Raw genomic sequence first — 57,671 nt, 5'->3', positions numbered from 1 at the left:
GCCGCGCGCAGCTTGGCGACCTCCATGAAGAAGTTCATGCCGATGCACCAGAAGAACGACAGCCGGGGCGCGAACGCGTCGACGTCGAGCCCGGCCTTGGTGCCCGCCCGCAGGTATTCGACGCCGTCGGCCAGCGTGTACGCCAGCTCCAGGTCGAGCGTGGCCCCCGCCTCCTGGATGTGGTAGCCGGAGATGGAGATCGAGTTGAACTTCGGCATCTTCTGCGAGGTGAACTCGAAGATGTCGGAGATGATCCGCATCGACGGCTCGGGCGGGTAGATGTAGGTGTTGCGGACCATGAACTCCTTGAGGATGTCGTTCTGGATCGTCCCCTGGAGCTGTTCCGGGGCCACCCCCTGCTCCTCGGCCGCCACGATGTAGAGCGCGAGGACCGGCAGCACCGCGCCGTTCATGGTCATCGACACCGACATCCGGTCGAGCGGGATGCCGTCGAACAGCTGCCGCATGTCGTAGATCGAGTCGATCGCCACCCCGGCCATGCCGACGTCGCCCTGCACACGAGGGTGGTCGGAGTCGTAGCCCCGGTGGGTGGCCAGGTCGAAGGCGACCGACAGGCCCTTCTGCCCGGCCGCGAGGTTGCGGCGGTAGAACGCGTTGGACTCCTCGGCGGTGGAGAACCCGGCGTACTGGCGGATGGTCCACGGCTGGTTGACGTACATGGTCGGGTAGGGGCCGCGCAGGAACGGTGCCTTGCCCGGGTAGGTCGGCAGATAGCCGGGCAGGTCGGCGGCGTCGTAGACGGGCTTGACCGCGATGCCCTCGGGGGTCTCCCACGCCTCGCCGTCGACCTTGGCGGGCTCGGCGTGGCCGGTCCCGAGCGGGATCTCGCTGAAGTCGGGGATCATCGGTCCACTCCCAGGTCGTCGAACGTGGTCTCCAGGACCTTCAGGGCGTCACACCCCGCGAAGAGGGTGGCGTCGACACCCTCATACTCCCCCTTCCCGGCCAGCCACACCTTCGCGGCCCCGGCCTCTTTCAGCGCGGCGGCGACCCGGGCGGCCTGGTCGGCGTACAGGCGGTCGCTCGAACAGATGCACGCGACGGCGGTGCCGGCCTCGGCGAACTCCTCCGGGGTCCCCGACACGGTCGCGATGCCGCCGGCCGCGAAGAGGTTGGCGGCGAACGTGGCGCGGGCGGTGTGCACGGCGACCGGCCCGAGCGTGGCCAGGAAGACCGTCGGCCTGCGCTCCTGCCGGTCGGCCAGGTCGCGGAGCCGCTCGAACGGCTCGGCGTGACGCCGAGGGTCACCGGGCAGGCCGGGGCCGGAGTCTCTCGCGGGGACCTTCTCGGTCAGGTTCGGGAACTCGCTCACGCCGGTGATGGGCTGTCTGCGCCGGGCGACGGCTTCGGCCCGCTTGCTCGTGGCGGCCGAGACGGCGTCTTCGATGACCTTCTCGCCGGATCTCTCGGTCTGCCGGAACAGGTCCCAGGCTTCGGCGGCCAGATCGCCGGTGAGGTGCTCGACGTACCAGGACCCACCGGCGGGGTCGGCGACGCGGGCGATGCCCGCCTCCTCGACCAGCAGCGACTGGGTGTTGCGGGCGATCCGGCGGGCGAACGGGTCGGGCAGCCCGAGCGCCGCGTCGAACGGCTGCACCGTCACCGCGTCGGCGCCCCCGGCCCCCGCCGCGAAGCAGGCCAGCGTGGTGCGCAGCATGTTCACCCACGGGTCGCGCGCCGTCATCATCGCGCCCGAGGTCACCGCGTGCTGAAGCTGCGCGGGCGGGCCACCGGCCACCTCGGCGACCCGGGCCCACAGCCGGCGCGCGGCCCGGAGCTTGGCGATCGTGAGGAACTGGTCGGCGGTGGCGGCGTAGCGGAACTCGATCAGCTCGAACGCCCGCTCGACCGACAGCCCGGCCTCGGTGAGCCGCCGCAGCGCCCTGACCCCCTGCGCGATCGACGCGGCGAGCTCCTGCGCGTCGGCCGCGCCCCGGTCGTGATAGGCCAGCGCGTCGACCACGACCAGCCGGAGCCCTCCGCGGGCCCGCCCGGCGAAGTCGGCGAGGTCGGGGTCGCCGGGCGCGAAGCCCAGGTTCCCGCCCGGAAGATCAACGGACTCGGTCAGCTGGAGGAAGGCGTCGGCGGCCCGCGCGGCGCGGTTCCCCGCGTCGAGGGCGACCGGCGCCAGGTCGAACAGCACCCCGTCGAGCGCCACCGGCAGCGCGGCCGGATCGATCGAGGTCAGGTCGAGCCAGATCGAGGAGACGCCGTTCTCCAGGTCGGCCAGGATCGCCTCCCGGGTCACCCGGGGATCGGGGTGGGCGTGCCGCTGCCGCACGTCCCACGGCCCGGCGTTCCCGACCAGACGCGGCAGCTCAGGGGCCTCGTCGTAGAGCGGCGCGATCGTCACGCCGTCGTAGGTGCGCGTCGCGAGCCGCCCCTCGGGGTCGTCGCCCTCGTATCCCGACTTGCGCAGCACGGACAGCGCGAGCGCCCGCCATTCCTCCCGCGAACCGGGATCGAATCCGGCCGCCAGATCCACGTTCATGCTCCGGATGATAGGCCGAACCGCTAAAGCGGGCCTCGACGGTCGGCCCGCGGTTCACAACGTGTAGCGGAACGACTCCTCCCAGGTAAGCCGCCCCACGATCCCGTCGTCGGGCAGGTCGACCCGCCGCTGGAACGTCTTGCACACGTCACGCGAGCGCTGCCCGTAGGCGCCGTCGGCCTCGAGCTCGAAGCCGATCTTCTTCATCTGCTGCTGCCACCGCTTCACGTCGTCACCGACGGTCACCGGCGGGAAGGTGAACAGCCGCCCGGGCCACGCCGGGATCTGCCCGCCCGGCGGATTGCCGGGATCGCCGCCACCGGGCCGGGGCGCGCCCCGCTGCACCCACGCGTACAGCGCCGCGCCCGGGCAGTCGGTCGAGAAGCCGTCGCGGTGCCCCTTGATCTCCGTCCCGGCGCCGCCCTCCTGGCGAAGGTAGTCGATGGCGTCGAGGATGCCGTGCAGCAGGTCGTTGTTGGGCTTCACGAACCCGGCGTTGCCGACCAGGCCGAGCACGGCGTAGTGGTCGGAGTTCAGACCGGAGCCGTTGGCGGCCGGCAGCCGGTCGGGCCCGCGTCCGACGAAGACCCTCTTGTGCGGACACGCGATCATCGAGTATCCGATGTCCACCCAGCCGTTCCCGTCCATGTGGAAGTTCTGGATCGACCTCACCTGCGCGACGCACAGGTTGTGGTTGTCGACGATCTCCGGGGGCACGCGGCCGCCCGTGTAGTGGACCTTGACACCCTTCGTGGACGTCAGCGGAGAGTAGGACCCCTTGGGAGCCCGGGCCCCCCATTGCGAGCGGGTCACCAGCGAGATCGCCACGAGGAAACTCCCGAACAGGTTGGACAGGACGCCGAGCATATTGGCCGCCGGATGGCGCGAGTGGCGCTTTGCCCATATCGACGGCCGATATGCCCAACGCTCATGACCCTCTAGCCCCAGACCTCCTGTGCCGTCTCCACGATCAGGCGCAGCTTGGCCAACTGCTCCTCCTGGGTGAGGGAGTTGCCCTCAACGGTGGAAGAGAACCCGCACTGCGGGGACAGGCAGAGCTGGTCGACGTCGATGTACTTCGAGGCGGCCTCGATGCGCCGCTTGAGGTCGTCCTTGGACTCCAGGACGCCCGACTTGGTGGTGATGAGGCCGAGGACGACGTACTTGCCCTTGGGCACGTAGCGGAGCGGTTCGAAGCCGCCGGAGCGCTCGTCGTCGAACTCCAGGAAGAAGCCGTCGACGCCGAGTTCGCCGAACAGGGCCTCGGCGACGAAGTCGTAGCTGCCTTCGGCGGCCCAGGAGGAGCGGAAGTTGCCGCGGCACATGTGGGTGGTGATCCGCATGCCCTCGGGCTTGCCGGTGATGGCGGTGTTGATCTGCTGGATGTAGCGCAGGTGCAGGTGCTCGGCGTCGTCGCCGCGGGCGGCGATCTCGGCGCGCTGCGCGGGGTCGTTGAGGTAGGCGAGGGAGGTGTCGTCGAACTGCAGGTAGGTGCAGCCCTGCGCGCCGATCCGGGCGACTTCGTTCTGGTACGCCACCGCGAGGTCGGCCCAGAACTCCTCGATGTCGGGGTAGACGGTCTGGTCGATGGCGGCCTGGCCGCCCCGGTAGTGGACCATGTTCGGCGACGGGATGGTCAGCTTGGGCGTCTGGCCCTCGCCGGCCACGCTCTGCAGGTAGGCGAAGTCGTCGCCGAAGATCGTCTCGTTGAGGGTGATCTTGCCGTCGACCTTCATCCCCTTGGGGGTGAACTCGATCTTCTCGTTCTCGTTGCGGAACTTGACGACGATCTGCTCGTCGGCGGCCACGCTGATGCCGCCGAGGCGGTAGATGAAGTCCATGTGCCAGGAGGCGCGGCGGAACTCGCCGTCGGTCGCCGTCTGGAGGCCGGCTTCGGCCTGGAGGGCGACCACGTCGCGGATGGCGGCGTCTTCGATGACGCGGAGACCGGCGGCGTCGAGGGTGCCCTTGGCGTAGTCGTCACGAGCCTGGAGCAGGGTGGCCGGCCGCAGGAGGCTGCCGACGTGATCCGCACGGAAGGGGGGCTCTGTGCGCATTTGCGAATCATCTCCACTGATGTCTCAAACATGACGGAAGTCGTCAAGACGCTAGCGCCAGGACGGTCCGCGTGCGAGGGTTTTCTTGATCACGAAACGAGTGTTTCGCCCCGCGATGGGCGGACCACCCGCCGCTCCGTGACGATGGCCGTGATGAGTTCGGCAGGGGTGACGTCGAACGCCGGGTTATAGGTGGCCACCCCCGGCAGCGCGGTGACCTCGGCGCTCCCCCTGTCTTCGATCTCGATGTCGCCGCCGCCGGGCGTGCGCGGGTCGACGGTGGTCTCGGGCGCGACCACGACGAACGGCACCCCGGCCCGGTGGGCGCCGAGGGCGAGCATGTAGGAGCCGATCTTGTTGGCGGTGTCGCCGTTGGCGGCGATGCGGTCGGCCCCGACGACGACGGCGTCGGCCGCGCCGCGCGCCAGCAGGAACGGCCCGGCCGAGTCGACGACGAGCCGGAACGGCGCGCCCATCTTCTGCAGCTCCCACGTGGTGAGCCGGGCCCCCTGGAGCAGCGGCCGGGTCTCCAGCGCGATGGCCTCGGCGAGCGCGCCGCGTTCGTGCATGGTCTGGATCACCCCCAGCGCGGTGCCGCGCTCGACGGTGGCCAGCGCGCCGGTGTTGCAGATGGTCATGACGCGCGTCGCGCCGTAGGCGGCGAGCAGGTCGGCGCCGCGCTCCCCCATCTCACGGCAGGCCCGGATGTCCTCCTCGCGGATCTCCAGCGCCCGCTTCAGCGGATCGGCCGCCAGGGCGGCCTCCCGCACCCCCCACGCGAGGTTCACCGCGGTCGGCCGGGCCGCCGCCAGGGGTTCGATCGACTCTCCCGTACGTGCGGCGAGCGCGACCCCCAGTGCGCCGGCCACCCCGAGCGCGGGCGCGCCGCGCACGGCCAGCCGCTTGATCGCGTCGATGAGCCCGGCGACCGTGGTGATGCGGAGGTTGACGACCTCACCGGGCAGCCGGGTCTGGTCGATGAGGACGATCGCGTCGCCGTCCCAGCCAATCGTCGTCATGCCCCCGACGCTAGCGCGAACAGATTCTCGTCGCCCCCGGGGGCCGCCATCAGAGACAGCCCCAGCGGCAGCCCGTCGACCCGCGTCACCGGAAGCGCCAGGACGGGCGCTCCGGCGATCGGGGCCAGGCAGGTCAGCCGCAGGGTGGCCGCCCGCATCCGGGCCGGCCGCCCGAGGGCGGGGGCCGTGCCGGGGGCGCTCGGCAGCGCCATGACAGCCCCGTCGAGCAGGTCGAGCAGCCGCTCCCGGGCCTCGTCGACGGTCTTGCGGGCCAGGCTGACCTCCTCGGCGGTGAGCCTCTCGGCCCGCTCGAACCGCGCGGCGACGCCGGGCCCGAACGCGGGCCGCCCGGCCGTCACCCACGCGCCGTGGCAGGCCCACGCCTCGGCGGCCTGGGTGACCGCGAACGCGTCGGTGACGTCCAGCCCGAGCGGGGTGCGGTCGACGGGCAGCCCGAGGTCCCGGAGGGCCGGCGCCAGCGCCGCCCCAACCCGGGGAGACAGCTCACTCCAGAGATCGGCGGGGACCCACACGCGTTCCGGCCCGCCCGGCTGGGGCCCGGGGTCGAGGAGCGCGTCGGCCGCCCATTCGAGCAGCGGCAGCTCCCGGGTCAGCAGCCCGGGAACGTCGTAGGAGGGTGCCAGCGGCACGATGCCGGCGCGGGGAGCGCGGGAATGGGTGGGGCGGTAGCCGTACAGACCACAGAAAGAGGCGGGGACGCGGACCGAGCCGGCGGTGTCGGTGCCCAGCCCGAGATCGGCGCGGCCGCCGGCGACGGCCGCGGCGGACCCGCTCGACGACCCGCCGCAGACGTGACCCGGGGCGGCCGGGTTTTCGGGCACGCCGTAGTGCTGGTTGGTGCCCCCCAGGCTCCAGGCGAGCTCGTCGGTGTGCGTCTTCCCGACGAATACGCTCATGGAGCGGAGCCGCGCCACGGCCTCCGCGTCACGCTCGGCCGGTTGCTTCAGCAGATCGGGATGGCCCGCCCCGGTGGGCAGCCCCTCGACGTCGACGACATCCTTGACGGCCAGACGAGGCCCGGCGGCCTCAGGCGTCACGGAACCCCACGGTACGAACGGATCGATCGCCATGCCTCACCTTCCTACGCGAGGCCGATTTCGCCCCCGTGTCCCACGCGTAAACGGATAATGCGTCGACACCTCCCCCGACAGATCAGGATCATTACCCCCATGACTCCGCTCGAGATGAAAGTGTGGATCGACGACAGCGACAGTCCCGCCGACATCATCGACGCCCTTGCTCTGTCCCCCTTCGCGACCGGATCCCAGCCGTGGGCGCAGACCGCCAGCGTGGAAAGAGTACGGAAGGACGCGCCGCTGACCGCGTCCGGCGGCGTTCTGGTCCGCGCCGCGGCCTCCGACGACGGCCCCGACTCCCGCCTGTACGAGGGCGACGGCTGGACCATGCGCGTCATCCGCTACAAGAGCGGCAACGCGATGATCGCGGTGACGGCCGTGACCGAAGACCTGGCCGCGGCCGTGGTGTCCGAGACCGTCAAGGACGCCGCCGAACCCCGCCCGGTCGACGACGACAACGTGACGATGGGCTTCTTCTGGAAGTCCGAACACGGCCGCCGGCGCTCGACGAAGACGATCGGTGCGTCGGCGTGGGCGGACGTGCGGCGCAACTATCCTCGCCTGGCGCAGGGGAAGCTGGACTCGCTGATGGCCCTGCGGGCCGGGTCCGCTCCGGGGCGGCTCCTCCTTCTCCACGGGCCTCCCGGAACGGGGAAGACGACGCTGCTGCGGACGCTCGCCCGCGAGTGGCGTGCCTGGTGCCAGGTCGACTGCGTGCTCGACCCCGAGCGGCTGTTCAACGACCCGGGGTATCTGATGGAGGTCGCGGTCGGGTGCGACTGCCCGGACCATGACGAGAAGAAGTGGCGGCTCCTCGTTCTCGAGGACTGCGACGAGCTGATCCGGGCCGAGGCGAAACTGTCTTCGGGGCAGGGGCTTTCGCGGCTGCTGAACCTGACCGACGGGTTGCTGGGTCAGGGGCGGGACGTCCTGGTGGCGGTGACGACCAATGAGGATCTGCAGCGGCTGCATCCCGCGGTGGTGCGGCCGGGGCGATGTCTGGCGCAGATCGAGGTCGGGCGGATGCAGCCCGACGAGGCTTCGGCGTGGCTGGGGGGTTCGGCCGGGGTCGGGCCCGGGGGGTTGACGCTGGCGGAGATGTTCGCGCTGAAGGCGGGGGTGGCGCCGGAGGAGACGCCGGTGGAGACGGGGCTCTATCTGTAGGTGATGTGACCCGCCTGCTCCCGCTCGACGACCCGGTGCCAGGGGAAGTCGGGCGGGAGGGCCGGGCGGTCCAGCCGGACCGTGTCGAATCTGAGGGACGGTACCCGGCTCAGGGCTCTGGCCAGGGTTCTGGCGCCTCCTTCGACCGCTGTGACGGTGAGGCCGGCGTGGCGGTGGAGGGCGTAGGTCTGGGCGTACAGATCGAGGAAGGTGCCCAGTCTCGTGTACGGGGTCAGCAGGAACTCCGTCGGCTGAGGGGTCGGCCGCGACGGGGGTGTGGTCGGCTGGAAGCGGCCGAGGACGGCGTCGAGGATGGCGCGGTTGTCGAACACGTCGGGTGTGGTGACGTGGCGGGCGTTGGGAAACTGTTCGACGTCCACGCAGTCGTCGCGGCTCGCCGACGGGTCGTTGATCTGGACGACCTTGACCGGGTCGGTGGTGCGGTCGAAGTGGTCGACCCAGCGGATGCGCAGGTCGGTGACGTAGGGGCCGCCGCGCCGGAAGCGCCCGAGGCCCGCGCCCCTGCTGGGGGTGGCCAGGAGGACCATGCGGGAGACGTGCCCGGCCCACGGGCGGTGCTCGCGGGAGTCGTCGTCGCCGTTGGCGATCAGGTAGGCGTGCCGGAAGACGAGCCCGGCCATGCCGTGGCCGACCAGCGCGATGCGGCCGCCGTCCCAGTTCGCGTCGATCCAGCGGCAGAGACTTCTCGGGTCGTGGTGGGTGACCCTGGCGGCGTGCCAGCCCTCTGGGGTGGGGGGCGCGCCGGGGCCCTGATAGATCAGCAGATTCCTCCGCATATCCGGAGCTTGGCGCGCTTCTGGTGGGGTGGCGTGAGTAGGGGGATGCTCAATCAGGAAGGCTTGGATCATGAGTGAGGCCGCCAAGATCTGTTCCGAGCTGATCCGCATCGACACGACCAACCCCGGCCCCGGGGAACGAGAGGCCGCCGAGTACGTGGCTGGCCTGCTTTCCGAGGTCGGGCTCTCCCCCGTCATCGTGGAGAGCGCGCCACGACGGGCCAGCGTCATCTGCCGGGTGCCCGGGGACTCTCCGGACGCCCTCTTGATCCACGGGCACCTTGACGTGGTGCCGGCCGACCCGGCCGACTGGGCCCTGCACCCTTTCAGCGGGGAGATCGCCGACGGGTACGTGCACGGGCGCGGGGCCGTGGACATGAAGGGGTCCCTGGCGATGACGCTGGCGTGGGTCCGGCAGGGGGTGCGGCCTCGGCGCGACCTCGTGCTGGCGTTCCTGGCCGACGAGGAGGCCACCGGGGAGTTCGGGTCGCGCTATGTGGTCTCCGAGCACGCCGAACTGTTCGAGGGGTGTACCGAGGCCATCTCCGAGTCCGGGGGGTTCTCGGTGACGATGCCGTCGGGGGTGCGGGTCTATCCGATCGGGGTCGGCGAGCGGGGGACGGCGTGGATGAAGGTGACGGCGCGTGGGGTGGCGGGGCACGGGTCGAAGCCGCCGGCGGACAACGCGGTGGCGGAGATGGCCCGGGCGCTGACGCGGGTTGCCGACCATCGCTGGCCGCTACGGCTGACACCGTCGGTTTCCGCGCTCATCAGTGAACTGTCGGACGTCCTGGGCATGGAGATCGACCCTGAGGATCTTTCCGAGGTCCCCCTTCAGGCGGCGGCGCTGTTCAAGGGAGTGCTGCGAGCCTCGACGAATCCGACGATGATGAACGCCGGATACAAGGTGAACGTCATCCCGTCTCGGGCCGAGGCGCACATCGACGGGCGATTCCTTCCGGGGTTCCGCGACGAATTCCTGGAAACCATCGACGGGCTTCTCGGGCCGAAATTGACTCGGGAGTTCATCAACTTCGAGGACGCGCCCAGCGCACCGATCTCAGGACTGTTCTACGAACTCGGCGACGTGCTCAGGGCAGAGGACCCGCTTGCCCGGCCGGTGCCTTATGTGATGACGGGCGGGACGGACGCGAAGTCGTTCGCCCGGCTGGGGATCAAGGGTTATGGTTTCGCGCCGTTGCTGCTGCCGCCGGATCTCGATTATTTCGCACTCTTTCACGGAATTGACGAAAGGGTGCCGATTGATGCGCTGGACTTCGGGGTAAGAGCTCTTAGTCGCCTACTGGACGCCTGACAGCCTTTGGCAATCACAGCGATGCCTCACAGTAGCCACATGGGGCTTTTGTGATACTTTGTCACCAATTGACCGTGGCTTAATGTAGGACAAAGGCCCCCAAAGGAACTTTATTCTACTTGTGGCTTAAGGCGACATTTTTCTACATAAACCCAGCGCCGGTTGGCGAAATAGGCGACCATATCCCCGGTCAGATTGACCTGCAAAGAATTTGCCGGTAGTCTGCCACGCGCAAAGTCTGGCCGACCCAGATCCCGGGTAGTACTCGAATGCGGACTGTCGGATCGACAGTCTTTGACACCATTCCTTTCGAGTATTTTACCCTGCTGGGAGGTTTTCCGCTATGGCACCTTCTGCCGTTGCCGAGAAAGAGTTTTCAACAAATATTCCGAACCTGTCCAATGTCTCGTTCGCGGAAATGGACATCTTCGCCGGACGCGAAATGGCGTCGATCGAAACCCTGGTCAACCCTGAAGGGATCCCGGCGGCGAAGTTCCAGTCGGCGTTCTGACTTTCGGACAACGCGGAATGTCCCAGTCCGTTCTGCCCCTCAGCCAGTATGTGCTCAAGGTGCACAGCCGGTGTGATCTGGCGTGCGACCACTGCTATGTCTACGAGAACGCAGACACGAGCTGGCGCGGAAAACCTGCAGTTCTCGCGCTGGATACCAGCGCTCACATCGCTGACAGAATCGCCGAACACGCCGCCGAGCATGCGCTCAGCCGTGTGAACGTGGTTCTTCACGGGGGCGAGCCGTTGCTGGCTGGGCCGGCTCGCCTGAACGACATCGCCACCACCCTTCGCGACCGGTTGCCCGAGGGGTGCGTCCTGGATCTCCGCATCCATACCAATGGTGTGCTGCTGAACCGGCGGTTCCTGGACGTGTTCGAGAAGCACGAGATCATGGTCGGCGTCTCCCTCGACGGCGACAGGGAGGCCAACGACCGCCACCGCAGATACCGCGACGGGCGCAGCAGCTACGACCAGGTCGTGCGGGCCATCAACCTGCTCCACGAGCGACCCCATCTCTTCGCAGGACTGCTGTGCACGATCGACGTCGAGAACGACCCGATCGCCGTCTACGAGGCGCTGCGTGCGCTCGATCCCCCCCGCATCGACTTTCTCCTCCCTCACGCGACCTGGGACGAGCCTCCACACTGGCCTGCGCCGACGGCCTACGCCGACTGGCTCATCGCCATCTACGAGCGGTGGGAGAGTCAGGGCCGTCCGGTCGAAGTCCGGATCTTCGATTCCGTCATCCGGACTCTGCACGGCGAGCCGAGCCTCACCGAAGCGATCGGCCTCGAACCGAGCGCGCTGCTGGTGGTGGAGACCGACGGCTCCTACGAACAGGTCGACTCACTCAAGGTCACCTTCGACGGGGCGCCCGCGACGGGGCAGGACGTCTTCCGTAATTCGGTGAGCGAGGCCGCGACTCACCCGGGCATCGTCGCCCGGCGGGGCGGAGTCGCCGCTCTGTCGGCCGAGTGCCGGCGATGCCCGCTGGTCACCGCATGCGGTGGCGGGCTCTACCCCCACAGGTTCAGGGCCGGGTCGTTCGACAATCCCAGTGTCTACTGCCAGGACCTCTTCAAACTGATCTCTCACATCAGGGACGCGGGTTCAATGGAGAACCACAAGCTGGAGCTCAGCCAGTTCGCCACCGGCTTCGGTGGGTGGCGTGAGATGCGGGCGCTCACGGCGACCCAGAGCAGCATCCGCCGGGGAGCCATGCGCACGGTGGGTCCGCAGGAGGAAGCCGCGTGGGCCGCGCTGCGGGCGTACGACAAGACCCATCGGCATGCCGTCGATCGGGTGCTGGCGCATCCTTTCGTCCGTGAGTGGGCGGTTCAGGCAGCGCAGAAGAAGACGTCGACCGCCTACTTGGGCAACATCGTGGCGGCCGTCGCACTGGCCGCGGCCGCCGAGGGCACCTTCACCGTCGAAGTCGAACAAGGAGCGGCCCATTTCCCCTCCATCGGCACGCTGACCGGCCTGACCGGAAGCAGTGCGACGGTGTCGGTGGCCGAAGGCGAAATACGGCACCACGCTCCTGCCCGCTGGCTACCGGCCCGACGGCTGACCTGCGGCGATTTCAGTGTGTTGATCGAAGACTCCGATCCCTTCCGCGACTGTTACCAACTTCCGCTCACCGGCCGGTTGACCGCGGCTGAGCTGACCGCCTGGCAGACCGCCTTCGACGCCGCCTGGCACATCGTCGAGACCGAGTTCCCGGAATACGCGCCGGGCCTGCGCGCCGGCCTGACGACGATCGTGCCGCTGACCGCGTCCGCCGGCGACGACGACGTGAGCTCGACCGCCCGCACCGCCTTCGGCGCGGTCGCGGCGGCGCTCCCCCGCGATCCGGCCACCTTGGCACTGCTGATCATCCACGAGTTCCAGCACGTCAAACTGGGCGCTGTCTTCGAGGCCGTCCGTCTGTTCGATCCGAAGGACACCCGACTCCACTACGCCCCGTGGCGTCCGGACCCACGTCCTCTGGAGGGTCTCTTCCAGGGCACCTATGCGCACATCGCCGTCGCCGACTTCTGGCGTCGCCGCAGGATCACGACCGGTGCGTTCGGAGCGCACGTCCAGTTCGCCCGGTGGCGCGAACAGACGGCCGAGGCCGCGGAGACCCTGCTCGCATCGGGTGTCCTGACCGAAACCGGGGTGTGGTTCGTCGAGCGGATGCGCGAGACACTGACGCCGTGGCTCACGGAGGAGATCCCCGCAGAGGCCGTGTCGGCGGCGAAGGTGTCCGCCCGCGCCCATCACGAGGCGTTCGAGACACAGAACCAATGATCACCGGTGCCCGGCTGGCGGCGGACTTCCGCCGCCTGGGAGTCGAAGCGGGCCAGACACTGCTGGTGCACGCTTCCATGCGCAACGTCGGTCGGGTAGCCGGAGGGGCCTCCACCGTGGTGGCCGCCCTACGAGACGTCCTCGGTCCCATGGGCACGCTGGTCGTACCGGCTTTCACCACAGGGAACTCGGATACCTCGAAGGTGTTCAGGAACGCCACCAGAGGGATGTCTCCGACGGAGACGTCCGCGTTCCGGTCGCTCATGCCCGCATTCGACGCGCGAACGACCCCGTCTGAGGGCATGGGCATCATCGCGGAGACCGTCCGGTTGACTCCGGGATCGGTGCGCAGCGCGCATCCGCAAACGTCCTATGCGGCGATCGGGGCCCGGGCGGCGGACCTGATGAAGGGCCATGCGCCCGACTGTCATCACGGTGAGCGGTCACCCCTGGCCCGCCTCTATGAGGTCGGCGCCCATGTAATGCTCCTCGGTGTTGGGTTCGACCGTTGCACGGCTTTTCACCTGGCCGAATATAGATACCTTTTTCCGCATACGCCCACCCGGGTCTACCGTTGCGTCGTGAACGACGGATACGGAAGGAAATGGTGGGAATTCTCCGACGCGGTTCTGGATGACAGCGAGTTCGCGCAGGTCGGCGCCGACTTTCGGCAGACCGGCGCGACCCGCGAGGAGCGTACCGGACAAGCTCACACCGTCTTCTTCCCGCTTTCGACAGCAGTGGATCACGCGGTTCGGTGGCTGCGCGAACGCCGGGTACCGAAAAGTTCTGAATTGGTAAGGCAAGACTCAGTGGGGGTCCCGTTCCTATAGTGAGCACGAGGAAGGGAGACGGATGGTCCTGCAGTCAACTCCCCGGCCGCCCGGCCCCTACTTTTTTCTCAGCTATGCTCACACGCCGAATGAAGATCCGAAGGCGAACCGGTGGGTCGCGAAGCTCTTCAAAGACCTGTGCGACATCGTCCTCGAACTCACGAGACTTCCCGATCCGTCGATGGCGGGGTTCATGGACACCGGGCGGCTTCTCACCGGCCATCTGTGGAGCCGGCGATTGGCCGAGGCCCTCGCCACCTGCCAGGTTTTCGTGCCGCTCTACTCCCCGCGCTATTTCGTCAGCCAGAACTGCGGGCGTGAATGGACCGCTTTCGTCCACAGGCTCAACAGTCAGCCGGGATCGGACGACCACCGCCCCGAGGCGATCGTCCCCGCGTTGTGGACGCCGATGCAGCCCGAAGCGCTCCCCCTGGTCGCACGGTCGATCCAGTTCTCCCACGACAAGCTGGGGCCGTACTACCGTGACGAGGGCTTCTACGGTCTGACCAAGCTGGCCATCCGGCGCGCTCATTACCAGAGGGCCGCGCATGCGCTGGCGACACGCATCGTCCAGGTGGGTGAGAGCACGCCCTTGGACCCCATCGAACCGCTCGACTTCCCCTCGCTCGGCAGCGCGTTCGAGGACTTCGACGCGGCGCAGTCGGTGACACTCACCATCGTCGCGCCCGGCCGGGAGAGCTTACCCGCCGACCGCAATCCGTTCTTCTACGGACGCCTGCCAGAGGACTGGAACCCCTTCCGCAACGAAGATCAGCCGCGCTCGCTGATCTCGTACGCCGTGGAACTGGCCACGGCGCACGGGTTCCGCACCGAACTCGGAACGCTGTCGGACTTCAGCCCCGATCTGCTGGCCGGCAAACAACCGACCGGACCCGGCGTCATGATCGTCGACCCGTGGGCACTGACCGATCCGCTGTGCCTCGCCGCGCTGGCCGCGTTCGACCGAGCGGAGTTGCCCTGGGTCAGCGTGATCATTCCGTGGAACCTGAACGACGGAGAGACCGCGGCACGGCAGCCGTATCTCCAGTCGATGTTGCGGGCGACGCTCAGCAAACGATGGTCTGATCTGTCCACCGAGTCGATCGACCACTTCTCCAACTTCAGGCGGGCATTTCCGGACGCGCTGAACCGGGCGGGCAACCAGTTCCTCAGGAAGGCCACGCCGTATCCCCCGAAGGACAGCGGAGGCGGAGGATCCGATGACTGACGGCGAAGGCCAGATCATCACGTTCTACTCCTATAAGGGCGGAACGGGACGGACGATGGCGCTGGCCAACACGGCCTGGGTGCTGGCCGCGAACGGCAAGCGGGTCCTCGTCGTCGACTGGGACCTGGAGTCGCCCGGTCTGCACAGGTTCTACCATCCCTTCCTCGACGACGAGGTCATCGCCTCCACACCGGGCGTGATCGACATCATCAACGAGTACGTGTGGGCGGCCATCCGTCCGCAGCAGCGGGCCACCGACTGGCACCTCGACTACGCCAAGGTGATGCCCCACGCCGTGTCGCTGGAGTGGGAGTTCCCGGGTGAAGGGACCCTCGACTTCATCTCCGCCGGACAGCAGAACCGCGACTATTCGTCGCTCGTGTCCACCTTCGACTGGGACAACCTCTACGACCGCCTCGGCGGCGGGCTGTTCTTCGACGCGATGCGCGCCGACATGAAGGCCAACTACGACTACACCCTGATCGACAGCAGGACCGGCCGCAGCGACATCGCCGACATCTGCACCGCGCATCTGCCCGACATCCTCGTCGACTGCTTCACCATGGCGGACCAGAGTATCGACGGGGCCGCGAAGGTGGCCCGCTACATCGAGGATCGCGTCCGCACCCGGCCTATCCGGATCCTCCCTGTGCCGATGCGGATCGACGACGGCGAAAAGGAGAAACTCGACGCCGGACGCCAACTCGCACGGAGCCGGTTCGACAACCTGCCCGCGAAGATGACTTCAGAGGAGCGCAGCAGGTACTGGGGGGCGGTCGAGATCCCGTACAAGCGCTTCTACGCCTTCGAGGAGACGCTGGCGACGTTCGGCGACGGTGCCGGATCGCCGACGTCGCTGCTGGCGGCCTACGAACGGCTGGCCGGCGCGATCACGGATGGAGCCGTGACCTCGATCCCACCCATGGAGGAGGCGGTCCGCACTCGCTGGCTGGACGCCTTCACCCGGCGCCGGGCCGCAGACCAGGCCGACGTTCTGCTGAGTTACGTGCCCGAAGACCGGATGTGGGCCGACTGGATCGGGTCGATTCTGGAACGGGTGGGCTGCCGGGTCGTCCCCAAGGCCTTGCCGCCCAAGACCCCCGAGCCGCTCCCCGATCCCCACATGCAGTTCATGGCTCTGGTGTCCCCCGCTTACCTGCGTGTTCTCGCCGAGCAGGACGAGGAATCAGGCCCGGCCACCACCGACCTGTTGAAACCACGGTCGCAGATCGCGCTGCGGGTCGCCGAGGTGCGGATTACCGCGCCCTTCGGCGACCACCCCCCGGTCGATCTGTTCCGCCTGAACGTCGACCAGGCGACGGAGGCGCTGCTGCGCTCGGTGGGACGCGACCCGCGCGACTACGCCGTCGACCTGCAGCTGGGGTCTCGCTTCCCCGGCGCCGTGCCGCCGATCTGGAACGTCGGCCCGCGGAACAACACGTTCACCGGCCGCAGCACCGCGATGGAGACGCTCCGCGACCAGCTCGTCGGCCTCAACCGGACGATCCCCCAGCCTCAGCAGATCATCGCCCTGCACGGTCTCGGCGGCGTCGGGAAGACCCAGGTCGCGCTCGAGTACGCGCACCGTTTCCGCGCGGACTACGACCTGGTCTGGTGGATCTCCGCCGAACAGCCCGACTTCATCAACACCGCGCTCGCCGAACTGGCCACCAAACTCGGCCTCCGATACGGCGACAGCGTCGTGGCCGGCGCCGAGGCGGCCCGTGAGGCGTTACGTGTCGGGCAGATGCGCTGGCTGCTCATCTTCGACAACGCCGATCCCGAAGACGTGCAGAACCACCTGCCAGGCGGCGCCGGCCACGTGCTGGCGACCTCGCGAAACCGCGCCTGGGCCGATGTGGCGGCGCCGCTCGAGGTCGACGTGTTCAGCCAGGAGGAGAGCCTGGAGCACTTCAACCGCCGGGTGCCCTCACTCGACCGGGAGGGCGCGCTCGCCGTCGCCGTCGAACTGGGACATCTGCCGCTCGCGATCGAGCAGGCGGCGGCCTGGCTGGCGGAGACCGCCGTACCGGCCTCGGAGTATCTGGCCCAGCTGAGGCAGGGCGCCGAGCTGCTGCTCACCGAGCCGCCGCGTGGTTATCCGCTTCCCGTGGCGCTGACCTGGAACATCTCACTGGCCCGGCTGAAGGAGCGCTCACCGGCGGCGGTCCGGCTGTTGCAGCTGTGCGCGTTCTTCGCCGCGGAGCCGATCTCCCAAGAGCTGATCTACAGCAACGAGATGATGCGGGCTCTGCTCAAGTACGACCCCAGCCTCCTGGGCGAGAAGGTGATGATCGGCCGGCTGATCCGCGAGGTCACCCGGTTCGCCCTCGCCAAGGTCGACCCGGCCACCAACACGATCCAGCTGCACCGCCTGGTGCAGACCGTGATCCGCAACCAGATGACCAAAGAGGAGACCGAATCGACGTCGCACGAGGTGCACGACATCCTGGTCGGCGCACGCCCGACGAAGGGAGACGTCGACGACCCCGCGAACTGGCCGCGCTACGACATCATCTGGCCGCACCTGCTGCCGTCGGAGGCCGAGAACTGCGTGGAGGAGGAGACCCGCAAACTCCTCATCGAACGAGTTCGCTACTACATCCAGCGTGGTGAGTACACCAACGCGCTCGATCTGGGTCAGCGGCTGGCGGACTTCTGGGAGGCGAAGTTCGGCCAGATCGAGCGGCAACGGCTGCTGCTGCTCAACAACGTCAGCAACGCGCACCGCTGGCTCGGCAAGCCGCAGACCTCACTCCGGCTCAGCGAGTGGACCCTGGCCCAGCAGCACGCCCTGCTCGGCGACGACCACCCGCACACCCTGGCCACCCGCGGAACCCTGGGAGCCGACCTGCGGGCCAACGGCGAGTTCGACAAGGCACTCGAGTTCGACCGCAAGACGTATGAGCTGTGGCGGGAGCTCTACGGCGAAGACCACAACAAGACGCTCAACGCGGCGAACAACCTCGCGGTCTCCTACCGGCTGATCGGCGACTGCTTCAGCGCCCGCGATCTCGACGAGGACACCTATGAGCGGATGAAGCAGGTCCTCGGCCCCCTGCACCCGAACACGCTGAGCACCGCCCAGAACCTCGCCCGGGATCTCCGCGAAGTCGGCGACTATCACGAGTCGGCCGAATGGCTGGCCACCACGATCGGCGCCTACAAGGACGCACTCAGCGACGACGACATCGAGTTGCTCCGGGCCGAGAAGAGTCTGTCGGTGTCGCTTCGCAAGGCGGGCCGGCAGGAGGAGGCGTTCGTCATCGCCGAACGGGTGGCCGAGAGGTTCCAGCGGCGATACCCGTCCCACCCCGAGACTCCGGCCGCCCTCCTCGAACTCGCCTCCTGCCGCTCGGCGCTTGAGGACAAGGCCGGGGCGTATGAACTGGCGGAGGTGACCCGGCAGAGGTACGCCGAGTTGTTCTGGGCCGGCCACCCCTACGCTCGGGTCGCCGCCAACAACGTCGCCATCTATCTGCGCGCTCTCGGGCGCCCCGAAGACGCGTTACGGCTCGGCGAGGAGACGCTCGAAGCCTTCCGCCACCACCTCGGCCCGAATCACCCCTTCGCTCTGACCTGCATGATCAACGTCGCCAACTGCCGATCGGACCTCGGCGACCACCAGCGTGCCGAGGCGCACTTCCGTGAGTCCCGCGAGGGCCTCGTCAAGACGCTCGGCGAACGGCATCCCGACACGATCGTCTGTCAGGCCGACCTGGCCATCACCTTGCTCGAGTCGGGTCGCACCGCTCAGGCGGGCGAACTGCAGGCACGGACCCTGGACGCCATGGCGGCGAGACTGGGCGACGCACACCCATTGATCGCGTCCCTGAAGAGCTGGAAGCGCATCAACAGGGATCTGGAGCCACAGCCGATCTAGTCCTGGGTCAGCCAGACCAGGACGTCCGGAAGGATGTCGAGGGCGCCGAAGTGGGCCACCCCGCGCTCGATGCGCAGCATCGCGCCCGGGATGCGCCGCCGCAACCAGCGGGCGTGGCTGACCGGTGAGAACACGTCGTTCTCACCGTGCCACAGGAGCGTGGGCACCTTGATCGCCGCAGGGTCGAACGTCCAGTCGGTACAGAACGCGAGCACGTCGTCCACCCACCCGTCGCTGGAATGGCGCAGCCCCTCGGCGAAGTTGCGGAGCAACATGCGGCGGATGCCGATGTCGGAGACGGTGCGGCGGTCGGACTCCGGCGCCTCCTCGGTGAGCCCGACGATCTTGCCGGCCGGATCGGCCCGGATCTGTGCGGCGGCCGCCCCGAGGCTGGCCGCCACGGCCGACAACCCCACTCTGGCCACGGTGAACTCCCGCACGTTCGAGGCGGTCATACCTTCGAACCAGTCGAGACCCTCGGCTCCTCTGGGCGCCAGACCCACCAGCGCGGCCGCGCGGACGACCCGGTCCCGCAGCAGCGCGGCGCAGCCGAGGGCGTGCGGAGCTCCTCCCGACCGGCCGACGACGGCGAACCGCTCAATGCCCAGCCAGTCGGCCACCGCCGCCACATCGGCCGCTCCGCTGCCGATGGTCCGGCCGGGGTTGCGGTCGGAATCGCCGTATCCCGGCCGGTCGAAGGTGATCAGACGTACGCCGAGACGGTAGAGCACACCGGCCCGGGGGGCCGGTCCGGTTCGGCTGCCGGGTGTGCCGTGGAGCAGGAAGACCGGCCTGCCCGTGGGAGCGCCGCGATCCTCGACGGCCAGTCTTCTTCCGTCAGGCATGACGACGACCACGGTCAAGATTGCCTCCCCGTAACCACATAAATGTGGTTCACCCCGCTTTAGAGTACTTCGCCCCACGGATTTTGGGAGATCCTGGCCACGATCTCCTAATATGCGCTTTGAAATCTGGCGACCGGATCGTCGTCGTCCCGGACGTACTTCAACGCCGGACTGCGGAGCTCCATCTCCAGCAAGTCACGCAGCGGGACTTCCGCATAAGCGGCGATGTCTTCGGAAGACATGAAATACTCCTGTATCGGATTTCCGTAACCGTCGAAACGAGTGTGCACGTTTCATTCAACCCGCCGCTTGGGCGGAGCGATCATTACGCCGTTCCCAGGCCGCGCGGCGGGCCGCCTGCATCTCACGTGCCCGCGCGAGCGCCCAAGATTCCACCGGTTCGTCGATCCAGCGCCGAAGAGTGCCCGCCATCCCTTCGGCGAACTCGGCTCCGGCCGGGGTCAGCGCCGAACCTGACAGCAGTAGGCACGCCGCCTCGTACACCGCCTCCCGCCACTGGGCGAACTCGACCTCAGCACGGTGGGCACACCTCTCATCGGCGGCGTGACGCATCCGCCGCCAGAAACCAGTGACGCCGAGAAAGGCGTACGTGCCGTTGAGAAGGCCCAAGGCAGGACGGGGATCGGGCCGCCAGGGGGCGTAGTAGCGGCCCTGATGGCCCGGCTCGACCAACCGGACGAGGTCGTTGAGGGCGTGGAACTTCACGTGCTGGGTCTCATGGACCAACGTCTCGGCGAGTGACACGGCGTCGGCCGGACGCGACAGGGCGATCGCGCCGAAGGCGTACTTGGACGATTCACTGCGCGGCCGTCCTGCGGGGGCGGAGATCGGGGTGAGCATGCCGATCCCGGTCCTGATCTCCTCCCACGAGGTCTGGTGCCGCTCGATGAGCAGCCGCCACGCCTCCGACAACAGCCGGGACCAGGTATCTCCTCCGTCGAGACGAGTGAGGTCACCGACCCAGCGGTACGGGTCGAGATCGTCGATCACCATCGACTGATCGCCACTCTCGATCCTGGTGACAGCTTGCCAACCCGTGACCGGCCGGCCGTCGGCCAGCACGCCCTCGCCCCCAACCCCGACCAGGCGCGTACCCCGAGCCGGGAAACCCCCTAATGAGGGCAGCGTGACCCAGCCGTCATGAGCCGTCACGGGGAGACGGCACTCCTGGCCGGCCCGAAAAGCCGCGGCCAGTGCCACGGCGGACATCCGACCAGGATCAGCCTCCTGCCGCAACACCTGCGCCGCCCACATCCCCACGGCCGGATAACCGACGACATCGTGGACCGCACGTGGTGTGGCGTCTTCCAGGTCGGCCAGCAGCGCATAGGCGTCCGCGACGTCTCGCCGCCGCTGCGAGATCTGCACCACGGCCGCCAGTAACACGCGGTGTTTGTCGAACTGGGCTGCTTTCAGCTCGGCCATCACCCGGGTGCCGCCGCCTCCGGTCGCCAGTGCCAGAAAGCTCTCCGGCAAAACGCGCCGCATTCTCGGGCTCACGTCTTTCATCGCCGGCCGCGATTCTTCTGCATGGACCGGTGGGAGATGCAAGGCCGCCGTTCGGATGACAATCTCATGATGCCCTTCGCCGCAGGAGACGTTTAAGTCTCCACTTCCCCGGCCAGGACGCTTGATGAGGATATTTATCGGACAGGGCTCGCCCGATTATCGGTCTCCTGACGCGGCGAGCCGCCGCGCCTCGTCTCTCAGATGGCGGGGCAAGGCAGGCGATCGGGCCTTGAGAGCTCGCCGGGCGTGTTCCCTGATCGTCTCGTCGGCCGGATCGTGCTCAGCCTGCACCAGATTGATCCAGGCCGAGTAAAGCCAGACCGGGCCGCTGTCGGGAGCGTCCTCCAGCGCCTCGCGGATCTCCTCCCTGATGGCCGACGCGGGCTCAGGGGCCTCGGCCAGCCTGGCCGCCGCGAGCGCGTGGGCGGCTTTGGTGGACGGCCACTGCAGCGGGCCGGCCCTTTCGAGGTCGGCGAACGCTGCCTCGGACTCCCCCATACTCGCCAAGAACTCCCCGCGGGCCTGGAGCGCGTCGTGGGCGTCACCGTCCTGCTCCAGCACGTCGGTGACCGTGTCGCGGGCGAGCGCGGGGGCGCCGTCGTGCCACAGGGCCCAGGCGAAGGCGGTCTTGATGCTCAGGTCGTGGCTGTATCGGCCCTGCGCGATGTTGAGCTCCTCGACGGCGAGATCCGAGCGCCCTTGCGCGAGCCGCAGCCAGCCCATACCGACCAGCAGGCGCCCCACCGCGTCGAAGGCGCTGAGCGACTCGAACAGCTCCGCCGCCCTGAGGTAGTGGTCGATGGAGGAGGCGTACTCCTGCTCCTGGTGGGCGATGTTGCCCAGGAAGGTGTGGATCTCCGCCTCCAGCCGCCGGTCGCCCCTGACCCTGTCGAACGCCGCCCGCGCCCGCGTCTTCGCCTGTTCGAGGTCGCGATCGCGGAGCGCGAGCTCGGCCGAGCCCAGCAGGTCGTCGGGGTCGGACCCGGACGCGGACAGGTCGACCGGCCCTGCCGCCTGGAGGATGGGCTGGATGAGCCGATCGTGCGACAGCTCGCACCATTCGGCGTCGCGCAGCAGGATGTCGCGCCGTACCAGCGCCTCGACGATCGCGTTGTCCATGCCCACGGTGACGTTCTCCCTGACCCGGACCCTCCGCCGGGTGACCAGTTGGGTGACGAACGTGCGCGCCAGCCACGACAGCAGCCGCCCGGTGTCGCCGTCGAGATGGGCCGCCGCGACCTCCCGGACCATGAGCTCGCAGTAGGTGGTGACCTGCTTGTCGGTGGCCGCGATGTCGCCGACATGGGCCTCGGTGATGGTCCGGACGCCGGGCGGCAGCGAGCGCCACACCATCGAGCAGGCGGCCTGGAGCCGCACCGGCTCGGCTCGGCGGTCACCCGGGGGTGAGTCGGCTGCCAGGTCGCTGAGCAGCCGGTCGACCGCGGACCGGTCGTAGACGCGCCCGGTGCCACGGACGGGTCCGGTGATGGCCTCGCGGGCCTCATCCGGGTCGAAGGCGTCGAGCCGGAGCCGGCGATGGTCGTTGGCGGCCAGCTTGCGGCCGTACGGCATGATCGAGGCGAGGTGGTCGTCGCGGACGCACATGAGCAGCCGGAGGTTCCTGTCCGCCTCAAGCGCCCGTTTGAGCTGGTCGAGGAACCACTCCCGGTAGACCTGGCGATGAGTGAAGCCGTCGAAGAGTTCCTCGGCCTGGTCGATCGCCAGCAGCACCGGCATCGGATCGCCGTACGGATCCTGCCGGGCCGGGCGGCTGCGCAGGTAACCCTCCAGCGTCAGGCCGGCGAGCCGGGCCGGGGACTCATTGGGAGCCCACGCCGTCAGGAGCGCGAAGACGTGGGGATTGTGCTGCGGAGGCAGCGCCGCAGCGGGATAGATCGCGCCGTCGACGACCGGGAACGCGGACCCGTACGACACCCGGCCGACCGGGAGGGTGTCGGTGGTCTCGGGATCGAGCAGCGGCAACACGCCGGCTTGGAGCAAGGAGGTCTTACCCGCGCCGGAAGGACCGTGGAGGATCGTGAGACGGTTGGCCTGCCAGTGGGCGGCCAGGTCGTGAGCCGCCCGCGCCCGGCCGAAGAACCGGTAGGCGTCGTCGGCGCGGAACGCCCGCAGGCCGACGTAGGGCCGGTGCGCCGCCGAACCTCCACTGCCCCGGTTCACGTCGTCATCCGCCCCAGAAGTTGCCTGCTGAACTCTTCGGCCGTCCCCCAGAAAACCGAGACATTCCACTCTCCATAGTGCCGCTCCACCTGTCGTTGCAGCCCTTTCACCGCGGCGGCGTCGCCCGCTGGTGACAACTGCACGCTCAGATGCCGGCGGCGGTTGATTCCCGGCACCGCGCGGGTGAGGCTGTTGAACAGCAGCCGGAAGGTCCAGTCATGCTGGCTGTAGCCGATGAACAACAGCGACCGCGTGGTCAGGGCGCCGAGAATCACTGGCGGGAGCATGGTGGGTTCATCCGACGCACGATCAAAAGCCAGATTGGTGAGGAATTCGAGATGGTCGTCTTCGGTCACCACGATCGACTCCGGCGTTCCCAGGCGTCCGTGCAGGTGATAGACGAGCGGCGCATCGGGCTGTGGATTCCAGCCGATGTTTCGGCGGCGAAGTTCCTCGTCGAATGTGATCCCCGGATTCCACGGACAGAGCATCACGTGGGGATCCTTACCGGCGGCGCGTAACGACCTGACGATGAAGTCGTCGAAATTGGTTGTCAGATAGACCGGCAGCGGGAAACGCGCGAGCATGGCGTGGGGTTCGGCGGGGTCGCCGAAATCGGGAGTGGCGCCGGTGGACAGCGCCTGGCAGATCTTCTCCTTGACGTACAGCGCCTCACCGAACTTCATTTTGCCATATTGGGCGACCTTGACGAGATTTCCCTTGTCGGAATAGGGGTATTCCCACTGGTCGGCCAGGGTCTCACTGAGCTCGGAGCCCGATGGGAGCACTCCGGCGCAGGCCCCGGCTCCCAGAAACGGCGTGCAGGCGCCTTTGGTCAACTGGAAGATCAGACGCTCCCAGTCACCCTCGTCCATGTCGTGCAAAGATCACCTCAGATTCGAACCGGCCCACGGCCGCTCTCTGGCACGTATATACACTCTGATCGCTTGTGGGCCGGTCCGTCGCGTCTGCGGACAGCGTGCTTTAATAGCTGCTTGTGAATCTCGCGACGGCCACGCCTTCGGCGAGTACCCAGTACAGAGCGGGACGCTGCACGCTCATCGCCATGAGATCCCGGAGGGACAGCGATCCGTAATTGGGAATCCCACCGATCTGATTTTCCTGCATGTGCACTCCTCGCACCGTGAGGGCAGGTTACGGGCGTCCTTTTCCCGGCACCCGGACCGGTTCCTCCTCTTGGAGGTTTCCCGCAACGTCACCATGCTTCCTTACGATTCTGTGGTGACCGGGGCAGTGAATCAAGCTCTAGCATTACGGCGTAATCCAAGGTTCCCCATTTGGGACAGGGCCGGAGGTTTTTCGTGGAGCTTTCCCAGGCAGCGCACTCGACTTCCGATGGGGCCCCCCCGGTCTGGGAACGGGTCCCGCCGAAGAATCCCCACTTCACCGGACGAGAAGATCTTCTGCTGGCCCTCCGCGACAACGTCGCCCAGGTGAGCACGGTGGTGCTGGAGCCGAGGGCGAGCGCCTTACAGGGGCAGGGCGGTGTCGGAAAGACCCAGCTCGCGATCGAATACGCCTGGCGTTACCGGCGGCATTACGACGTCGTCTACTGGATCCCCGCCGAGAAACGCGAACTCGTGCCGGCCTCGCTCGCCGCGCTGGCTCCCCACCTCGGCCTGCCGACCAGTGCCGGCCTGGGCATCGAAGAGACGGCCCGCACGGTGAAACGCGCGCTGGAGCGGGGTGAGCCCTATCGCAAATGGCTGCTCATCTTCGACAACGCCGACGACCCGGCCTCGCTGCGCGACTACATCCCCAGCGGCCCCGGGCACGCCCTCATCACCTCGCGCAACCCTCAGTGGGGCAGCCGGGTGCAGACCCTGCGCGTCGACGTGTTCGACCGCGAGGAGAGCAAGACCTTCCTGGCCAAGCGCATCCGCCGGGAGCTGCCCGACGAGAAGCTCGACATCTTGGCAGAGAAGCTCGGCGACCTGCCCATCGCCCTGGAGCAGGCGGGCGCCCTGATGTACGAGACGGCGATGGACCTCGACGAGTACCTTGCCCTGCTCGAGTCCCAGACCACCGGACTGATGCGCATGGGCAGGTCCGACGACTACCCGCAGTCGATGGCGGCGGCCTGGCAGTTGTCTGTGCACCAGCTCCGCACTCGGTTGCCGGAGGCGATCGACATCCTGCGCTGTTGCGCGTTCTTCGGCCCCGAACCGATCCCGCGCGATGTCTTCCGTCGCGGCACCGAGGCCGAGACCCCGCGTATCGCCCCGATTCTCGCCGATCCGCTGCTGCTCACGAAGGCGCTCAGCGTACTCGGCCGGTTCGCCCTCGCGAAGATCGACTCGACCACCCGGACGATCCAGGTCCACCGGCTGATCCAGTCGCTGCTCCGCGAGGAGCTCGACCCCAAGCAGCAGCACGACATCCGGCACGAGGTGCATCTCCTGCTCGCGCACTCCGCGCCCAAGGATCCGGAGGACACCGCGAACTGGAAGGCGTTCGAGGAACTGGTGCCGCACATCGGCTACTCCAACCTGGCCGAGTGCGCGACGCCGGACGTCCGGACCTTCGCGCTCAACACCGTGCGGTTCCTCTACCGAGTCGGGAACTACGAACTGGCCCGCGCCCGGGTCGAGGAGCTGATCGACAAGTGGACCGCGCGCGAGGAGCGCGACGGCCACCCTGACATCCTGGTCGCCAGGAAGCACCTCGGGAACATCCTGCGCGGCATGGGCGAGTACACGCTGGCCTACCAGACCGACCACGACACGCTCCAAGCGATGCGTAAGGAACTGGGGCCCGACCACTCCGAGACGATGTGGGCGACCAACAGCTATGTCAGCACGCTGCGCGCCCGCGGCGAGTTCCAGCGGGCCCGCGAGCAGCGCGGCGAACTGCTGCGGAGATACCAGGACGCCGCCACCCCCGACACCACCGGCATGTTCCGCGTACGCCACAACCTGGCGATCGACCACTCCCTGACGAGCGACTACGTCACCGCCCGCGACATGTTCCAGGTCCTGCTGCGCGACCTCAGCACGGCCCGGACCGGCGTCGGTTCGTCGATGGTGCTGAGCACCTGGAGCGCGCTGTCGAGGGCGGTGCGCCTCTGCGGCGACTACGACATGGCCGTCTACCTCGGGCAGGACTCCTTCGACTACGGCCGCCAGCAGTTCTCGCTCGACAACCACGGCACCCTGCTGGCCGCCAAGGACCTGTCGATCGCGTTGCGACGCCGCGGCGACTTCAACGAGGCGCTCGACCTGGCCGACACGACCTACAACGGACTCCGGCGTCTGCTCGGCCCCCTCCACTCCGACACACTGGCCGCCGGGGTGAACCTGTCCAACGCCCATCGGGCGAAAGGCAACATCGACGAGGCCTACGCCCTGGCGTTGGAGATGACACCTCTCTACGCACGGGTATTCGACGCCGACCACCCCTTCGCCCACACCTCCCGCAGCAACCTCGCGGTGCTGCACCGCCTGCGTGGAGACGCCGCCGAGGCCAGGAGGATCAACCACGAGGCGGCCGAGGCGCTGGCCGTCCGGCTGGGCTGGGACCACGACTATCCGCTGACCTGCCTGATCAACTTGCAGTCCGACCTCGCGGCGCTCGGCGAGATCGAAGAGGCCGTCAAGGGTGGCCGGGCACTGCACCAACGACTCCGCGACCTCTTCGGCGAAGACCATTTCATGACGTTGTCCGCGGCCGCGAATCTGGCGCTCGACCTGCGTGCCGTCGGCTCGGCCGCCGAGGCCGACGCGCTGAAGGCCGAGGTGCTGCGGCGCTACCAGGATCTCGACGGCATCAACCAGCCCGACGCCGTCGCCACCGCGCAGAACCGCCGCATCAATACGGACTTCGATCCTCAGCCGCTCTAGACGACATCTCGTTTCGTTCCTCCCAGGCCCGCCGGCGCGCCGACTGCGCACGGCGGGCTTCGTCGAGCACCTCGGCGCCGACCGGCTCGCCGACCCAGGTCCCGAGTGTGCGGGCCATGTTCTCGGTGAACCGCACCCCCTCGGCGGTGAGCCCTCGCCCGGCGAGCAGCGCCTGCGTCGCCTCGTAGGCGGCTTCACGCCACTGCGCGAACTCGTACTCGGCGCGGGGATGCCCGGCCGCCCGTTCGCGGCGCCAGAATCCGGTCACCCCGAGGTAGGCGTATGCGCCGTTGAGCAGACCGCGGGCTGGGCGGGGATCGGGCCGCCAGGGCGCGTAGTAGAGGTCACCGGTGTCCGGGAGCGTCAGGGGCACGACGTCCATGAGGGCGTAGAGCTTCACGTGCTGGGTCTCGTGGGCGAAGGTCTCGGCGAGCGACACGCCGTCGGACGGGGCCGAAAGGGCGATGGCGCCGAACGCCTCCCGCGAGGACTCGCTCCGGGGCCGCTCGGCGGGCGCGCCGATGGGGGTGAGCACGCTGACGGCGGTGGCGACCTCGTCGCGTACCGTCCAGTGGCGTTCGGCGAGGACGTCCCAGGCCTCACGGAGGCGGGACTGCCAGTCGTCGCGTTCCGGCGCGTCGAGGCGGGGCAGGTCGACGCCGTCGGACCAGCGGTGGGGGTCGAGGTCGTCGAGGGTGACGGTGTAGCCGCCGGCGGTGATCCGGGCGAGGGGGCGCCATCCTTCGACGGGGCGTCCGTCGGCCCGGACGCCTCCGGGGCCGACGCTCAGGTCGAACGCGCCGGTGGCGGGGAAGCCGCCGACCGAGGGCAGGGTCATCCAGCCGTTCCGGGAGGTCACCGGGAGGTGGCATTCGCGGCCCGCGAGATGGGCCGCGGCGAGCGCGACCGCGGCGAGCCTGGCCGGGTCGGCCGCACCGCGCAGGCACTGGGCCGCCCAGGCCCCGACCGCCGGGTAGCGGAGCACCGTCTCGACCGCGCCGCCCGCGCCGCGCTGCAGATCGGCGAGGACGGCGAAGGCCTCCTCCGCCACCTTCACCTCGGGGAACGACTCGACGACGCCGCGCAGCAGCATGAGGTGCCTGCTGAACTGGGCCGAGCGCAGTTCCTCTATGGCGGCGGCTCCCCCACCCCCCGACGCCAGTGCGGAGAAGGCCGCATCGGAGATTCGGTGCGGGAGGATGCTCATCGGTTTCCCCTCATCCGAGCCACGTCTTCCGCGAAAACCCGGTGAATATGGCTGACCAGGGCGTAGAGGTCGGGACAGTAGACGCTCGGATTCCGGAATCCGGAATTCTCGTCGTAGCGGTGGGCATAGAGGCCGCCGCCGCACGCCGTCACGACGTCGCATTCACGACAGACCGGCGAGAGCGCCTCGATGCCGATCTGCCGGGCCACCAGCGAAGGAAGTCTCAGAGCCGCGTCAAAGGGGTCGCGGAGCACGTGCAACGGCGTGGCGGAAGCCCCGTGATATGCGGATTTCAAAATATCGGACTGTTCTATGGAACCGTCGGTCTCCACCACCGCCAGGAGCGCCGGGGAAAGCCCGATCGATTCGCTGCGCGACGGTCGTCCGGTTATCAGGCGGAGAATCTCGGTGAAAAGCCGGACCTCGGTTTCGGCGGTGCGATACCAGCGGTCGAAGATCGGAATGAGCCAGTCGGCGTAGGGGGTCGACGACGACCCCGCGTCGCGGAACGGCGGCGGGGTCGACCAGTTGCCGTGCGGCAGCAGGAAGTCGACGGCCGGCGGGTCGAAGGTCAGCAGCGCCTCGAAGGTCTTCAGGGGGTCGTTGCGGACGTCGATCGTGCACAGCAGGCCGCTGAACAGGCCGTGGTAGCGGCTGCGGGACAGGCGCCCGATGGCATCGCTGACCAGGTCGTAGCTGCCCCGCCCGTCGCGGAACAGGCGGTGCCGGTCGTGGGCGACGGCGTCGCCGTCGAGGGAGACGCCGACCCGGATGCCGAGCTGTTCGAAGAGTTTCAGGAACTCCTCGTCCAGCCGCATCCCGTTGGTCTGGATGCTCACGTTGACCGCGCTGCCGGTGTCCATCTCCCGCCGGATGGCGCGCACCACGTAAGCGATGAAATCGGGGCCGGCCAGCAGCGGCTCTCCCCCGTGGAGGATGACGTCGACCTCGGTCAGCCCGTGGGTCATCGCGTGTTCGCCGATGCGCTGGGCCACCTTTTTCGCGATGGCCTCGGACATGCGCCTCGGCTGGTTGCGCCAGTTCTGGTCGGCCATTTCGTACACGTAGCAATGGCGGCAGGCGAGGTCGCATCGGCTGTGAATCTTCAGAATGAACTGGCGGAAGGCATGCGGTTTCCACCCCGTCGCCAGGAGGGCCTCGACGTCGAGGGATGCCGGAAATGGCCGTTGTCCCCATTCAGGTAACGTGATCGCGGTCCCCTTCGCCCTGTCGGCGCCGACCTGACGTACCTCCGCGATTACTGTCTCTCACGGCTTTTCCCGTCGCGTCAAGATTTCCGGTACGGACGCCGCTTCCCACACCCGGTCGAACTGCTGGACCCAGTACCGATACCAGCGCTCATTACGCCCCGCCACCAACTCCAGATGCATGCGCGACGACGTCGACGGGTTATGGACCCCGTGGAATTCCACGATCACTCGCCCGTGTGGCGTCTCCGGGTCGACGAGCACCAGCGAGAACCCCGGGTTGTACGGAAACAGCCGGTAGGAGAAGGCTCCCTCGGTCCGCCACCCCGCGATCAGTTTCAGGCGTTCCAGGGTCGACGTCAGCGACTGCGGCAGCCGCTGGATGGGGAACTCCAGCGAGTCGTCGAGTTGCCGCGAGGCGATGGCGATCGCGGCGGTTTCCGCGGGGTCGAGCACCACCACGCGCACCGATCCGTTCCGGCGGGTCAAGACGGTCTTGCGCAGCAGTTCGCAGGTCTGCGGCGAGAGCAGGTTGACCGCCGAGGGCGCGAAGACGCGGACGTCGCGGGCGTCGCGGAGGAGCGGGGCGAGCGGGGCCTCTTCGAAGGCGCTGCGGTCGTGCAGGAGCTCGACGGGAGACGGCGACGTGGGGACCAGGGTCAGCCGGTAGATGAGGAGGCCGACGCCCGACAGCAGGACCGCCCATCGCAGGTTCTCGTTCAGCTCGTCGCTCACCAGTGACAGGATCGCGAACGAGAACACCGTCAGGCTCAGGGCATACGTGTCGAGGTGGTTGCGGGCCTTGAGGTCGCCGACGAGGCGACGCCACCACGTCACGACCCTTCATATGCCCGTTTATGGAGCTAAATCCACCCGCTAGAGTCTTGCCACTGCGCGTGTTCCCGTGATGACGTAGGCGCATAAGGGACGAACTCTAATTGGGGGTCTGGTGCTGTTCGGCCTGCCTCCGGGGCGGCAGTTGCGTGCCGCCGGAGGGCTGGCGCTCGCGGCGGCGGGGCTTCTGGTCGCGGGGGCCTTCGTGAACTCGCGGGCCGTCCAGCAGGTCGCGGCGCCCACGGAACAGGTGCCCCGGATCGACGCCGCCGCGCGGGAGCGGGAGCAGGCCGCCACCTGGGTGGCGCGGCAGGTCAAGGGGATCGTGGGGTGTGACGCACCCGTTTGCGCGCTGCTCGCCACGCAGGGGGTCGAGCCCTCGCGGCTGCTGCCGTTACGCGGTCAGGAGGAGGTGCTGAACGCCGACGTCGTCGTGGTCACGCCGGCGCTGCGGGAGCTCTTCGGCCCGGGGCTGGAGCCGGTCACCGCCACAGAGCCCCTCGCCACGGTCGGGGCCATCAGAATCGTCCAGGTCACGCCGCAAGGAGTCGGCACGTTCGCGAAAGCACTGGAGCGTGACAAGCGCGATCGGCGCGACGCCGGGCGTGAACTGCTGGCCAACCCCCGGCTGGCGGCGACGCCCGCCGCCACCCGGCAACTGGCCGGCGGAGAGGTCGACGCGCGGATCCTGGTGTCACTGGCGGCGCTCGCCGCGTCACACAGGCTCTATATTCGGGGGTTCGGGGACGGCGGCGCCGACCCCCGCGAGGTCCCGTATCGAACGGTCGAAGTCTCGTCCGTCGACGGGAGCGAGCCGACCAGCGAGTCGGTTTCCGGGATCATCCGGTTTCTTGAGGCACAAGAGTCACGATTTCATCCCATTGAGGTGAATATCGCTCGACCGGTCGACGCAGTGTCAACAATCCTGCGCATACGGTACGCAGCGCCGAGCCCCACCGGCTCGTTGACCTCATAACGGAGCACGATGAAACTCCCTCGGTTACTCACCGGCGTCCTGCTGTTGCTCTTTCTCGCCGCGCCCGCGCACGCCGCGCCTCAGGTCGGACACGTCCGGCTGGCACACCTGTCGCCCGACACTCCTGCGGTCGACGTCTACCTCTATCCGTTCGGCGGTGACCGGGCCAAGCTCGTGCTGAACGCGGTCCCCTACGGCGGGGTGTCGCCCTACCAGAATCTGAGCGCGGGGCAGTACACCGTCGCGATGCGGCCCGCCGGGGCGGGCGCGACCACCCCGCCGGTGCTGTCGGCCAATGTGCGGGTCGAGGGCGGGCAGGCCTACACGGTGGCGGGGATGGGGCCGTACAAGAGCATTCGCCTGCAGGTTCTCAACGACTCCATGGAACTTCCCGACGGGAAGGCGGGGCTGCGGGTCATCGCCGCGTCTCTCAAGGAGCGCGTGGTGACGGTCTCCGCCGGTGACGTGGAGGAGGACCTGCGGTTCGCCGACACGCCCGAGTACACCGAGGTCGACGCGGCCATGCAGAAGATCACCGCCGCCGCCGGAGACGAGACCGCCACCGCCGACGTGGAACTCGCGCCCGGATCGACCAACACGGTCGTCGTGCTCGACGGCGACCGCGGGCTGCGGCTCCTCCCGCTCACCGACGCGGCCGCGCCCGGCGTGACGCCCGAAGGGGCCGTCGACACCGGCATGGGCGGGCTCGCCGACACCGGTCCTCCGGTCTGGCCGTTGGCGCTCGCGGGCGCGCTGGCGCTCGCCGTCGGTGCCGTTCTTCTACGGCTCCGCACCCCCTCCGGCGGCACGACGTGATCCGCTGAGCGTCTCAGGCGACGAACGGGCTTCGGGATGAGGCCACTGGTCGTGCTCGTCACTGTGCTCCTGACGGCCGGATGCACGGCGGCCGGCTCCGGCGTGCCCGACGTCTCGCCCGTCGTGCTCGGCACGACCGCACAGGCCGGGACGCTCGATCGGGAAGCCGCCGAGGCGGCCGGATGGGGGCCGGTCGAGAACCAGGTCGCGAAGGTCCGGCCCCAGCGGCGGCACGCCGAGCCCGTCGGGGTCGTCATCCCCGCCATCGGGGTCCGGTCGCGGCTGGAGCGGCTGACGCTCGACGCCCGCGGCGTCATGGTCCCGCCCGGGAAGGCGGAGGTCGCCGGGTGGTACGCCGACGGCGTGCGCCCCGGCGACCCCGGCCCGGCCGTCATCGCCGGGCACCTGGACTCCACGACGGGGCCGGGGGTGTTCGCCGAACTCGGCCGGCTGAAGCCGGGGCACCGGATCCTGGTCCGGCTGGAAGACGACGAAGTCGTGACGTTCCGGGTGGAGGAGGTCCGGACCCACGCGAAGAAGGACTTCCCCACCCGTGACGTCTACGGCGCCTCCCCCGACGCCCGGCTGCGCCTCATCACCTGCGGGGGCGCGTTCGACGCCGGCGCGGGCCACTACGCCGACAACGTCATCGTCTTCGCCGCCCTGGAGCGTTAGAGCCGCCAGGTGCGGACCGTTCCGTCGCGGCCGCCGGACACCACCACGGGCACGCCCTCGACCATGGCCACCGCGACCGACGTCACCCAGCCCCGGTGGCCGGTCAGCGGCGGGCCGAGGGGGGTGCCGGTCGTGAGGTCCCAGACGCGGACGGTGCCGTCCCAGCTGCCTGAGACGACCACCGGGCGGCCGTCGAGTTCGGTCGTCGCGAGGGCGCTGACGCGGTCGGTGTGGCCTCGGAAGGGCGGGCCCAGCGGCCGGCCCGACTGGAGGTCGAAGGCCCGCACGGTGTTGTCGGGGGCCGCGGTCACCGCCACGCCCGACCAGACGGCCAGCAGCTCGCCGGGGAGGGGGAACGGGGTGACGACGGGCTCGCCGGAGTGGAGGTCCCAGACCTCGGCCGTGCCGTCGAGCGTGGCCGTCACGGCGACGTCGCGGCCTTCGAGGATGGTGAACGCCACCGCCGTCGCGCCGCCGCCGAGCTTCAGCAGGGTCTCGCCCGACGACAGGTCGGTCACCCGGACGGAACCCGGCCCCGTCGTCACCACGGCGGTGCGCTCGCCCAGCCGGGTCACCCCGAGGGCCAGGACGTCGCCGATCTCGGCGCCGAACCTGATCTTGCGGCCAGACGACAGGTCGGAGAGCCACACTCCGGCCCCGTAGCCGCCGCAGACCACGACGTCGCCGTCGACGGCCACCGACGAGATGCTGAGCGCGTTCACCGGGCGCGGCCTGCCGATCGCGGCGCCGGTCACCGCGTCGGAGACGCGGATGGTGCCGTCGCGGCCGGCCGACACGACCACCGGGCGCGCGCCGAGCAGGCCGGCGGCGACCGACAGCACCTCTCCCCGGTGGCCGGTGAAGGGCGTGCCCATCGGCTGCCCGAACGCGGCGTCGACCGGGCGGCTCATCGGCGAGACCGTGACCACGGGCGGCCGGGGCGGCTCGGCCGGGAGGAGCACGACGGCCGTGGTCAGCGACGCGGCGATCAGGCCCAGCGATCCGCCGATCAGGACCCAGCGGCGGCGCGAGGAGCGCTCGTGGGCCTGGTGGCCCTCGTCGCGGGCGTGCACGAGCGTCACGAGCAGGTCGGCGGCCGTGGGGCGGTCGGCCGGGTCTTTGGCCAGCGCGGCCGCCAGCGCGCCGCGCAGGCGCGAGGGCACGAACGACAGGTCGGGTTCGCGGGTGACGATGCGGTTCATCACCGCCGGGATGCTGTCGTTGCCGAACGCCGGTTTCCCCGTCGCGGCGAACGTCATCGTCACGCCCCACGAGAAGACGTCGGAGGCCGGGCCCGGACGGCGGCCCGCCAGCTGCTCCGGCGACATGTACGCCGGGGTGCCCTGCACGCGGCTGGCCTCGGTGCCGGCGGCGTCCACGACCTGGGCGATGCCGAAGTCGATGACGCGCGGGCCGTCGGCGCCGAGCAGGATGTTGGCCGGCTTGAAGTCGCGGTGGACGATGCCCGCGCGGTGGATCGCGGCCAGCGCGGCGGCCGTGCCGACGGCCAGGCGGTCGAGGGAGCCGGCGTCGCGGGGGCCCTCGCGCTTCACCAGGGCCTCCAGCGACTCGCCGTCGACGTATTCACTGACGATGAAGGGGCGTTCGCCGGTCACGTCGGCGTCGATGACGCGGGCGGTGCAGAACTGGGCCACCCTGCGGGCGGCGGCGACCTCGTTGTGGAAGTCGCGCTTGCCGAAGACGCGGGCGTGCAGGACTTTGACGGCGACCGGCTCGCCCTTCTCGGTGTGGCCGTGGAAGACGGTGCCCTGGCCGCCCTCGCCGATCAGGCCGGTCAGTGTGTAGCTCCCGACCTGCCGCGGGTCGCCCGGCCGCAGAGGTCGGGGAACCGGCATGACCACACGATAACCGCACGAACAACGTGTGAACTATTCTTTCCGCCGTGCCGGTTAGAAAGGGGCTGCTGCCGCCCGAGCTCCGCGAGCTGTTCGCCGACGACGGCGTGCGGCGGGAGCTCACTGTGGAGTTGCCTCCCGGCGTGACCGTGTGGCCCGACCCGACGTTCGAACGCGGGCGCCCGCACCGGCGGCCGGCGTTCTGGCTGAGCGACGACCCCGTCTCCGGCGAGCTGTGGTCCCAGCTGCGGGCCGAACACCCCGCCTCGGGGCTGTGGCCGCTGCTGATGGAGGAGTCGGTGCAGCCGTGGTCGGTCGGGCAGATCGCCCCCGACGACGCCGAGCGCATCGACCTGTTCCACGCCCAGGCGTTCATGGACGAGGTGTGGGCCGACTGGGTCGAACTCGCCTCCCACGACCAGATCGGCAACCTGGAGCCCTTCGGGCCGGTCTCCCCCGGCCTGGCCGAGCCCGGCGTGCCGGTGGCGCACCCCGACGTGGTCGCCGACTGGTACGCCCGCGAACTGGCCCGCAACGGCACCCCGCTGGGCCTGGTGGCGGCCGACCGGGGCGCCGACGCCCTGGCGGTCATGGGCTGGCAGGGGGCCGTCAACCACAACGAGTGGGCGGTGCCCCTGGCGGCGGTCGTGCGCTCCTGGGAGGAGCGGTTCGGGGCGCGCGTGGTCGGGGTCGGGTTCAACACCCTCGACCTGAGCGTCGCCGCGCCGCCGACGACGGCGCTGCACGCCGTCCACGTGGCCGCCGAGCACTGGACGTTCTGCCCCGACACCATCGTGCAGGGTCCGGGCACGCTGGAGGACTACGCGGAGCTGATCAAGGGACGGAACGCCTGGTCGTTCTGGTGGGACTGAAAAACGGCGCTGCCGCCGGAGGTTGGCCTTCCGGCGGCAGCGCCCGCTCAGTGTGCGATCAGTTGATGTTGAGGGTGAACGTCGAGGTCGTGTTCTTGATGTTCTGGAAGTTGTTGCTGAAGGTCAGGTTGTTGAAGGTGGCCGAGCCGACCGCCGGGCCCTGACCCTGCTCGGGCATCTCGTTGACCCAGATGCCGAAGCCCGACTTCGCGTCGAACGCGTCGCCGCTCTTCTGCGCGCCCGAGATCGAGACGTTGTTGAAGATCGTGTCGGTGTGCGGGTACTCGGCGGCGCCGTTGTACTTCGTCTGGAACATGATGCCGCTGTACGTCGGGTCGACGATGTCCACGTTGTTGATCCGGATGCCCTGGAACTCCTTGGAGGCCGAGAACATCCAGATGCCCGGGAAGGTCTGCGCGCCCCAGAAGTGGCCGCCCGACCGGATGATCGAGATGTTCTCCAGGGTGGTCGGCTGGGTGCCGAAACCCCTGAACTGGTAGCCGAAGTCCAGCGAGGAGACCGTCACACCCGAGTAGCACAGCGTGTCGGCGATGTAGATGTTGCGGAAGGTGTTGTTCTGGCCGCCGTAGACCGCCAGGCCCGCCGCGCGCCACGGGGTGGTCACCGAGAGGTTCTCCCAGAGGTTGCCCGTGTTGTCGCCCTGGACGATGTCGATCGCGTTGAACAGGGCGAAGGCGTCGTCACCCGTGGAGCGGGCGTCGATGTTCCTGACGGTGTTGTTCTTGCTGTTGTTCGTCAGGTTCAGGCCGTCGGCGTACATGTTGCGGACGCGGCTGTTGGTCAGCAGCAGGTTGCTGACGTTGGTGCCCCACACCATCACCATCTGGTGCTCGATCCACATGTTGTCGATCGAGATGTTGCTGATGCCGGTCAGGTTCCACACCTTGCCGGGGCCGTCGTTGCGCGAGGTGTAGTTGCCGAACACCGCGAAGCCGCTGAAGGAGGCGCCGTTGGCCGACGACTGGACGTCGAAGCCGATGTCGGAGTTCTCCTGGCTGGTCGGGGCGTAGAACCTGGTGTACCAGGGGCCGGCGCCGACGACCTTGATGGGCTTGCCGTAGACGTTGAACTTGCTGGCCACCGAGTAGTCGCCGGCGGGCAGGTAGACGCCCTCCCAGCCGCTCTCCATGCGGGCCTTGTCGAGCGCGGCGGTGACGGCCTGCTGGGTGAAGCCGGTCGGCACGACGTACTTCGACGGGTCGGGGTTGGCGATCGGGGCGACCTGCTCGGTGTTGATGAAGTCGATCGCGTAGTTGGTCGCGTTGGCCGCGTCCTTCTGCAGCTTGATCTTCGTGCCGGCCGGGAACGAGCCGTCGAGGAAGATGTTGGCCTCGTCGTAGATGTGGCGCGGGCCGCCGGAGCCGGGCGAGTTGTTGGGGCTCGCCTCGTTGCCGTACTGCCACATGTACTTCGACGTCAGGTTGATCGCCTTGTGGAAGGCGCCGTTGACGTAGACGTTGAGTTCCTCGTTGATGCCGCCGCCGCCGGGGGCGTCGGGGATCGAGAAGCGGGTGACCAGGGTGTTGGTCTGGGCCCGGGTGGTGAACTCGACGAACGCGCCGGTGGTGTTGAGGGTGACGGCGCGGCGGCCGCTGGCCTCGCCGCCCAGGTCGCCGATGGTGCGGTTCGGGCCGACGACGCCCGCTCCGCCGCCGCGGACGGCGTCCTCGGCCTCCAGGTGGTCGTACGGCATGTTCGCGCCGCGGCCCACGAAGAGCGAGTTGTTGGTGGTGTTGTTGGCGCGCTTGACCGGCAGCTCGTTGGCGTCGTCGGCGAGCACGACGCGGACGGTGAAGCGGCCGTTGGCGGCGGTCCAGGTGCCGAGACTGATCGGCGAGGTGGTCGCGCCGGCGGCGATGACGCCGGAGTGCGAGCCGGTCAGCGTGCGGACCACGGTGCCCGAGTCGTTCAGGACGGTCAGAGTGATGCCGTGGGAGCCGCTCGCCGAGGCGACGGTGCCCTGGTTCTTGATGCCGACGCTGAAGTTGACCGTCTGGCCGCCCGACGGGTTGCTCGGGGTCCAGGCCACCGGCGAGGCGACCAGGTCGGAGCTGTCGACGGGGCGGACCACCAGGGCCGTGGAGTTGACGAAGGAGTTGTTGCCGTCGTTCTGCTCGATGATCGCGTTGGCCTCGTCGACCTTGGCGTTCACCGAGTAGGAGGCGGCGTTCCTGGCGCCGATGTTGCTGGTCACCGTGGTCTGCGCGCCGGCGGCGAGGGCCGGGACGGCGACGGTGGCGACGCGGGTGGTGTCGAGGTAGAGGTTCGCCGACGACGCCGGGGCCGCGGCGGAGCCGTTGTTGCGGACGACCGCCGACAGTGTGATGGAGTCGGTCTCGACCGGGGAGGACGGCGACCAGGTGGCCGAGGTGACGACCAGGTCGGGGTTGGGGGCCGGGGTGCCGAACACCTGGAACTCGGCGATCTGGCCGCCGGGGGCGCCGGTGTTGCTGTTGATGCTGATCCGCACGTCGGCCGTGGTCGCGGTCACCGGGATGGTGACGGTGTTCTGCGAGCTCGGGTTGAACGTGTAGTTGGCCGCCGAGACCAGGTTGGTGTAGGTGGTGGCCGACTGCTCGCGGCCCAGGACCTGGATGTTCTGGGTGCGCGTGCCCCACGCCGACGACGGGTTGAGCTTCAGCACGACGGAGGTGACGTTGGCGTTGGCGCCGAGCTTGACGGTCAGGGTGCTCGGCCAGGTGCCCGACGCGCCCTCCCAGTAGGTGTCCAGGTTGTTGTCGTTGGCGTTGGCCGCGACGAACGTGTGGACGTGGCCCGACTCGACCATCTCCTTGCCGGTGGCGAGGTTGGTGCCGGGCTGGCTGGTGCCGGTGCGGGTGACCGAGTTGCTGTCGCCGGAGACGTTGCCGGCCGCGTCGCGGGCCCGGACCAGGTAGGTCACCGTGGCGGTGGCCGGCTGGGTGTCGGTGAAGACCAGGGTGGAGCCGGAGACGCTGCCCGCGGCCGAGCCGTTGCGGATGATGTCGTAGCCGGTGACGGCGACGTTGTCGGTCGAGGCCGTCCAGGTGAGACGGATCTGGCCCGAGCCGGGCTCGGTGTAGGCCAGGTTGCCGGGGGTGGTCGGCGCCTGGGTGTCACCGGTCGACTGACCGGTGCGGGTGACCGAGTTGGAGTTGCCCGAGACGTTGCCGGCGGCGTCCTTCGCACGCACGAAGTAGGTCACCGTGGCGGTGGCCTGCTGGTTGTCGGTGTACGTCAGCACGTTGCCGGCGACGCTCGTGATGAGCTGGCCGCCCCGGTAGACGTCGTAGCCGGTGACGCCGACGTTGTCGGTGGCGGCGTTCCACGCGAGCCGGATCTGGGTGCCGCCGGGCTCGGTGTAGGTCAGGTTGCCCGGGGCGCTGGGCGCCTGGGTGTCGACCGTGCCGGTGGGGCCGTACACCTCGAACTCGGAGACCTGTCCGGCCGCCCAGCCCGTGTTGGCGGTGATGTTCAGCCGCACGTAGCGGGTGGTCGCGGCGGAGGTGAGGTTGATCGTCACCGTGTTGCCGGTGGCCGGGTTGAACGTGTACCCGGTGGAGGGCACCAGCGTGGAGAAGCTGGAGCCGTTGGCGCTGCCCTGGACCTCCAGGGTCTGGGTGCGGGTCTGCCAGGCGGTGGCCGGGGGCAGCTTCAGCACGACCCGGTTGACCGCGACCGAGGAGCCGAGGTCGACCTGCAGCCACTCGGGGAAGACGTTGTTGTTGCTCTCCCAGTAGGTGCTCGCGTTGCCGTCGTTGGCGTTGGGCGCGACGTAGTTCTGCGAGACGCTGCTGGCGGTCATCGTGCGGCCCGAGGCGAGGTTGCCCGAGGAGCCCGTGACGCCGTAGACCTCAAGAGCCGAGAGCTGCGCCGAGGCCCAGCCGGTGTTCGCGGTGATGTTCACGCGGACGTACCGGGTGTTGGTGGCGCCGAAGTTCAGGGTGACGGTGTTGGCGTTGCCGGGGGCGAAGTTCTGCCCGGCCGAGCCGACGATCGTCGACCAGCCGCTGTTGTCGAGGCTGCCCTGGACGGAGAGGGTCTGGGTGCGCGCGCCCCACGCGGCGGGGAGCCTCAGCACGACCTGGTCGACGTTCTGGGCGCTGCCCAGGTCGACCTGGACCCACTGCGGGAAGGTACTGCCGGAGCTCTCCCAGTAACTGTCCTGGTTGCCGTCGGCGACGTTGGATGAGGGGTAGGGGGAGTTCGTGCTGCTCGCGGCGGTGGCCTTACCGGCCGCGAGGTTGGGCCCGCCAGCCGCGGAGACCGGCTGCAGCGGCCCCACGGTCACGACGAGAACTGCCGCGACAAATGCCGCCAGCAGCCGTAACGGTCCGTGCTTTCTCGTCATCGCCTTCTTCTATCTCTCGGCATGGCACTACAGGGGTCGGGGGGTACAGGAGCACGGACGCTGTGCATCCCTGAAGTTGCGAGGAAAAGATAGGAATCAAACATCACCTTGCAAGATTCTTGCGCAGTGATGGCTGAATGTTACAAGTGTGCTAAGAGGGCGTCAACGGTCAGAAAACCCTGCCCTGATGAGGCATTACGGGCCGGCCCACTGGATCTTCAGTAACCCACAAGTCGCCCACAAGGCGACCCGAGCATCGTGTGACCCGTGACGACGGTGAGGGTGGGCTGGCGGTTCTCCGCCGACGGCCGGTACGCCGCCTGCCTGGCGGCCGGCGAGGGCGACGTGCTGCGCCCGGAAGTGTGGGACTTCACCGGTCCCGACCCCCTGGTGCGCCCGCTGGCCTCGGCCTGCGACGCCACCACCCAGATCAGCCCGCTCGACGGCGAGCGGGCGCTGCTGTGCCGCAACGACGACGGCCGCCACCGGATCTCGCTGGTCACCCAGTCGGCCGAGACGACCCTCACGGCCGGGCGCGGGCCGTGGATGCACCTGTCGGGCGACCTGGTGACGGGCGACGCGATCCACCGCGTGACCCCGCACGGGCTGGAGCGGCTGGCCGCCCTGCCGCCGGGCGCAAGCGGGCCCGGGATCGTGCTCGCGCCCCGGCTGGTCGGGCTGACCCGGCCGGAGGCGCCCGGCCCGGTGGTGCTGGACCTGTCCGACGGGAGCTGGGAGCTGATGCCCGGCGCCGTCACCGGTGCCCGGGTGCTGCCCGGCGGGCTCGTCGGGATGCCGCCCGGCGGGCCCCCGCAGTTCCGGTGGCGCGGCCGTCCGGTGCTGGGCGGGCTGACCGGGCGGGTCACCGCGCTCGGCGGCGACGGCGCGCGGATCGCGCTGCGGGTGGAACGGGGGTCCCGCTCACGGCTGGCGGTCTTCACGCCGTCGACCGGCGAGGTGGCCGAGCCGGCGATCCCCGACGGGGTGCTGGGCTCGACGGCGGCCTTCGCCGGCGGGATCGTGCGGGTGCCGTTCTCCTCCCCCCGGGCCCCCGGGTCGGTGCTGTCGGTGCGCCCCGACGGCGTGCGGCTCGACCCGCCGGCCCGGCGGCTCGCCGGCTTCCCGGCCGCCTGACCGCCGTCCACGGAAGGAGGTGGTCGACAGGACCCAGGGAGCGCTTTTCTGAGATCTTCACCGGACGGGGCACAGGCGAGTCCTGTGCCCCGCCTCCGACTCTTCGTGACGGCTTTCGGCCGGTCCGAATCGCAGGTGCCCGAGCAGGCCCGCCAGGCGCTTCTGGGCGCGGAAGGTGCGGCTCTTGACCGTGCCGACCGGCACGCCCAGCGCCGCGCCGATCTCGCTCTGCGTCATGTCCTCGAAGTAGGCCATCCGCAGCACCTCGGCCTCCTGCGGGGTCAGCCGGGCCAGCGCCCGCGACACCTGCACCGAGGTCCACTGGTGGTCGAGCGACGGCGGCGGCACCGACAGGCGGCCGGCGACCGCGTCGAGGTCGGTCGCGCCCGCGTTCCGCCGGGCCCTGCGGTGGACGTCCACGGCGGCGCGGCGGGTGATGGTGAACAGCCAGGGTTCCAGTTCGCGGTCGGGGTCGTAGGTGGCGGCCTTCTGCCAGATCTTCACCAGGGCCTCCTGTACGGCGTCCGCCGCGAGTTCGGCGTCGCCGAGCATCCCGTAGGCGGCGGCGAACATGGACCGCGAGTAGCGGCCGGCGATGTCGGTGAAGGCCCCCTCGTCTCCCCGCTGGAAGCGCGTTTCGAGTTTCATGCCACCACCGTGCGGGACGCCCCTGTCACGGACCCTTCGCGGCGCTGTCACGGGGAACCGATCCCGGTGAAGGACGCGTACTGACCGGTGACCGAAGGGATTCGACATGGAGACGACCGTCGCCGGGTTCGCCGACCGGCTCTTCCAGGCCGCGCTCGGGATGACCGACCTGCTGGCGATCCACCTGGGCGACCGCCTCGGGTGGTACGACGCGCTGACGACCGGGCCGGCCACCCCGGCCGAGCTGGTGGCACGGGCGGGCGGTGACGAACGCTACGCCCGCGAGTGGCTGGAGCAGCAGGCCGTGGCCGGCGTGCTGGCCGTCGGCGGCGACGGCCGGTTCGCGCTGCCGCCGGCCGCCGCCGAGGTGCTGACCGACCGGGGCAGCCTCGACTACCTGGCGCCGCTGGCCCGCATGCTGGCCGGGGCCGCCGTCCAGCTCCCGGCGCTGCTCGACGCCTACCGGACCGGCGGCGGCGTCGGCTGGGCCGCGTACGGCCCCGACGTCCGCGAGTCGCAGGCCGACATGAACCGCCCGTGGTTCGAGCACGCCCTCCCCACTGCGGTCGCCAAGATCGCCGACCTGCACGCGGCGCTCGGCGTCCCGGGCGCGCGGGTGCTCGACGTCGGCTGCGGGGCCGGGTGGTCGGCGATCGCGCTGGCCCGCGCCTACCCGCAGGCGGTGGTGGAGGGGGTCGACATCGACCCGCCGTCGATCGGGCTGGCCGAGGCCAACGCCGACGTGCCGAACGTGACCTTCCGCGCCGCCGACGCCGGCGACCTGCCCGAGGCCGCCTACGACGCGGTGTTCGCGTTCGAGTGCGTCCACGACCTGCCCCGGCCGGTCGAGACCCTGGCGGCCATGCGCCGCGCGGTGCGGCCCGGCGGCCAGGTGATCGTCATGGACGAGGCCGTCGCCGACGCCTTCCAGCCCGAGGGCGACGACGTCGAACGCCTCATGTACGGCTTCAGCCTGCTCATCTGCCTGCCCGACGGCCGCGCCCACACCCCGTCGGCGGCGACCGGCACCGTCATGCGCCCCGAGACCCTGCGGCGCTACGCCCGCGAGGCCGGCTTCACCGACGTCGAGACGCTGCCGATCGGCGACTTCGGCTTCTGGCGCTTCTACCGGCTGCTGTAGTCCGACGTCCGTCGGACTACCATCGAGACATGACGGCGAGAGTCCTGGAGCATCCCCCGGCCGAGGAGATCCGGCTCGAAGAGGTGCTCCACGCGCTGGCCGATCCGGCGCGGCTGGAGATCGTGCGGTTCCTGGCCGCGTCGGGCGAAGAGGTGCCCTGCTCGGCGATCGACCTGGCCGTCAGCAAGTCGACGACCACCCACCACTACCGGGTGCTGCGCGAGGCCGGGGTGATCACCCAGGTCTACCGCGGCACCTCGAAGCTGAACGGCCTGCGCCGCGCCGACCTCGACCGGCTGTTCCCCGGCCTGCTCGACAGCGTGGTCAACGCCCTGTTCAGCGACGGGAGGGGGCAGCGCGCCGATACTGCGCCGGCCACTGCCCCGACGTCCTGACCGGCCAGTAGGGGTCGCGCAGCAGCGCGCGGCCGAGGAACACCGCGTCGGCCTGGCCGGTGGCCACGATCTCCTCGGCCTGCTCCGGCTCGGTGATCAGGCCGACGGCCGACACCGGTACGCCCGCCTCGGCCCTGACCTGCCGGGCGAAGGGCACCTGGTAGCCCGGCCCGAGCGGGATCCGCTGGGTCGAGGCGTTGCCGCCGCTCGACACGTCGATCAGGTCGACCCCGCGGGCGGCCAGTTCGGCCGCGAGCATCACGGTCTGGCCCGGGGTCCACGCCGGTTCGCCCTCGGGCAGCCAGTCGGTCGCCGACACCCGGAAGAACAGCGGGAGGTCCTGCGGCCAGACCGCGCGCACCGCGTCGACGACCTCCAGGCCGAACCGGGCCCGGTTCTCGAACGTGCCGCCGTAGGCGTCGGTGCGGTGGTTGCTGTGCGGCGACAGGAACTCGTGAATGAGGTAGCCGTGGGCGCCGTGGATTTCGACCACCCGGAACCCCGCGCGCAGCGCCCGCTCGGCCGCCGTCGCGAACGCCTCGACGAGCTTGCCGATCTCGGCGGTGGTCAGCGCGTCCGGTACGGGATGCGCCTCGGAGAACGGGATCGGGCTCGGGGCGACCGGGGTCCAGCCGTGGTCGGCCCGGCCGACCGGGCCGCCGCCGAGCCAGGGCCGGTCGGTCGACGCCTTGCGCCCGGCGTGGGCGAGCTGGATGCCGGGGATCACGCCCTGGGCGGCCACGAACCGGGCGATGCGCTCCCAGGCCGCCTCCTGCGCGTCGTTCCACAGACCGGTGTCGGCGGGGCTGATGCGCCCCTCGGGCGAGACGGCGGTCGCCTCGGCCATGACGAGCCCGGCGCCGCCGACGGCGCGGCCGGCCAGGTGGGCGAGGTGCCAGTCGTTCGGCACCCCCGTGTCGGGCCCGTCGACGGAGGCCGAATACTGGCACATGGGCGACATCCAGACCCGGTTGGGGAAGGTCAGCGACCGTAGGGTGAGGGGCTCGAACAGCACGGGGTCTCCTTAGTTCGACATTTATCGTACTATTCAGCTTATGACCGGCTGGACGCGGCACAGCACCCCCGAATTCGCGGCCATCGCGGCGGAGCACTCGATCCTGCGCTGCGAGATCGGCTCGCGCCTGCACGGCACCCACCTGGGCGACGCAGGCGACCGCGACGAGCTGGGCATCTGCGTCGAACCGCCGGAATACGTGATCGGACTGCGGCCCTTCGAGCAGTACATCCACCGCTCGGTGCCCGAAGGGGTGAGGTCGGGGCCGGGCGACCTCGACCTGACCGTCTACAGCCTGCGCAAATGGATGCGGCTGGCGCTCGACGGCAACCCGACCGTGCTGCTGGCCCTCTTCGCGCCCGACGCGACGGTCACCCCGCTCGGGGCCGAGCTGCTGGCCGAGGGCCCGTCGTTCATCCTGTCCCGGCGGGCCGCCGACCGGTTCATCGGCTACCTGCGCGCCCAGCGCGACCGGGGCCGGACGCCGAAGGCGGCCGGGCACATGGTCCGGCTCGGCCTCCAGGGCGCCGAACTGCTGGAGACCGGGCGGATCACGCTGCCGATGCCGCAGCGCGAGGTGATCGTGGCCATCCGGACCGGCGAGATCGGCCGCGACGAGGCCCTCGCGATGGCGGCCCGGCTGGAGCGGAGGCTGGCCGAACTCGCGCCGGTGAGCGTGCTGCCCGAGCATCCGGACGAGGCGCGGGCCGACGCGTGGCTGGTGGACGCGTACCGGAGAACCTGGGCCTCCAACCAGGTGGAGGAAACGGCCGATGCCCGGACGGTCCGGGCTATTCGATAGGGCGGGTGCGCCGACACCACCCGAAACCGTCGTTACGCCAGCGGCTGCTGGGCAAGCCCGCCCTCGTCGTCGGCGGCGCCCTGCTGACCGTGGTCACGGGCACGGTCGCGGCGGTCACCTCCGACGCGGCCAAGCTCGTGGTGCTGGCCTCGCCGTCGCCGTCCCCGATCGCCAGGCCGGTGGTGGTCGCGGCGCTGAAGGTCCGCGACCTCGACCCGGGTGACACGTTCGTCTTCCCGTCGGCCTACCGTCCCGACGCGGCCACCCTGGGGAAGATCAACGGGTTGCGCGAGTCACCCGATCCCGATGCGCTCGCGGTGCTGATGCGCTCGCTCGGCGGGGTCGACGTGGGCGTCCTCGGGACCCGGTTCGTGCTGGAGAACGTGTCCAGGCTCGACGTCCGGATCCTCGACCTGCGGGTCGACGCCGACTGCCGCGCGCCCCTCGGCGGGACCCTCTTCTACTCGCCGCCGCAGGGCAGCGAGATGCTCGTCGACCTCTCCTTCGACCTCGACGCGCGCCATCCGATCCCCCGGTTCATGGAGAAGTACGGCTGGTCGGAGCAGAGCTGGTTCGACACCCAGACCGTGCTGCTCGCGCCGGGCGAGCAGCAGGTGTTCGACGTGCAGGTGGAGACCGCCCGCTACTGCGAATACCGGCTGGTCGCCGACGTGCTGCAGAAGCAGCGGACGGTCACCCTGACGATCGACGACGGCGGCGCCCCCTTCCGGGTCACCGGCATGCCGTCGCCGCGTAAGGCTCCGGCGCTCTACCCGGGGAGCCTGTGGAACCACGACACCTGCGACGAGTTCTCGGCCGTCGACCCGGCGACCTACGTCGACGAACTGAGGCCGTGCTGACGGAGTTCGCGCCGCGTCTTCTGGACGACGTCGAAAGCGGTCACCAGCAGGATCACGATCACGACGAACTTCACGAGGTCGTCGACCCACGCCTCGACGAAGACCGCCCCGGCCGCCATGGCCCAGACCAGCACTCCCCCGACGAGCAGGTTCAGGCCGATGTCGAGCCGCCGGGTCAGTGAGTTCCAGCGGCCCTGGGCGATGACGACGGCGTACAGGACCAGATGGACGATCAGCAACGCCAGCACCCAAGGGCCGCGCCGGGCGTGGAAGGCCGGGTCGTAGTGCAGCCACGGCAGGGTGACCAGCGCGATCGTGCCGCCGACGTAGAAGACCCACGCGGCGGCGTGACCCCAGCGGTTGACGTGGCCGGTGTCGGCCGGGCGCGGGCGCCACCGCGCCCGTTCGGGCCATCTGCGCCGCGTGTACGCCCCCACGGCGAACCCCGTGAACAGCACGCCCGGCCACCACAGCGACGGGATGACGACGCCGAGCCACCACGAGGCGACCGGGTTGGGGCCCGGCTCCTGGGCGACCGACGCCGCCCCCAGCGCCCAGATGACCGCCAGGCCGATCAGCGACCAGCGCAGGAACGGCCGGGAGTCGGCCGGGTCGAGCAGGACCAGCGGCGGCCGGTAGCGCGCGGCGGCCTCGGCGGGGCGGCCGAAGGCGTCGACGACCCGGCGGGCGGCGTCGGGGTCGGTGCGGTCGCCCAGTTCGTCCAGGAGGATCGAGCGCAGTTCGGCGGCCACGTCGGCGCGCTGGCGGCGGGGCAGCCGCCGCGCGACGTCGGCGACATAGGAGTCGATGAGCTGATCGGCGTTCATGACGCTCCCTCGAGAAGCTTCTCCATGGTGGCGGTGAGTTCCCGCCATGAGCCGGCCAGCCGGGCGCGCAGGGCCCGGCCGTCGTCGCTGAGCGTGTAGTAGCGGCGGGGCGAGCCGCCGTCGGTCCGCCACTCGCTGACCAGCGCGCCCTGGCTCTCCAGGCGGCGCAGCAGCGGGTAGAGGGTGCCCTCTTCGATCGCCATGCCCTGCTCGGCGAGGGCCTGGCGCAGCTCGTAGCCGTAGCGGAAGTCGCCGAGCTGGGAGAGGACCGCCAGCACGATCACGCCACGCCGGAGTTCGAGTTCCATGATGCTCCACACAGTACTGTGCGCCGCACAGTACAACAAGTCCGGCGATTTCATGATCATTACGGCGGCCGGACCGGTAACCTAGATCGAAATTTCCCACCCGATCAGGAGAACTCCGCGATGGTCACCGACGTGCCGGGCCCGGCGGCGCCGGAATCGCTCCGCAAGGACCAGCGTGAACGCCGCGCCCGCATCGTCAGGACCGGTCTGCGCGGCCTGTCGGGCGGCGACTACGACAAGATCAAGGTCTCCGACGTGGCCCGCGACGCCGAGGTCGCGCTCGGCACCCTCTACCGGTATTTCTCCTCCAAGGAACACCTCTTCGCCGCCGTCTTCGACGAGTGGCAGGACGGCCTGCGCCGCAGGCTCGACCGCCACCCCCCGGCGGGCGACACCGACGCCGACCGGCTGCGGTCGGTCCTGCACGCCGCCATCCGCGCGTTCCAGACGCAGCCGCAGTTCTACCGCCTCATGATCGTCCTGCAGACGACCGACGACCCCCGCGCCGCCGAGGTCTACGCCCCGCTCGACACCCTGTTCGCCGACGTCATGCGCGCGGCCGTCGACGGCGTGGACGAGACCGTCGTGTCGACCCTGCGCGCCGTCGCCGACCAGGGCCTACGCGCCTGGATCAGCGGACGGCTGCCCATCGAGGGCGTCTACCAGGGCGTCGACGACACCCTCGGGCTGCTCTGCCCCCGCTGACTACGTCGACTTCTTCCGGGTGTTCCGCTTCTTCGGGTCGCTCTTCGGGGTGGCCTGGTTGTTCGCCTTGCGCTTGACGAAACGGACCACGGGCGGATCGCCGACGTCCTTGACCTCGGGCAGCCGGAGGCCGCTCGACCGGGTCACCCGGGTCGGCGGGCGGGGCTCGGCGTCGTCGACCCTCGGCGCCGGCTCGCGCTCGACCACCTTCCGGGGGGTCGGCGTCCGGACGAGCTGCTTCGGCGTGGGCGTGGTCTCCGCCTTCTGGACGGGCTTCCTGACCGCCTTCTTCACCGGCTTGCGCACCGGGGCCGGCTGCACGACGCCGCCGCCGTCGCCGTAGTAGTTCTGCCAGAGCGTGAGCCCGCCCTCGCCCTCGTCCTCGCTGGACTCGTAGCCGGACTCCATCTGGCCCTTGTCGGAGTATCTGACGATCTCCGAGATGATCGCCGCGCGTCCGTCGGTGGTCGACATCGCGTTCAGCAGGTACTCGTCGGCGTCGGTGCGCTTCTTCGGGTCGTCCGGGATCTGCAGGAAGGCGCGCAGCAGCGAGGGCCGGGTCAGGCTGGCGGGGGCCGGCCAGCCGGCCGGGTAGGTCTTGAGATGGGTGCCCGACGGCGCGATGCTGATGTCCTTGGCGCGCAGCGCGCGGATCATGAGCCAGCACTTGAAACAGCACAGCTTGGAGATGCCGATCGCGATCTTGGCGTCGGTGACCCGCCGGGTGAGCCGCGCCCGCTTCCCGTCGTCGATCTTGTCTCGGAGCGCCGCCTCCCGCTTCTCGAGGTCCTCGTCGTCCGACCAGCCCGCCTCTTCTCCCAGGGCGGCGGCGCGCTGCCGCAGCAGCACGTCACCGGCCTGGGTCTCGGCGTGGATCTTCATCCCGTTCGCGGCCCGGTGGGTCATCACCCGCAGGTCGTCCCAGCTCTTCTCCAGGGAGGCCAGGTAGTCGAGCGTCTTGCGGAGCCGCCGCTCCCCCCGGCGCAGGATGTCGTCGGGGACCTTGCCCTGCTTCAGGACGCGGACCTCCAGTTTCTGGGCGACCATCTCGTCGAACAGGGCGGAGATGTCGGCCGAGGCGGCCTGCCGGCCCTTCGCCGCCGCGTCGAAGAGCCGCTTGAAGTCGCCGGCGAGCTGGGCGTCGGCCGCGTTGGCGAACAGCCGGATCTCGTCTTCCAGCAGGGTCACCACGGCAACGCACTCGCGACTGGACTTCAGGTTGGCCAGCACCCACGCCAGCCGGTCGAGCGACCGCTGCTCCGCGGTGTTGACGCGGACCCCGGCGACCATGCCGTCTTTGATGTCCTTGAGCCGGGCCGCGGTGGCCAGCCTGATCTTGTCGTTCAACCGGCCCCGCGCCACCTCCGGCTCGTCGGTCGCCGGGTCGCCCAAGATGGCCGTGCCGCCCTGCCGGGCCAGCTCCAGGTCGTAGACGTCGAGGTCCTCGCCGATGGCGCCGAAGAACTCCTCGATCTCGTCGCGGACGCCCTCGTCGGCGTCCATGACGTGCTTGACGACCGTGCCGGCCAGGATCTTCTCGGCCGAGGCGGTGCCGGGAGGGAAGCCGAGCAGCCGGGCGAGGGCCGTCCAGACGATGCCGTCGTCCTTGTACGGCACGCTGTCGAGGGCCACCAGCAGCTCGCCGGGGGTGGTGGCCTCGCCGACGCCGTGGACCTTGCCGAACCAGGCCTGGTAGCCCTTCTCGGTGTAGAGGTCGTCGACTCCCCATTCGTCGAGCAACCGCTGGGCGACCTCGTCGCCCTGGTCGACCCGTTCGGCGAAGACCTCGAAGCCCTCGGTCCTGGCCAGGTCGAGGATCGGGAGGGAGTCGTCTTCGTCGAGCTCCATTTCGGCGTGCTTGCCCTTGAACACCTGCGGATTGTCTCCGATCCCGGCGCGCCGCTGAACCGTCCGGGAGGATAGAGGCGTATCCATCACGAGGGGGTGGGCTCCGCCCATGCGCCACGAATACTGCCTGCACTGCGACGCCGAGACGGTCGAGCGCCACACCGAGTCGGGCCGCGTCCGCTGCCGCTGCACCACCTGCGGCCAGACCGCCGATCGCTCGCTGATCGTCGACACGGCCCTGCGGATGTGGCACGAGACGGCGGGCGTCTTCGTCCGCGACCCGTCGGGCCGGTTCCTGTTCTTCAACCGGATCGCCTTCCCCTACGCGCTGACCATCCCCGCCGGCCACGTCGAACACGGCGAGTCGCCGCAGGTCAGCGCAGCCCGCGAACTCCAGGAGGAGACCGGCCTGCGGGCGGTGTCGCTGTCGCCGATCGCCACCGAGCCCATCGACGGCGACCAGTGCCGCCGGGGCGCCGACGGCCACGTGTGGCACACCTTCCTGACGACGGTCGGCACGGAACCGCCGGTGGCGCTCGACGAGGGCGAGGGCGACGCGTACAAGTGGCTGACCCTGGCGGAGGCCGTGGAACACGACCTGACGTTCGCGGCCCGCCACCTGATCGACCACCACGCCGACCGCCTCATGAGGTGAGCGCCGGTTCCCGGCGGCGCTCCGGCAGGTCCGTCAGCCACGCCGGGAGCACCCGGTCGATCAGCAGGCAGGTCGTGACCAGTGCGGCCGTCACCGCCGCCGGGTAGAGGGCGGCGACCACCAGCGGGGCCTCGTCCAGGAGGCCCGACGTGGTCGTATGCAGGACGGCCAGGAGCGGCATGTGGACGACGTAGATCGGCAGGGTGCGGCGGCCCAGCCAGGCCAGGCCCTCGCCGATCAGGGTCAGGCGGCCGAGCAGGGGGGCCGCCGAGAGGCCGAAGACCGTCGCCAGCAGGGAGACCAGGGTCCACACGGTCGGGATCCGCTGGGCCGACAGCAGGAGCATGGCGGCGAGCGCGGCTCCGTACACCAGGCCGACGATCGCGGTGCGGCGCCAGGTCGTGGTCTGGGCCACTCGTTCGGCCCAGGGGCGCAGGTGCAGGCCCATCAGGAAGAAGACGAAGTTCTGGAGCAGGGAGCCGCGGTTCCCGGGGGTGTCGAACACGCCGGCGGCGGTGACGACCGCGAGCAGGGCGGCCGCGCCCAGGATCACCGGGACCGGGATCCGGTGCAGGAGTTTCGCGGCGGCGAAGTAGACGGCCAGCGCGTACAGGTACCAGAGGTTGGGCGGAGTGATCAGGAGCTGTTCGGCGAACTCGCCGGCGCTGCGGGCGCTCAGGGTGTCGAACGCGGGGGTGAACCAGAAGATCGCGGTGTGGACGAGCATCCAGGCCAGGTAGAGGTAGAGGAACCTGGCCACCCTCGACCTGATCACCTGGCCCCACGGCTTCCGGTACGCGCTCAGCGCGAACATCCCCGAGATGGTGAAGAACAGCGGCATCCGCAACGTCATCAGCGCGTCGCCGAAGACGCCCCACAGGGCCGGGAACGGGCCGGCCGACGTCCAGTCGATCCGCAGGTGACTCTTGCTGACCGTGTGCCACAGCACGACCAGCAGAATGCAGACGCCCTTGGCCGCGTCGGCCCAGATCGCTCGCTGCCGGGTCTCCATCGCCGCCACGTCCTCTCCTCGCCGGGAGGCCCACTCTCGGCGGGAGAGGACGCGGGGTCGGTGGCGGAATGCTCAGTGCGTCGAAGTACGCACCACCTGCACTCCGTCGAGGGCGCAGACGGCGTTGGGGATCAGCACGGCCACCCCGTAGTACTCGCTCACCAGGTATTCGGTGACGGCCTGGCGCGAGGTGCCGAGTTCGCGGACCACCGGGGTCTCCGACGGGCGCAGCCCCACCACGCCCTGCCGCCGGTCCCCCGGCCGCACGACCAGGATGCTCGTCGTGTGGTCGGCGGCGATCGGCAGTTTGTCGCACGGCAGGAACGGCAGGCCGCGCCAGCCGAGGACCGCGCGGCCCCCGAAGTCGACCTCGTCGGGCCGGACGCCCATCCGGTTGCACTCGCGGCCGAAGGCGGCGATGGCGCGCGGGTGGGCGAGGAGGTAGCGCGGCGAGGTCTGCTTGCAGATGAGGTTGTCCAGGTCGAGCGGGGTGGGCGGGCCCTGCGCCGTGGTGACGCGGTGGCGGTCGGGCGGCGCCTGGAGGAGCTCGCGGGCGAGGTCGAGTTCCCTGCGTTCGGCCAGGGCGTCGAGGGTCAGCCGGAGCTGCTGCTCGTACTGGTCGTGCGGGTCGTTGTAGAGGTCGCCCACCCGGCGGTGCACGCGCATGATCGTCTGGGCGGCGGTCAGCTCGTACTCGCGCGGGGGGTGGCCGTATTCGACGTACATGCCGGGGATCTCCGGCTCGCCCGTGTGGCCCGCCGTCACCTGGACGCCCGGCTGGGAGCTGCCTCTCCGGGCGATCGTGCGGCGCAGAGTGCTGGTGCGCCGGTAGGTTCCGCCCGGCAGGTCGCGCCACTCCAGGATGTCCAGCAGCAGGCGCGGGGTCGTCGACGCCGTCTGCGGCCGGGTCTTGGTCGTCGTCGCCAGGGTGCGGGCCGCGCCCGTGGTCAGGCTGGTCAGGCTGGTCGCCACGCGTGGGCTCCTCTCGTGCCCAGGCCCGACAGGCCCAGTCTCATGCCCTCGCCGAGGTCGCCGGCCAGCCACGTCCGCAGCGCGGCGGCGTAGTCGGCGGGGGCGTCGGCGGCCAGGCGGTCGAACTGGGCGCGGCGGGCGATCAGCAGGTCGCCGACCACGTCGGCGGCCTGTTGCAGGTCGCAGCCGAGCAGCCGCTCCACGGCCAGCACGCCGTTGCTGACCTCGGTCGGGACACCGATCCTGTCCTGGTACGTCACCAGGTCGCGCCGCGCCGTCGCCAGGTCGGCGAAGCACTCCTCCAGCGCTCCCCGGCGCGGGGCCGGGAGGCCCAGTCCGTACAGAACCAGATCCACCATCAGCCCGGCGTGCTCGGCCCGGCGGGTCTGCAGGAGGTCGACCGGGTCGGGGACCCGTTCGCGGGCGCTGTTGCCCAGTTCCCACTCGCGGATCGCGACGAGCCGCTCGAAGCTGGCCGGGTCGAGCGGGGCCCTCCCCCACAGGTCGCGCAGGCCGCGTTCGACCGGGTTGAGCGGAGCGGGCGGGGTGCCGGTGAGGAACAGCGGCAGCCGCCGGAGGAACGCCCTCCCCCCGGCCGGGTCGCGGCGCGCCTTGAACAGCCGGTCGACGGCGGTGTCGAGGGCGGCGAGGAAGACGTACCACTGCGAGAGCACTTCGAGCCGGTCACGTGGCACGCCGCTGTGCGCCGTGACCGCCCACGACACCGCCTGGGGCGAGTAGGGCAGGCCCATGCGGCGCGCCCAGTCGGCCGCGGCGGTCCGGGCCGCGCCGGCGAACGGGCTCGCCGCGGGCCGCTCCTGCGGCGGCGGCCGGAAGGACGCGCGCCGGTCGACCGGCCGGTGGCCCGCCCACAGCCGGGCCGCCGACGTGCCGAGACCCATCGGGTGCCGCCACACCGGGACCCTCGGATCGGCGCCTCTGGTCGCCTCGTTCATGTACCGCGACGAGCGCAGATGCCACTCGTGGGAGCCCGCGTTGGCGTCCTGCAACGAGCGGGCGACGTTCAGGACGGCCAGCCGCTCGGCCGGGATCAGCGGCAGGTCCGGCAGCTCGGTCAGCAGCGTGCTCTCGAACTGCAGCAGCCGCGACGTGATCAGGTCGTTGGTCGTGTCGGCGGCCTCCTGCGGGGTCATCCCGAGGAACTCGCGCAGCACCAGGACGAAGTTGTTGAGCTCGCCCTCCTGCTCGGTCTCCCGCTGATAGGAGAAGACGTCGTTGAGCAGCACCTGCGCGTCGGTGAAGGTGTCCCGCATGACCTGGACCGGCCGCGACGCCCACACGTGATCGGGCAGCGGGGTGCCGTTGACCAGCTCGACCAGGTCGGCCACCCACCGTCCCGCGCCCGCGCCGCGCCGCCGCTCCAGGTAGTCGATCGGGTTCGGGACGCGCCCTTCCGCCAGGTTGCCGAGTTCCCAGAAGGCGTCGTCCATCTGCGCGAACGTGTTGTCGCCGAACCGCCGCCGCCACTCCTCGGTGGTGCCCGGCACGGTCCGCGCCCACAACTCCCGAAGAGTCGCCTGTACTGGATCCTCGGCGGCCGGCACCGGCTGCGACAGGTCCACCGGCATGAACGCGCGCACGTCGGCCAGCCACGCCGCCGCGCCCGCGACGTCGCCGGTCGCCTTGTAGTGACGCAGGAACCAGTCGTCGAAGTAGAAGCCCCAGACGTACCAGTCGGTCAGCAGGTCGAGCCGGGCCGGGGTCGCGTCCGGGAAGCAGTAGGCGGCGAACAGGGCCAGGTCGATGGAGTCGGCCCAGGCCGCGTCCCAGACGCTCTCGTCGATGAGCCCGTGCCGGGCGGCCCAGGCGCGGTTGTGCGCGCGGGCCCCCTCGACGTGCGGGTTCAGCCTCGGCGGCCAGGGGCGGTAGAAGTCGGGCAGCTCGAAGGGCCGCACGCTCAGTCCCGGTGCCCGAGCTCGACGTTCTCCAGCACGCCCAGCGCGTCGGGCACCAGCACGGCGGCGCTGTAGTAGGCGCTCACCAGGTAGGAGATGATCGCCTGCTCGTTGACGCCCATGAACCGCACGCTGAGGCCGGGCTCGTACTCGTCCGGCAGCCCCGTCTGGTGCAGCCCGACGACCCCCTGGCTCTCCTCGCCGACGCGCATCAGCAGCATCGACGAGACCCCGGTGTCGCTGATCGGGATCTTGTTGCAGGTGAGGATCGGCACGCCGCGCCAGGCCGGCACCTCACGGCCCAGGAGGTTCACGGTGTTCGGGTAGAGGCCCAGCTTGGAGCACTCGCGGCCGAACGCGGCGATGGCGTGCGGGTGCGCCAGGAAGACCGTCGGCTCCTTCCAGACGACGGCGAGCAGGTCGTCGAGGTCGTCGGGGGTGGGCGGCCCCGACCGGGTGGAGATCCGGTGACCGTGGTCGGCGTTGTGCAGCAGCCCGAAGTCGCGGTTGTTGACGAGCTCGTGCTCCTGCCGCTCCCGCAGCGCCTCGACGGTCAGGCGCAGCTGCTGCTCCACCTGGTTCATCGGCTCGTTGTAGAGGTCGGCGACCCGGGAGTGGACCCGCAGGACGGTCTGCGCGACCGACAGCTCGTACTCGCGCGGGTGCGTCTCGTAGGCGACGTAGGTGTGCGGCAGGGTCGGCTCGCCGGAGTGCCCCGACGACAGCTCGATCGCCGCCTCGCCGTCGGCGTCGGTGTGCGGCGTCTCGGCGTGCAGCCGCGCGTCGAGGTGCGCCCGCAGCCCCGCCGCCCGGTCGGCGACCTCGGCGAACGCCTCCTTCGTCAGCGACAGCACCACACACGGGGTGACCGCGCGGAACCCGAACTCCCAGACGCCGTGGTCGTCGATGAGGGCCTGCTCGCCGAAGTAGGCCCCGTCGGACAGCACGCCCAGCGACACCGCGTGGCCGTACTTCCCGGCGCCGAGCCGGTCGACCTTGCCGTGCGCCAGGATGTGGAACCGATCGACCTCCTGCTCCGGCGCGACGATCATGTCGCCGGGGGCGTACTCGGTCTGCGTGAACCGGCCGGCGAGCGCGGCCAGCACCTCGCCGTCACCGTAACCGCGCAGCAGCGGAAGCTCACCGAGCTCCTGCGGGATGACCTGGACCCGCGCGCCCGTCTTGAGACACTGGATGCGGCCGTCGCCGATCGTGTACGACAGCCTGCGGTTGACCCTGTACGTACCGCCCGCGACCTCCACCCACGGCAGCACCTTCAGCAGCCAGCGCGACGAGATGCCCTGCATCTGGGGGACGGACTTGGTGGTGGTGGCGAGGTTGCGGGCGGCTGCGGTGCCGAGGCTGGAGGCGTGCTCGGCGGCCGCGGCGGCGGCGGTGAGTTCGGCGTTGATCTCGGTGGTCATCGGACGCCCTTCACGAGGGAGGGGCCGGCCCCCTCCGACGCCGATCACTGTGACGAGAGGCGCCAGGGCGGCCCGCCGAGATGGGCAAGCCTTTGCCGCGCCCTCGCCGTGGCCTTGCGCGCCGAACGGCGCCCCGCGTGAGCGGAGCGCCGCCGGTCGTCGCGTCAGAAGGGCTGGATGGTCTCGCAGGAGACCGGCGCGGGGTCGAGGCCGTCCTTGTCGAGGACGATCGTGTCGACGCCCAGGCCGCAGTCGAGGTCGCCGTCCTCCTCCAGGTCCTTGGCGAACAGCTCGTCGTTGCCGCCCATGCCGAACATCTTGTCGCCGTCGCCGCCGCCGTCGTCGATGCGGTTGTTGGCGTTCGCGCCGATCAGGAAGTCGCCGCCGAACGTCGAGCCGACGATGTTCTCGACGTCGCTGCGGACGTTGTCGTTGTCGATGTTGCGGCCGTCGCCGGCGTTGTTGTCGAGGCTGACCCGGACCGAACGGTCGCCGCTCTTGTAGGAGATCGTGTCGGTCCCGGTGCCGCCGATCCAGGTGACGGCGTGTCCCTGGGTCGACCGGCTGCTGCCGATGAGGCTGTCGTTGCCGTCGCCGCCGTTGACGGTGCCCGGGATCGAGACGCCGACGCTGAAGGAGTCGTTCAGGTCGCCCAGGTCGGCGGAGAACTCGGTCGCACCGGTGCCGCAGGTGACGGCCCGAGGCGACAGCTTCACACAGCCGCCCTTCGGGGTCAGGTTCACCGTGTCGAAGACGGCGATCTGACCGTTGAAGACGGTGATCGAGGCGCTGTTGGCGCTCTGCGCGCCCGCCGTGTAGGTGATCTTCCCGTTCGCCAGCTCGACGGTGCCGGCGGTCGCGGCGTTGCCGGTGCCGGTAAAGGTCGCGGCGAGCGCGGCGGCGGCCAGGGTGAGGGTGGACAGCCGGGCGATGTAGGTACGCATGTCAGTTCCTTGTCTTGTCTGCAGGAGTGATTCGCGTACCAGTACGGGGGCCTGTGGTCCGGCAGTTCCGTTGTGTGCAGAAGTGCACGCACGCCGATCTAGACGAGTACCAGACCTCTATATCCATCGACCGGTACGCTGGCGGACATGACCTCCACCGAGAAACGCGACCTCGCCGCCGACACCGCCGGGATCCGGGAGGACATCGGCATCCTCAGAAGCGGCCAGTCGGACATCGAGAGCTTCGTCAAGGACGTGTACCTCGAAGTGCGCACCCTCCGAGGTAACGACCTGGCCCTCGTCCGTGGCAGCACCGACCTCCTGCGTGACCGCCTCGGCGAGATCAGGGCCGGGCAGATCGAGATCCACGCCCTGCTGACCGAACTCGTCCGCCGCCTCGACCCGGTCGCCGAAGCCGCAGATCACGCGTAGACGAGCACCAACCTCTTCTGGAGTCAGCCGCTAACATGAGCACCGTGCCCGAGCGTTCCGCCGAAGACCGTATGGACTGGTTCGAGAACAACATCCACGACATCCGCTACGACATCGGCGTAGTCCACGACCGCGTCATCGACACCCGCAAGGACATCATCGCCCTCCGCAAGGATGTCCAGACGGTGGACGGCCGAGTCGTCGTCCTGCAGAACGACATGACCGTCATGAAGGCCGACATCGCCGAGATCAGAGAGGACACCGCCAACCTCTGCCTCGGCCAGATCCGGCTCGAGAACAAGATGGAGGAGATGCGCGGCGACATCACCGAGATGCGCGGCGACATCACCGAAGTGCGCGGGGACATCACCGAGATGCGCGGCGACATCACCGAGATGCGCGGCGACATCACCGAAGTGCGCGGGGACATCACCGAAGTGCGCGGCGACATCACCGAGATGCGCGGCGACATCACCGAGATGCGCGGCGACATCACCGAGATGCGCGGCGACATCACCGAGATACGCGGCGACATCACCGAGATGCGCGGCGACATCACCGAGATACGTGGTGACATCGCCACTCTGAAGGCCGGGCAGACCGAGATTCGCGAGCTGCTCATCACCTTCATGCAGCGCAGCGCCTGACCCCCCGACGTACACGCGAAAGGCCCTGACCGGGGTCCGCCAGGGCCTTCCTCGCCGGTCAGGGG

Annotated in this window: 48 protein-coding genes (1 of these 48 running past the window's edge); 21 read left to right on the top strand and 27 right to left on the bottom strand. The window is 69.7% G+C overall.

The window, feature by feature from the left end:
• The 6 genes from scpA to FDA94_RS10310 all read right to left on the bottom strand — a co-directional run.
• A protein-coding gene (gene scpA / locus FDA94_RS10335) for a methylmalonyl-CoA mutase (RefSeq protein ID WP_137246828.1) crosses the window boundary here: on the bottom strand, positions 1-866 show its 5' end (the start). Its footprint begins 1,252 nt before the window's first position; 866 of the gene's 2,118 nt are visible here — the first part of the coding sequence; its start codon is at positions 864-866; its stop codon lies off the left edge, out of view.
• Entirely contained in the window at positions 863-2,512 is a 1,650-nt protein-coding gene (locus tag FDA94_RS10330; protein WP_137246827.1) for a methylmalonyl-CoA mutase subunit beta, read from the bottom strand. Before FDA94_RS10330 ends, scpA begins: the two co-directional genes overlap by 4 nt.
• A gap of 54 nt (positions 2,513-2,566) precedes the next feature.
• A complete protein-coding gene (locus FDA94_RS10325) occupies positions 2,567-3,379 on the bottom strand; it encodes a peptidoglycan recognition protein family protein (RefSeq protein ID WP_246059714.1) in 813 nt (270 codons plus the stop codon).
• 71 nt (positions 3,380-3,450) lie between these two features.
• Positions 3,451-4,569: a 5-methyltetrahydropteroyltriglutamate--homocysteine S-methyltransferase gene (locus tag FDA94_RS10320; RefSeq protein WP_137246826.1), complete on the bottom strand. Its 1,119-nt coding sequence runs from the start codon at positions 4,567-4,569 to the stop codon at positions 3,451-3,453.
• A gap of 89 nt (positions 4,570-4,658) precedes the next feature.
• Entirely contained in the window at positions 4,659-5,588 is a 930-nt protein-coding gene (gene mtnA, locus FDA94_RS10315; protein ID WP_137246825.1) for an S-methyl-5-thioribose-1-phosphate isomerase, read from the bottom strand.
• A complete protein-coding gene (locus tag FDA94_RS10310; protein ID WP_137246824.1) occupies positions 5,585-6,679 on the bottom strand; it encodes an amidase family protein in 1,095 nt (364 codons plus the stop codon). Before FDA94_RS10310 ends, mtnA begins: the two co-directional genes overlap by 4 nt.
• A 99-nt stretch (positions 6,680-6,778) precedes the next feature.
• Here FDA94_RS10310 and FDA94_RS10305 point away from each other — a divergent pair, with 99 nt between their 5' ends.
• A complete protein-coding gene (locus tag FDA94_RS10305; protein WP_246059713.1) occupies positions 6,779-7,849 on the top strand; it encodes a DUF5925 domain-containing protein in 1,071 nt (356 codons plus the stop codon).
• On the opposite strand, the gene FDA94_RS10300 is transcribed toward FDA94_RS10305, so the two are convergent.
• Positions 7,840-8,646 carry a hypothetical protein gene (locus tag FDA94_RS10300; protein WP_137246823.1) on the bottom strand — a complete coding sequence of 269 codons (807 nt, stop codon included), beginning with the start codon at positions 8,644-8,646 and terminating at the stop codon, positions 7,840-7,842. The two genes, FDA94_RS10305 and FDA94_RS10300, sit on opposite strands and share 10 nt — an antisense overlap.
• 70 nt (positions 8,647-8,716) lie before the next feature.
• On the opposite strand from FDA94_RS10300, the gene FDA94_RS10295 reads away from it, so the two are divergent.
• The 6 genes from FDA94_RS10295 (at position 8,717) to fxsT (FDA94_RS10275) (ending at position 18,710) form a co-directional block, all read left to right on the top strand.
• Positions 8,717-9,961, top strand: a complete 1,245-nt coding sequence (locus FDA94_RS10295; RefSeq protein ID WP_137246822.1) for a M20/M25/M40 family metallo-hydrolase — start codon at positions 8,717-8,719, stop codon at positions 9,959-9,961.
• Between the two features lie 343 nt (positions 9,962-10,304).
• The gene (locus tag FDA94_RS39075; protein WP_170990876.1) at positions 10,305-10,472 is read left to right on the top strand and encodes a hypothetical protein; all 168 of its coding nucleotides are present in this window, start codon (positions 10,305-10,307) and stop codon (positions 10,470-10,472) included.
• A 17-nt stretch (positions 10,473-10,489) separates the two neighbouring features.
• Positions 10,490-12,766 carry an FxsB family cyclophane-forming radical SAM/SPASM peptide maturase gene (locus FDA94_RS10290; RefSeq protein ID WP_137246821.1) on the top strand — a complete coding sequence of 759 codons (2,277 nt, stop codon included), beginning with the start codon at positions 10,490-10,492 and terminating at the stop codon, positions 12,764-12,766.
• A complete protein-coding gene (locus FDA94_RS10285) occupies positions 12,763-13,599 on the top strand; it encodes an AAC(3) family N-acetyltransferase (RefSeq protein ID WP_137246820.1) in 837 nt (278 codons plus the stop codon). Before FDA94_RS10290 ends, FDA94_RS10285 begins: the two co-directional genes overlap by 4 nt.
• Before the next feature lie 22 nt (positions 13,600-13,621).
• Positions 13,622-14,827, top strand: a complete 1,206-nt coding sequence (locus FDA94_RS10280) for a TIR-like protein FxsC (protein ID WP_137246819.1) — start codon at positions 13,622-13,624, stop codon at positions 14,825-14,827.
• Entirely contained in the window at positions 14,820-18,710 is a 3,891-nt protein-coding gene (gene fxsT, locus FDA94_RS10275) for an FxSxx-COOH system tetratricopeptide repeat protein (RefSeq protein ID WP_137246818.1), read from the top strand. The genes FDA94_RS10280 and fxsT (FDA94_RS10275) overlap by 8 nt, the downstream gene beginning before the upstream one ends.
• Here the strand turns inward: fxsT (FDA94_RS10275) and FDA94_RS10270 are convergent.
• The 5 genes from FDA94_RS10270 to FDA94_RS10255 all read right to left on the bottom strand — a co-directional run bounded on the left by FDA94_RS10270 (position 18,707) and on the right by FDA94_RS10255 (position 24,141).
• Complete coding sequence (locus tag FDA94_RS10270) at positions 18,707-19,567, bottom strand: alpha/beta fold hydrolase (RefSeq protein WP_246059728.1); 861 nt, start codon at positions 19,565-19,567, stop codon at positions 18,707-18,709. The genes fxsT (FDA94_RS10275) and FDA94_RS10270 overlap by 4 nt on opposite strands.
• A 95-nt stretch (positions 19,568-19,662) precedes the next feature.
• Complete coding sequence (locus FDA94_RS41040; protein ID WP_281286553.1) at positions 19,663-19,797, bottom strand: hypothetical protein; 135 nt, start codon at positions 19,795-19,797, stop codon at positions 19,663-19,665.
• A 55-nt stretch (positions 19,798-19,852) separates the two neighbouring features.
• Positions 19,853-21,085, bottom strand: a complete 1,233-nt coding sequence (locus FDA94_RS10265) for an HEXXH motif domain-containing protein (RefSeq protein ID WP_137246817.1) — start codon at positions 21,083-21,085, stop codon at positions 19,853-19,855.
• Between the two features lie 156 nt (positions 21,086-21,241).
• The gene (locus FDA94_RS10260) at positions 21,242-23,266 is read right to left on the bottom strand and encodes a tetratricopeptide repeat protein (RefSeq protein WP_137246816.1); all 2,025 of its coding nucleotides are present in this window, start codon (positions 23,264-23,266) and stop codon (positions 21,242-21,244) included.
• Positions 23,263-24,141, bottom strand: a complete 879-nt coding sequence (locus FDA94_RS10255) for an SIR2 family NAD-dependent protein deacylase (RefSeq protein ID WP_137246815.1) — start codon at positions 24,139-24,141, stop codon at positions 23,263-23,265. Before FDA94_RS10255 ends, FDA94_RS10260 begins: the two co-directional genes overlap by 4 nt.
• A gap of 447 nt (positions 24,142-24,588) precedes the next feature.
• On the opposite strand from FDA94_RS10255, the gene fxsT (FDA94_RS10250) reads away from it, so the two are divergent.
• Positions 24,589-27,126, top strand: a complete 2,538-nt coding sequence (fxsT, locus tag FDA94_RS10250; RefSeq protein ID WP_246059711.1) for an FxSxx-COOH system tetratricopeptide repeat protein — start codon at positions 24,589-24,591, stop codon at positions 27,124-27,126.
• Here the strand turns inward: fxsT (FDA94_RS10250) and FDA94_RS10245 are convergent.
• The 3 genes from FDA94_RS10245 to FDA94_RS10235 all read right to left on the bottom strand — a co-directional run bounded on the left by FDA94_RS10245 (position 27,095) and on the right by FDA94_RS10235 (position 30,378).
• Positions 27,095-28,333, bottom strand: a complete 1,239-nt coding sequence (locus tag FDA94_RS10245) for an HEXXH motif domain-containing protein (protein ID WP_137246813.1) — start codon at positions 28,331-28,333, stop codon at positions 27,095-27,097. The two genes, fxsT (FDA94_RS10250) and FDA94_RS10245, sit on opposite strands and share 32 nt — an antisense overlap.
• Positions 28,330-29,445 (bottom strand): FxsB family cyclophane-forming radical SAM/SPASM peptide maturase, encoded by a 1,116-nt coding sequence (locus FDA94_RS10240; protein WP_281286557.1) that lies wholly within the window; start codon positions 29,443-29,445, stop codon positions 28,330-28,332. Before FDA94_RS10240 ends, FDA94_RS10245 begins: the two co-directional genes overlap by 4 nt.
• A 156-nt stretch (positions 29,446-29,601) precedes the next feature.
• Positions 29,602-30,378 (bottom strand): hypothetical protein, encoded by a 777-nt coding sequence (locus FDA94_RS10235; RefSeq protein WP_137246811.1) that lies wholly within the window; start codon positions 30,376-30,378, stop codon positions 29,602-29,604.
• A gap of 112 nt (positions 30,379-30,490) precedes the next feature.
• Here FDA94_RS10235 and FDA94_RS10230 point away from each other — a divergent pair, with 112 nt between their 5' ends.
• From FDA94_RS10230 to FDA94_RS10220, 3 genes are read left to right on the top strand one after another with little or no spacing between them, the layout of a single operon-like run.
• Positions 30,491-31,351: a hypothetical protein gene (locus FDA94_RS10230; protein WP_137246810.1), complete on the top strand. Its 861-nt coding sequence runs from the start codon at positions 30,491-30,493 to the stop codon at positions 31,349-31,351.
• A gap of 9 nt (positions 31,352-31,360) precedes the next feature.
• Positions 31,361-32,167, top strand: a complete 807-nt coding sequence (locus FDA94_RS10225; RefSeq protein ID WP_137246809.1) for a DUF4397 domain-containing protein — start codon at positions 31,361-31,363, stop codon at positions 32,165-32,167.
• A 36-nt stretch (positions 32,168-32,203) separates the two neighbouring features.
• On the top strand, positions 32,204-32,842 hold the full coding sequence (locus FDA94_RS10220; protein WP_137246808.1) for a class F sortase: 639 nt from the start codon (positions 32,204-32,206) through the stop codon (positions 32,840-32,842).
• Here the strand turns inward: FDA94_RS10220 and FDA94_RS10215 are convergent.
• The gene (locus FDA94_RS10215) at positions 32,839-34,698 is read right to left on the bottom strand and encodes a WD40 repeat domain-containing serine/threonine protein kinase (protein ID WP_137246807.1); all 1,860 of its coding nucleotides are present in this window, start codon (positions 34,696-34,698) and stop codon (positions 32,839-32,841) included. The two genes, FDA94_RS10220 and FDA94_RS10215, sit on opposite strands and share 4 nt — an antisense overlap.
• 47 nt (positions 34,699-34,745) lie before the next feature.
• Between FDA94_RS10215 and FDA94_RS10210 the strand changes: the two genes are divergently transcribed.
• Positions 34,746-35,570, top strand: a complete 825-nt coding sequence (locus tag FDA94_RS10210; protein WP_137246806.1) for a DUF4253 domain-containing protein — start codon at positions 34,746-34,748, stop codon at positions 35,568-35,570.
• 58 nt (positions 35,571-35,628) lie between these two features.
• On the opposite strand, the gene FDA94_RS10205 is transcribed toward FDA94_RS10210, so the two are convergent.
• Positions 35,629-39,921 (bottom strand): discoidin domain-containing protein, encoded by a 4,293-nt coding sequence (locus FDA94_RS10205; RefSeq protein ID WP_137246805.1) that lies wholly within the window; start codon positions 39,919-39,921, stop codon positions 35,629-35,631.
• 267 nt (positions 39,922-40,188) lie between these two features.
• Here FDA94_RS10205 and FDA94_RS10200 point away from each other — a divergent pair, with 267 nt between their 5' ends.
• Positions 40,189-41,055, top strand: coding sequence for a hypothetical protein (locus tag FDA94_RS10200; RefSeq protein ID WP_137246804.1), 867 nt, complete (start codon positions 40,189-40,191; stop codon positions 41,053-41,055).
• A gap of 57 nt (positions 41,056-41,112) precedes the next feature.
• Here FDA94_RS10200 and FDA94_RS10195 read toward each other — a convergent pair whose 3' ends face one another.
• Positions 41,113-41,703, bottom strand: coding sequence for an RNA polymerase sigma factor (locus tag FDA94_RS10195; RefSeq protein ID WP_170990874.1), 591 nt, complete (start codon positions 41,701-41,703; stop codon positions 41,113-41,115).
• A gap of 106 nt (positions 41,704-41,809) precedes the next feature.
• Between FDA94_RS10195 and FDA94_RS10190 the strand changes: the two genes are divergently transcribed.
• Together FDA94_RS10190 and FDA94_RS10185 are read left to right on the top strand one after the other, a co-directional pair.
• Positions 41,810-42,844, top strand: a complete 1,035-nt coding sequence (locus tag FDA94_RS10190) for a class I SAM-dependent methyltransferase (RefSeq protein ID WP_137246802.1) — start codon at positions 41,810-41,812, stop codon at positions 42,842-42,844.
• A 29-nt stretch (positions 42,845-42,873) separates the two neighbouring features.
• Entirely contained in the window at positions 42,874-43,239 is a 366-nt protein-coding gene (locus tag FDA94_RS10185; protein WP_137246801.1) for an ArsR/SmtB family transcription factor, read from the top strand.
• Here FDA94_RS10185 and FDA94_RS10180 read toward each other — a convergent pair.
• Entirely contained in the window at positions 43,181-44,200 is a 1,020-nt protein-coding gene (locus FDA94_RS10180) for an NADH:flavin oxidoreductase/NADH oxidase (protein ID WP_246059726.1), read from the bottom strand. The genes FDA94_RS10185 and FDA94_RS10180 overlap by 59 nt on opposite strands.
• 94 nt (positions 44,201-44,294) lie before the next feature.
• Here FDA94_RS10180 and FDA94_RS10175 point away from each other — a divergent pair, with 94 nt between their 5' ends.
• Together FDA94_RS10175 and FDA94_RS10170 are read left to right on the top strand one after the other, a co-directional pair.
• The gene (locus FDA94_RS10175; protein WP_137246799.1) at positions 44,295-45,056 is read left to right on the top strand and encodes a nucleotidyltransferase domain-containing protein; all 762 of its coding nucleotides are present in this window, start codon (positions 44,295-44,297) and stop codon (positions 45,054-45,056) included.
• Between the two features lie 5 nt (positions 45,057-45,061).
• Complete coding sequence (locus tag FDA94_RS10170; protein ID WP_137246798.1) at positions 45,062-45,916, top strand: hypothetical protein; 855 nt, start codon at positions 45,062-45,064, stop codon at positions 45,914-45,916.
• Here the strand turns inward: FDA94_RS10170 and FDA94_RS10165 are convergent.
• Together FDA94_RS10165 and FDA94_RS10160 are read right to left on the bottom strand one after the other, a co-directional pair.
• Positions 45,889-46,743: an HAAS signaling domain-containing protein gene (locus tag FDA94_RS10165; RefSeq protein WP_137246797.1), complete on the bottom strand. Its 855-nt coding sequence runs from the start codon at positions 46,741-46,743 to the stop codon at positions 45,889-45,891. The two genes, FDA94_RS10170 and FDA94_RS10165, sit on opposite strands and share 28 nt — an antisense overlap.
• The gene (locus FDA94_RS10160; protein ID WP_137246796.1) at positions 46,740-47,051 is read right to left on the bottom strand and encodes a PadR family transcriptional regulator; all 312 of its coding nucleotides are present in this window, start codon (positions 47,049-47,051) and stop codon (positions 46,740-46,742) included. The genes FDA94_RS10165 and FDA94_RS10160 overlap by 4 nt, the downstream gene beginning before the upstream one ends.
• A gap of 120 nt (positions 47,052-47,171) precedes the next feature.
• Here FDA94_RS10160 and FDA94_RS10155 point away from each other — a divergent pair, with 120 nt between their 5' ends.
• Complete coding sequence (locus FDA94_RS10155; protein WP_137246795.1) at positions 47,172-47,756, top strand: TetR/AcrR family transcriptional regulator; 585 nt, start codon at positions 47,172-47,174, stop codon at positions 47,754-47,756.
• On the opposite strand, the gene FDA94_RS10150 is transcribed toward FDA94_RS10155, so the two are convergent.
• The gene (locus tag FDA94_RS10150) at positions 47,757-49,628 is read right to left on the bottom strand and encodes a hypothetical protein (RefSeq protein WP_137246794.1); all 1,872 of its coding nucleotides are present in this window, start codon (positions 49,626-49,628) and stop codon (positions 47,757-47,759) included.
• 85 nt (positions 49,629-49,713) lie between these two features.
• Between FDA94_RS10150 and FDA94_RS10145 the strand changes: the two genes are divergently transcribed.
• The gene (locus FDA94_RS10145; protein WP_137246793.1) at positions 49,714-50,259 is read left to right on the top strand and encodes an NUDIX hydrolase; all 546 of its coding nucleotides are present in this window, start codon (positions 49,714-49,716) and stop codon (positions 50,257-50,259) included.
• Here FDA94_RS10145 and FDA94_RS10140 read toward each other — a convergent pair.
• The 5 genes from FDA94_RS10140 to FDA94_RS10120 all read right to left on the bottom strand — a co-directional run bounded on the left by FDA94_RS10140 (position 50,249) and on the right by FDA94_RS10120 (position 56,527).
• The gene (locus tag FDA94_RS10140; RefSeq protein ID WP_246059724.1) at positions 50,249-51,271 is read right to left on the bottom strand and encodes an acyltransferase family protein; all 1,023 of its coding nucleotides are present in this window, start codon (positions 51,269-51,271) and stop codon (positions 50,249-50,251) included. The genes FDA94_RS10145 and FDA94_RS10140 overlap by 11 nt on opposite strands.
• Positions 51,272-51,343: 72 nt before the next feature.
• Positions 51,344-52,243: a hypothetical protein gene (locus FDA94_RS10135; protein ID WP_137246791.1), complete on the bottom strand. Its 900-nt coding sequence runs from the start codon at positions 52,241-52,243 to the stop codon at positions 51,344-51,346.
• Positions 52,228-54,159 (bottom strand): terpene synthase family protein, encoded by a 1,932-nt coding sequence (locus FDA94_RS10130; RefSeq protein WP_137246790.1) that lies wholly within the window; start codon positions 54,157-54,159, stop codon positions 52,228-52,230. The genes FDA94_RS10135 and FDA94_RS10130 overlap by 16 nt, the downstream gene beginning before the upstream one ends.
• A gap of 2 nt (positions 54,160-54,161) precedes the next feature.
• On the bottom strand, positions 54,162-55,583 hold the full coding sequence (locus FDA94_RS10125) for a family 2B encapsulin nanocompartment shell protein (protein WP_137246789.1): 1,422 nt from the start codon (positions 55,581-55,583) through the stop codon (positions 54,162-54,164).
• Positions 55,584-55,747: 164 nt separating this feature from the next.
• Positions 55,748-56,527 carry a hypothetical protein gene (locus FDA94_RS10120; protein ID WP_137246788.1) on the bottom strand — a complete coding sequence of 260 codons (780 nt, stop codon included), beginning with the start codon at positions 56,525-56,527 and terminating at the stop codon, positions 55,748-55,750.
• A gap of 147 nt (positions 56,528-56,674) precedes the next feature.
• On the opposite strand from FDA94_RS10120, the gene FDA94_RS10115 reads away from it, so the two are divergent.
• Positions 56,675-56,959, top strand: coding sequence for a hypothetical protein (locus FDA94_RS10115; RefSeq protein ID WP_137246787.1), 285 nt, complete (start codon positions 56,675-56,677; stop codon positions 56,957-56,959).
• Positions 56,960-57,003: 44 nt separating this feature from the next.
• A complete protein-coding gene (locus tag FDA94_RS39855) occupies positions 57,004-57,606 on the top strand; it encodes a coiled-coil domain-containing protein (protein ID WP_212735262.1) in 603 nt (200 codons plus the stop codon).
• The last annotated feature ends 65 nt before the right edge of the window (positions 57,607-57,671 follow it).

It is taken from the genome of Herbidospora galbida (assembly GCF_005233835.1).
GTDB classification, from domain to species: Bacteria; Actinomycetota; Actinomycetes; order Streptosporangiales; family Streptosporangiaceae; genus Herbidospora; species Herbidospora galbida.
The sequence above is the reverse complement of the archived record's forward strand: the minus strand, read 5'-3'. Positions and strand labels throughout refer to the sequence as shown.

Coding starts and splice junctions, on each gene's coding strand:
- FDA94_RS10330 (WP_137246827.1), bottom strand. CDS start 2,512: ATGAACGTGGATCTGGCGGCCGGATTCGATCCCGGTTCGCGGGAGGAA.
- FDA94_RS10325 (WP_246059714.1), bottom strand. CDS start 3,379: ATGCTCGGCGTCCTGTCCAACCTGTTCGGGAGTTTCCTCGTGGCGATC.
- FDA94_RS10320 (WP_137246826.1), bottom strand. CDS start 4,569: ATGCGCACAGAGCCCCCCTTCCGTGCGGATCACGTCGGCAGCCTCCTG.
- mtnA (WP_137246825.1), bottom strand. CDS start 5,588: ATGACGACGATTGGCTGGGACGGCGACGCGATCGTCCTCATCGACCAG.
- FDA94_RS10310 (WP_137246824.1), bottom strand. CDS start 6,679: ATGGCGATCGATCCGTTCGTACCGTGGGGTTCCGTGACGCCTGAGGCC.
- FDA94_RS10305 (WP_246059713.1), top strand. CDS start 6,779: ATGACTCCGCTCGAGATGAAAGTGTGGATCGACGACAGCGACAGTCCC.
- FDA94_RS10300 (WP_137246823.1), bottom strand. CDS start 8,646: ATGCGGAGGAATCTGCTGATCTATCAGGGCCCCGGCGCGCCCCCCACC.
- FDA94_RS10295 (WP_137246822.1), top strand. CDS start 8,717: ATGAGTGAGGCCGCCAAGATCTGTTCCGAGCTGATCCGCATCGACACG.
- FDA94_RS39075 (WP_170990876.1), top strand. CDS start 10,305: ATGGCACCTTCTGCCGTTGCCGAGAAAGAGTTTTCAACAAATATTCCG.
- FDA94_RS10290 (WP_137246821.1), top strand. CDS start 10,490: ATGTCCCAGTCCGTTCTGCCCCTCAGCCAGTATGTGCTCAAGGTGCAC.
- FDA94_RS10285 (WP_137246820.1), top strand. CDS start 12,763: ATGATCACCGGTGCCCGGCTGGCGGCGGACTTCCGCCGCCTGGGAGTC.
- FDA94_RS10280 (WP_137246819.1), top strand. CDS start 13,622: ATGGTCCTGCAGTCAACTCCCCGGCCGCCCGGCCCCTACTTTTTTCTC.
- fxsT (WP_137246818.1), top strand. CDS start 14,820: ATGACTGACGGCGAAGGCCAGATCATCACGTTCTACTCCTATAAGGGC.
- FDA94_RS41040 (WP_281286553.1), bottom strand. CDS start 19,797: ATGTCTTCCGAAGACATCGCCGCTTATGCGGAAGTCCCGCTGCGTGAC.
- FDA94_RS10265 (WP_137246817.1), bottom strand. CDS start 21,085: ATGAAAGACGTGAGCCCGAGAATGCGGCGCGTTTTGCCGGAGAGCTTT.
- FDA94_RS10255 (WP_137246815.1), bottom strand. CDS start 24,141: ATGGACGAGGGTGACTGGGAGCGTCTGATCTTCCAGTTGACCAAAGGC.
- FDA94_RS10245 (WP_137246813.1), bottom strand. CDS start 28,333: ATGAGCATCCTCCCGCACCGAATCTCCGATGCGGCCTTCTCCGCACTG.
- FDA94_RS10225 (WP_137246809.1), top strand. CDS start 31,361: ATGAAACTCCCTCGGTTACTCACCGGCGTCCTGCTGTTGCTCTTTCTC.
- FDA94_RS10220 (WP_137246808.1), top strand. CDS start 32,204: ATGAGGCCACTGGTCGTGCTCGTCACTGTGCTCCTGACGGCCGGATGC.
- FDA94_RS10215 (WP_137246807.1), bottom strand. CDS start 34,698: ATGCCGGTTCCCCGACCTCTGCGGCCGGGCGACCCGCGGCAGGTCGGG.
- FDA94_RS10205 (WP_137246805.1), bottom strand. CDS start 39,921: ATGACGAGAAAGCACGGACCGTTACGGCTGCTGGCGGCATTTGTCGCG.
- FDA94_RS10195 (WP_170990874.1), bottom strand. CDS start 41,703: ATGAAACTCGAAACGCGCTTCCAGCGGGGAGACGAGGGGGCCTTCACC.
- FDA94_RS10190 (WP_137246802.1), top strand. CDS start 41,810: ATGGAGACGACCGTCGCCGGGTTCGCCGACCGGCTCTTCCAGGCCGCG.
- FDA94_RS10185 (WP_137246801.1), top strand. CDS start 42,874: ATGACGGCGAGAGTCCTGGAGCATCCCCCGGCCGAGGAGATCCGGCTC.
- FDA94_RS10180 (WP_246059726.1), bottom strand. CDS start 44,200: ATGTCGCCCATGTGCCAGTATTCGGCCTCCGTCGACGGGCCCGACACG.
- FDA94_RS10175 (WP_137246799.1), top strand. CDS start 44,295: ATGACCGGCTGGACGCGGCACAGCACCCCCGAATTCGCGGCCATCGCG.
- FDA94_RS10165 (WP_137246797.1), bottom strand. CDS start 46,743: ATGAACGCCGATCAGCTCATCGACTCCTATGTCGCCGACGTCGCGCGG.
- FDA94_RS10160 (WP_137246796.1), bottom strand. CDS start 47,051: ATGGAACTCGAACTCCGGCGTGGCGTGATCGTGCTGGCGGTCCTCTCC.
- FDA94_RS10155 (WP_137246795.1), top strand. CDS start 47,172: ATGGTCACCGACGTGCCGGGCCCGGCGGCGCCGGAATCGCTCCGCAAG.
- FDA94_RS10145 (WP_137246793.1), top strand. CDS start 49,714: ATGCGCCACGAATACTGCCTGCACTGCGACGCCGAGACGGTCGAGCGC.
- FDA94_RS10140 (WP_246059724.1), bottom strand. CDS start 51,271: ATGGAGACCCGGCAGCGAGCGATCTGGGCCGACGCGGCCAAGGGCGTC.
- FDA94_RS10125 (WP_137246789.1), bottom strand. CDS start 55,583: ATGACCACCGAGATCAACGCCGAACTCACCGCCGCCGCCGCGGCCGCC.
- FDA94_RS10120 (WP_137246788.1), bottom strand. CDS start 56,527: ATGCGTACCTACATCGCCCGGCTGTCCACCCTCACCCTGGCCGCCGCC.
- FDA94_RS10115 (WP_137246787.1), top strand. CDS start 56,675: ATGACCTCCACCGAGAAACGCGACCTCGCCGCCGACACCGCCGGGATC.